48 protein-coding genes (1 of these 48 running past the window's edge) are annotated in these 57,671 nt (G+C 45.2%); 25 read left to right on the top strand and 23 right to left on the bottom strand.

Annotated features, from left to right (window positions below):
* Positions 1 to 140: 140 nt before the first annotated feature.
* Entirely contained in the window at positions 141 to 770 is a 630-nt protein-coding gene (locus QUB04_RS24105) for a hypothetical protein (RefSeq protein WP_333288239.1), read from the bottom strand.
* Positions 771 to 967: 197 nt separating this feature from the next.
* Between QUB04_RS24105 and rpsD the strand changes: the two genes are divergently transcribed.
* Positions 968 to 1,576 carry a 30S ribosomal protein S4 gene (rpsD, locus tag QUB04_RS24110; protein WP_172190738.1) on the top strand — a complete coding sequence of 203 codons (609 nt, stop codon included), beginning with the start codon at positions 968 to 970 and terminating at the stop codon, positions 1,574 to 1,576.
* Between the two features lie 272 nt (positions 1,577 to 1,848).
* Here the strand turns inward: rpsD and QUB04_RS24115 are convergent, their stop codons facing one another.
* The 7 genes from QUB04_RS24115 to QUB04_RS24145 form a co-directional block, all read right to left on the bottom strand.
* Entirely contained in the window at positions 1,849 to 3,051 is a 1,203-nt protein-coding gene (locus QUB04_RS24115; RefSeq protein ID WP_333288241.1) for a catalase, read from the bottom strand.
* A gap of 353 nt (positions 3,052 to 3,404) precedes the next feature.
* Positions 3,405 to 5,051, bottom strand: coding sequence for a peroxidase family protein (locus tag QUB04_RS24120; RefSeq protein WP_333288244.1), 1,647 nt, complete (start codon positions 5,049 to 5,051; stop codon positions 3,405 to 3,407).
* Positions 5,052 to 5,126: 75 nt separating this feature from the next.
* Complete coding sequence (locus tag QUB04_RS24125; protein WP_333288246.1) at positions 5,127 to 6,158, bottom strand: DUF2235 domain-containing protein; 1,032 nt, start codon at positions 6,156 to 6,158, stop codon at positions 5,127 to 5,129.
* Between the two features lie 3 nt (positions 6,159 to 6,161).
* Positions 6,162 to 6,302, bottom strand: coding sequence for a hypothetical protein (locus tag QUB04_RS24130; protein WP_333288248.1), 141 nt, complete (start codon positions 6,300 to 6,302; stop codon positions 6,162 to 6,164).
* 488 nt (positions 6,303 to 6,790) lie between these two features.
* Complete coding sequence (locus QUB04_RS24135; protein ID WP_333288250.1) at positions 6,791 to 8,224, bottom strand: MFS transporter; 1,434 nt, start codon at positions 8,222 to 8,224, stop codon at positions 6,791 to 6,793.
* Positions 8,225 to 8,577: 353 nt separating this feature from the next.
* On the bottom strand, positions 8,578 to 8,916 hold the full coding sequence (locus tag QUB04_RS24140) for a hypothetical protein (protein ID WP_333288252.1): 339 nt from the start codon (positions 8,914 to 8,916) through the stop codon (positions 8,578 to 8,580).
* A gap of 102 nt (positions 8,917 to 9,018) precedes the next feature.
* Entirely contained in the window at positions 9,019 to 10,110 is a 1,092-nt protein-coding gene (locus QUB04_RS24145) for an RNA-guided endonuclease TnpB family protein (RefSeq protein WP_333288254.1), read from the bottom strand.
* A 239-nt stretch (positions 10,111 to 10,349) separates the two neighbouring features.
* Between QUB04_RS24145 and cbiD the strand changes: the two genes are divergently transcribed.
* The 4 genes from cbiD (at position 10,350) to QUB04_RS24165 (ending at position 14,986) form a co-directional block, all read left to right on the top strand.
* Complete coding sequence (gene cbiD / locus QUB04_RS24150) at positions 10,350 to 11,471, top strand: cobalt-precorrin-5B (C(1))-methyltransferase CbiD (protein ID WP_333288318.1); 1,122 nt, start codon at positions 10,350 to 10,352, stop codon at positions 11,469 to 11,471.
* 335 nt (positions 11,472 to 11,806) lie between these two features.
* A complete protein-coding gene (gene guaA / locus QUB04_RS24155) occupies positions 11,807 to 13,420 on the top strand; it encodes a glutamine-hydrolyzing GMP synthase (protein WP_333288256.1) in 1,614 nt (537 codons plus the stop codon).
* Between the two features lie 360 nt (positions 13,421 to 13,780).
* Positions 13,781 to 13,996, top strand: coding sequence for a hypothetical protein (locus tag QUB04_RS24160; RefSeq protein WP_333288258.1), 216 nt, complete (start codon positions 13,781 to 13,783; stop codon positions 13,994 to 13,996).
* Between the two features lie 678 nt (positions 13,997 to 14,674).
* Positions 14,675 to 14,986, top strand: coding sequence for a pirin family protein (locus QUB04_RS24165; protein WP_333288260.1), 312 nt, complete (start codon positions 14,675 to 14,677; stop codon positions 14,984 to 14,986).
* Here QUB04_RS24165 and QUB04_RS24170 read toward each other — a convergent pair.
* Complete coding sequence (locus QUB04_RS24170; protein ID WP_333288262.1) at positions 14,937 to 16,187, bottom strand: transposase; 1,251 nt, start codon at positions 16,185 to 16,187, stop codon at positions 14,937 to 14,939. The two genes, QUB04_RS24165 and QUB04_RS24170, sit on opposite strands and share 50 nt — an antisense overlap.
* Positions 16,188 to 16,415: 228 nt before the next feature.
* Between QUB04_RS24170 and QUB04_RS24175 the strand changes: the two genes are divergently transcribed.
* Positions 16,416 to 17,075 (top strand): pirin-like C-terminal cupin domain-containing protein, encoded by a 660-nt coding sequence (locus QUB04_RS24175; RefSeq protein WP_333288264.1) that lies wholly within the window; start codon positions 16,416 to 16,418, stop codon positions 17,073 to 17,075.
* Positions 17,076 to 17,292: 217 nt separating this feature from the next.
* On the opposite strand, the gene QUB04_RS24180 is transcribed toward QUB04_RS24175, so the two are convergent.
* The 5 genes from QUB04_RS24180 to QUB04_RS24200 form a co-directional block, all read right to left on the bottom strand.
* Positions 17,293 to 17,868 carry a TIGR04376 family protein gene (locus QUB04_RS24180; protein WP_333048333.1) on the bottom strand — a complete coding sequence of 192 codons (576 nt, stop codon included), beginning with the start codon at positions 17,866 to 17,868 and terminating at the stop codon, positions 17,293 to 17,295.
* Positions 17,869 to 18,203: 335 nt separating this feature from the next.
* The gene (locus QUB04_RS24185; protein ID WP_333288266.1) at positions 18,204 to 19,442 is read right to left on the bottom strand and encodes a hypothetical protein; all 1,239 of its coding nucleotides are present in this window, start codon (positions 19,440 to 19,442) and stop codon (positions 18,204 to 18,206) included.
* 451 nt (positions 19,443 to 19,893) lie between these two features.
* The gene (locus tag QUB04_RS24190; RefSeq protein ID WP_333288268.1) at positions 19,894 to 20,460 is read right to left on the bottom strand and encodes a hypothetical protein; all 567 of its coding nucleotides are present in this window, start codon (positions 20,458 to 20,460) and stop codon (positions 19,894 to 19,896) included.
* Entirely contained in the window at positions 20,453 to 21,565 is a 1,113-nt protein-coding gene (locus QUB04_RS24195) for an AAA family ATPase (RefSeq protein ID WP_333288271.1), read from the bottom strand. The genes QUB04_RS24190 and QUB04_RS24195 overlap by 8 nt, the downstream gene beginning before the upstream one ends.
* Before the next feature lie 77 nt (positions 21,566 to 21,642).
* Positions 21,643 to 23,565 (bottom strand): ABC-F family ATP-binding cassette domain-containing protein, encoded by a 1,923-nt coding sequence (locus QUB04_RS24200; protein ID WP_333288273.1) that lies wholly within the window; start codon positions 23,563 to 23,565, stop codon positions 21,643 to 21,645.
* A 114-nt stretch (positions 23,566 to 23,679) separates the two neighbouring features.
* Here QUB04_RS24200 and QUB04_RS24205 point away from each other — a divergent pair, with 114 nt between their 5' ends.
* The 5 genes from QUB04_RS24205 (at position 23,680) to QUB04_RS24225 (ending at position 27,462) form a co-directional block, all read left to right on the top strand.
* The gene (locus QUB04_RS24205) at positions 23,680 to 24,852 is read left to right on the top strand and encodes a hypothetical protein (RefSeq protein ID WP_333288275.1); all 1,173 of its coding nucleotides are present in this window, start codon (positions 23,680 to 23,682) and stop codon (positions 24,850 to 24,852) included.
* A 51-nt stretch (positions 24,853 to 24,903) separates the two neighbouring features.
* A complete protein-coding gene (locus tag QUB04_RS24210; protein ID WP_333288276.1) occupies positions 24,904 to 25,758 on the top strand; it encodes a restriction endonuclease in 855 nt (284 codons plus the stop codon).
* Positions 25,759 to 25,846: 88 nt separating this feature from the next.
* Entirely contained in the window at positions 25,847 to 26,101 is a 255-nt protein-coding gene (locus tag QUB04_RS24215) for a hypothetical protein (protein ID WP_333288278.1), read from the top strand.
* 62 nt (positions 26,102 to 26,163) lie between these two features.
* Positions 26,164 to 26,673 (top strand): DUF262 domain-containing protein, encoded by a 510-nt coding sequence (locus QUB04_RS24220; RefSeq protein WP_333288280.1) that lies wholly within the window; start codon positions 26,164 to 26,166, stop codon positions 26,671 to 26,673.
* Positions 26,674 to 26,757: 84 nt separating this feature from the next.
* Positions 26,758 to 27,462, top strand: coding sequence for an MAE_28990/MAE_18760 family HEPN-like nuclease (locus QUB04_RS24225; RefSeq protein ID WP_333288283.1), 705 nt, complete (start codon positions 26,758 to 26,760; stop codon positions 27,460 to 27,462).
* 50 nt (positions 27,463 to 27,512) lie between these two features.
* Here QUB04_RS24225 and QUB04_RS24230 read toward each other — a convergent pair whose 3' ends face one another.
* Positions 27,513 to 27,719 carry an XRE family transcriptional regulator gene (locus tag QUB04_RS24230; RefSeq protein ID WP_333288285.1) on the bottom strand — a complete coding sequence of 69 codons (207 nt, stop codon included), beginning with the start codon at positions 27,717 to 27,719 and terminating at the stop codon, positions 27,513 to 27,515.
* A 241-nt stretch (positions 27,720 to 27,960) separates the two neighbouring features.
* Between QUB04_RS24230 and QUB04_RS24235 the strand changes: the two genes are divergently transcribed.
* Together QUB04_RS24235 and QUB04_RS24240 are read left to right on the top strand one after the other, a co-directional pair.
* Positions 27,961 to 28,977, top strand: coding sequence for a histone deacetylase (locus QUB04_RS24235; RefSeq protein WP_333288287.1), 1,017 nt, complete (start codon positions 27,961 to 27,963; stop codon positions 28,975 to 28,977).
* Positions 28,978 to 29,464: 487 nt separating this feature from the next.
* On the top strand, positions 29,465 to 29,836 hold the full coding sequence (locus tag QUB04_RS24240) for a DUF4342 domain-containing protein (protein WP_333288289.1): 372 nt from the start codon (positions 29,465 to 29,467) through the stop codon (positions 29,834 to 29,836).
* A 213-nt stretch (positions 29,837 to 30,049) separates the two neighbouring features.
* Here the strand turns inward: QUB04_RS24240 and QUB04_RS24245 are convergent, their stop codons facing one another.
* From QUB04_RS24245 to QUB04_RS24255, 3 genes are all read right to left on the bottom strand, one after another.
* Positions 30,050 to 30,511 carry a serine hydrolase gene (locus tag QUB04_RS24245; protein WP_333288291.1) on the bottom strand — a complete coding sequence of 154 codons (462 nt, stop codon included), beginning with the start codon at positions 30,509 to 30,511 and terminating at the stop codon, positions 30,050 to 30,052.
* 326 nt (positions 30,512 to 30,837) lie between these two features.
* The gene (locus QUB04_RS24250) at positions 30,838 to 31,170 is read right to left on the bottom strand and encodes a hypothetical protein (RefSeq protein WP_333141940.1); all 333 of its coding nucleotides are present in this window, start codon (positions 31,168 to 31,170) and stop codon (positions 30,838 to 30,840) included.
* A gap of 40 nt (positions 31,171 to 31,210) precedes the next feature.
* On the bottom strand, positions 31,211 to 31,384 hold the full coding sequence (locus tag QUB04_RS24255) for a hypothetical protein (RefSeq protein ID WP_333141939.1): 174 nt from the start codon (positions 31,382 to 31,384) through the stop codon (positions 31,211 to 31,213).
* Between the two features lie 276 nt (positions 31,385 to 31,660).
* Between QUB04_RS24255 and QUB04_RS24260 the strand changes: the two genes are divergently transcribed.
* From QUB04_RS24260 to QUB04_RS24270, 3 genes are all read left to right on the top strand, one after another.
* Complete coding sequence (locus QUB04_RS24260) at positions 31,661 to 33,526, top strand: AAA-like domain-containing protein (RefSeq protein ID WP_333288293.1); 1,866 nt, start codon at positions 31,661 to 31,663, stop codon at positions 33,524 to 33,526.
* A 121-nt stretch (positions 33,527 to 33,647) separates the two neighbouring features.
* Positions 33,648 to 34,589 carry a phytanoyl-CoA dioxygenase family protein gene (locus tag QUB04_RS24265; protein ID WP_333288295.1) on the top strand — a complete coding sequence of 314 codons (942 nt, stop codon included), beginning with the start codon at positions 33,648 to 33,650 and terminating at the stop codon, positions 34,587 to 34,589.
* 383 nt (positions 34,590 to 34,972) lie between these two features.
* Positions 34,973 to 35,572 (top strand): Uma2 family endonuclease, encoded by a 600-nt coding sequence (locus QUB04_RS24270; protein ID WP_333288298.1) that lies wholly within the window; start codon positions 34,973 to 34,975, stop codon positions 35,570 to 35,572.
* A gap of 47 nt (positions 35,573 to 35,619) precedes the next feature.
* Here the strand turns inward: QUB04_RS24270 and QUB04_RS24275 are convergent, their stop codons facing one another.
* Positions 35,620 to 36,138, bottom strand: a complete 519-nt coding sequence (locus QUB04_RS24275; RefSeq protein WP_333141936.1) for an O-acetyl-ADP-ribose deacetylase — start codon at positions 36,136 to 36,138, stop codon at positions 35,620 to 35,622.
* 28 nt (positions 36,139 to 36,166) lie between these two features.
* Positions 36,167 to 36,931 (bottom strand): 5-formyltetrahydrofolate cyclo-ligase, encoded by a 765-nt coding sequence (locus tag QUB04_RS24280; protein ID WP_333288300.1) that lies wholly within the window; start codon positions 36,929 to 36,931, stop codon positions 36,167 to 36,169.
* A gap of 117 nt (positions 36,932 to 37,048) precedes the next feature.
* Between QUB04_RS24280 and QUB04_RS24285 the strand changes: the two genes are divergently transcribed.
* Complete coding sequence (locus tag QUB04_RS24285; RefSeq protein ID WP_333288302.1) at positions 37,049 to 39,856, top strand: AAA-like domain-containing protein; 2,808 nt, start codon at positions 37,049 to 37,051, stop codon at positions 39,854 to 39,856.
* A gap of 262 nt (positions 39,857 to 40,118) precedes the next feature.
* Here QUB04_RS24285 and QUB04_RS24290 read toward each other — a convergent pair whose 3' ends face one another.
* Positions 40,119 to 40,583, bottom strand: coding sequence for a COP23 domain-containing protein (locus QUB04_RS24290; RefSeq protein ID WP_333141933.1), 465 nt, complete (start codon positions 40,581 to 40,583; stop codon positions 40,119 to 40,121).
* A gap of 345 nt (positions 40,584 to 40,928) precedes the next feature.
* On the opposite strand from QUB04_RS24290, the gene QUB04_RS24295 reads away from it, so the two are divergent.
* The 3 genes from QUB04_RS24295 to QUB04_RS24305 all read left to right on the top strand — a co-directional run bounded on the left by QUB04_RS24295 (position 40,929) and on the right by QUB04_RS24305 (position 44,620).
* The gene (locus QUB04_RS24295; RefSeq protein WP_190659271.1) at positions 40,929 to 41,426 is read left to right on the top strand and encodes an HNH endonuclease; all 498 of its coding nucleotides are present in this window, start codon (positions 40,929 to 40,931) and stop codon (positions 41,424 to 41,426) included.
* A gap of 228 nt (positions 41,427 to 41,654) precedes the next feature.
* Complete coding sequence (locus QUB04_RS24300) at positions 41,655 to 42,932, top strand: bifunctional oligoribonuclease/PAP phosphatase NrnA (protein WP_333288304.1); 1,278 nt, start codon at positions 41,655 to 41,657, stop codon at positions 42,930 to 42,932.
* Positions 42,933 to 43,369: 437 nt separating this feature from the next.
* Positions 43,370 to 44,620: a transposase gene (locus tag QUB04_RS24305; protein WP_333144932.1), complete on the top strand. Its 1,251-nt coding sequence runs from the start codon at positions 43,370 to 43,372 to the stop codon at positions 44,618 to 44,620.
* Positions 44,621 to 45,290: 670 nt separating this feature from the next.
* Here QUB04_RS24305 and QUB04_RS24310 read toward each other — a convergent pair.
* Complete coding sequence (locus QUB04_RS24310) at positions 45,291 to 45,455, bottom strand: hypothetical protein (RefSeq protein WP_333288306.1); 165 nt, start codon at positions 45,453 to 45,455, stop codon at positions 45,291 to 45,293.
* Between the two features lie 377 nt (positions 45,456 to 45,832).
* Between QUB04_RS24310 and QUB04_RS24315 the strand changes: the two genes are divergently transcribed.
* From QUB04_RS24315 to QUB04_RS24335, 5 genes are all read left to right on the top strand, one after another.
* Positions 45,833 to 49,474 carry a diguanylate cyclase domain-containing protein gene (locus tag QUB04_RS24315; protein WP_333288308.1) on the top strand — a complete coding sequence of 1,214 codons (3,642 nt, stop codon included), beginning with the start codon at positions 45,833 to 45,835 and terminating at the stop codon, positions 49,472 to 49,474.
* Positions 49,475 to 49,544: 70 nt separating this feature from the next.
* Complete coding sequence (gene sixA, locus QUB04_RS24320; protein WP_333141930.1) at positions 49,545 to 50,039, top strand: phosphohistidine phosphatase SixA; 495 nt, start codon at positions 49,545 to 49,547, stop codon at positions 50,037 to 50,039.
* A gap of 234 nt (positions 50,040 to 50,273) precedes the next feature.
* A complete protein-coding gene (locus QUB04_RS24325; RefSeq protein WP_333288310.1) occupies positions 50,274 to 51,419 on the top strand; it encodes a citrate synthase in 1,146 nt (381 codons plus the stop codon).
* A gap of 376 nt (positions 51,420 to 51,795) precedes the next feature.
* Positions 51,796 to 55,305, top strand: coding sequence for a sacsin N-terminal ATP-binding-like domain-containing protein (locus tag QUB04_RS24330; RefSeq protein ID WP_333288312.1), 3,510 nt, complete (start codon positions 51,796 to 51,798; stop codon positions 55,303 to 55,305).
* A complete protein-coding gene (locus tag QUB04_RS24335) occupies positions 55,295 to 56,467 on the top strand; it encodes a hypothetical protein (protein ID WP_333288314.1) in 1,173 nt (390 codons plus the stop codon). Before QUB04_RS24330 ends, QUB04_RS24335 begins: the two co-directional genes overlap by 11 nt.
* Before the next feature lie 121 nt (positions 56,468 to 56,588).
* Here the strand turns inward: QUB04_RS24335 and argZ are convergent, their stop codons facing one another.
* A protein-coding gene (gene argZ / locus QUB04_RS24340; protein ID WP_333288316.1) for a bifunctional arginine dihydrolase/ornithine cyclodeaminase crosses the window boundary here: on the bottom strand, positions 56,589 to 57,671 show its 3' portion. 1,032 nt of this gene lie beyond the right edge of the window; 1,083 of the gene's 2,115 nt are visible here — the last part of the coding sequence; its start codon lies off the right edge, out of view — the gene reads right to left on this strand; the stop codon is at positions 56,589 to 56,591.

Here is a 57,671-nt window from a genome sequence, read left to right on the forward strand (position 1 = left end):
TTAGTCATTAGTCATTAGTCATTAGTCATTAGTCATTAGTCATTAGTCATTAGTCATTAGTCATTAGTCAACAGTCAACAGTCATCAGTCAACAGTCAACAGTCAACAGTCAACAGTCAACAGTCAACTGTTAACAGTGATTAATTGAGGGGTGAAGGCGGTGGAATTAGCTCCACAGGAGGGGTAGGTGCAGGGCGCCCGTCCAACTGGCTCACGCTGCCCCTGGGGTCAAGACAAGTGGCGATTAACCGGTCAGTGGGAAATTCGAGCCTGCCGCTCAAACCGACTACGCATTCAGCAAACTGTTGTGGCAATAAACTGCGGCGGCATCCATCGAGCACTACCAGGGGATCTGCAGGTTGAGTTCGACTTTTGCCGTTAATATTCACTACGCACCTAGCCAATTCATTGGGACGCCTCACCTGCCGACAGCTAGAGAGCGCTTCGACACCCGAAATATTGGTTTTGCGGTTGATTTGGAGGGCGCATTTAGATATGTCGCGGGGGCGGAGGGCGTCAGCACAAGCGGCGGCGGCTGCCTCTGCCCCCACTCCGGCTTCGATTAGTTCCAGGGCGCAGACGCGATAGGGATTCCTATTGCGAGGGATTCTAATAGTAATGGCTGATGCTGGTGAGATTGGCAGTGCTGTTGCCAACAAACCGAGTGCTGCTAGCTGCGTGCCGAGAGCCAATATCCAGCGCGCGGTAGGCTTTGAGCCTGTCGGTGCTGGCTTTGGGGAAGAAGTGCGGGAAAAATTGCGGTTGTGCATGGCAGATCGAGTAGTGAGTTTTTTTGGCTGATTGGGGCGATCGATCGATCGGCTTTTCCTTCAGAATTTACCGCACATTATGGATCGCCCTGCGGTCGATCGTTTTTTTATCGATCTTTATTTGAATTTTGACCGTTACCAACATATAATATAGAGTCTGCATAAATATTGCATACAGATATTAGAGAGGAAAATAAATGTCTCGATATCGAGGCCCCCGATTGAGAATCGTCCGTCGCCTGAAAGAGTTGCCGGGTCTAACCCGCAAAACCCCCAGACGAGATTATCCGCCTGGACAGCACGGTCAAAACCGCAAAAAGCTCTCTGAGTATGCGGTTCGCTTGCAAGAAAAGCAAAAACTCCGTTTCAATTACGGTGTGACGGAACGCCAATTGCTCCGTTACGTCCGCAAAGCCCGCCGTGTCACGGGCTCCACAGGTCAAGTGTTACTGCAATTTTTGGAAATGCGCTTGGACAATACTGTGTTTCGGATGGGAATGGCTCCAACCATTCCGTCCGCTAGACAATTGGTAAATCACGGTCACATAACTGTCAACGACCGTGAAGTCAATATCGCCAGCTATCAGTGCAAGCCTGGTGATGTGGTTGCTGTGAAAAATAGAGAGCGCTCGCGCACAATGGTAGAAGCTAATCTCAAAGACCCAGGCTTGGCTCACTTGCCGAATCACTTGGAATTTGATAAGCAAAAACTGGTTGGCAAAGTTAATGGCGTTATCGAACGCGAGTGGATTGCTCTACAAATTAACGAACTGCTAGTGGTGGAATACTACTCACGGCAAGCTTAAGTTATTAGTCATCAGTCGTTGGTCATTAGTCATCAGTTGGTTGCTAGCAGAATAATTAATAATTGGGTAGGAACCCAGTTATTGATTAATTGCTACTGAATAATGAGGACTAAGGACTGAGGACTAAAAATTCAGAATTTTCAACACTCCCACCCCCTAAAAAGGGATGGGATTTTTTGAAGGTTTCGCTTGTTAACTTCTTTGAGTTGCCATTTGCTCAGACGACACCTGCCTGATGGCATTAAATGATGTCCCAGCCTCAAATTATTCCCTTAAAAAGTTTCTTCTCCTGTGGGTTCTTGGTGGACAAGACCTCGCTTTTGAAGGCGATAATTCGCTACAACCGGGTAAACAACACCGCGTATCCGATTGATAGCACCTACTGGACGATGAACTGCTAAGCCGTTCCAAGGAGAATATCTCAGGTTTTCGTTGAAATCCGATTGTTTTTCATAATCAATAATCTGATGCTTGACGGTGAGACGACCTACTCTCAAGAAGGGTGATTCCTTTTCCTTCCAGACATTGATGCCATCGTCGATCGGCATTTTTAGGCTGGTTTGGAACTGAATGCCAAAATCCCAACAGTATTGAGCGTCAGGTTTCGCCAAGGCTTGAATTAGATCATCCCGGTAATAATTGTCTGGCTTATTGGGATCTAAACCCAAGGCTTTAGCGCGATCGACAAAAGGAATTTTAGGAATTCCAGGTCGAGATTGTTCTGGAATTATCTCGTGCGGTGGTTCGGATGAAACCGGAGTAAACCCATACTTAATTACAGCCGGATATTCGACAGGAACTACACCAGGCTTAGAGGGATCGAAATCGGGATTGAGGCCCAAAGCAGAGGGTGAACCGCTCCAATATTTGGCTGTTAGCAAACTCTTCGGAGTCCGGCTACCCGTAAGCGTCGAGACCGCTAGAAAGTGTCTGGGATGTCGTATTAGCCACTTTTTCAATGCCTCTGGTGATTCAACCAGAGCCGAAAAAAAGCCGTAGTAGTCTTTGATGGTTTGGCTCACAAATAGCTCTGAATTGTGAACAATGATGTCCTGGGTTTTTGACTCGTGGCTTTGCGCCAGTCGTTCCCCTTCCACCCCGATCACTTTCACTGATATTGAGCGCGAATCTTTTTGGTAATCAGGGTATACTTTGGTAGCCCCGTTAGCAAATCGCAACCAAACAGTATATTCTTTGGGTTTTGCTAGCAAACCTTGCTTAAGGGAAATAGCATTGAGTCGCGAAGAACTTAACGAAGCGCGTGTGCCCAATTCCCGTTTAATCGCTTCCTCATCAAAGTCAAAAATTTCCAGAGTTCCTTTAACGCAGGCATGAGCTTTGGCGTGAGTATCTCGCAGCGCCCGCTCCTTATTGCCGTAAAGATTATCCATCCGAAGCTTGGCCTGCTCAACCAAAAGATCGTAATATTTGCGTTCGTCTTGTTCGGGATATTCGGTAAATAACTTCTTGTTCATAAATAACCCTCAGTAAATCGATAAAAAAGGCTCTACACAAACCGTTGCCTCTGTTAATTAGTATAGGTGCTGGTGCAATTGCTCCCGAATTGCCGTAGCCGAGCGCTTGCGAAAAGAGCGCCTTTTTCTTCCTCATTTTTGAGGGCGCAGGTGTGTTTGCGCCCCCCACTACCGGGAGCATCTCATATTTGTAAAAACACTTATTATGGCTCCTTCCTTCTTCCTCCTTCCTTCTTCCTTCTTCTTCTTTCCTCCTGACTCCTGACTCCTGACTCCTGGCTCCAATTTCTAGCGGAGGGCTGCATAAGTGAGATGCTCCCCCACTACCTTGAGTCTTAGTTGTCAGCTACAACTTAAAGATCGAAGGAGACTTTGTACTTGGGATCGCTTGGAGGAACATTACGATTCACTAAATCAGAGACTGTTTTGGTATTTTGGATAATTTCCCAACCAACCTCAGAAAAAGTTTCCTTATTGAAGACTTTAGGCGATAACAAAGGATTAGTTAAAGCCTGGGAGAAAGCATCAATGCCAATTATCCGTGCTACTAAAGGCGGAATTGCTGAATTTTCTCGGACATCTTCAGCGTACAATCCGACAAATAATTCAATCTTATCAACATGACCGTACAACTCTTTTAATTTCTGTTGAGCGTATTCGTCACCCGTAATTTGATTAAAATCAGTCACCCTGGGATAACCACACATTTCGCGGTAATCGTTATAACTGGCTAACTGCGCCTGCCGTCCGAGTTTAACAGATGCTAGTTCGGTAGCATCAATAAATGTATAGGGTGTTCCTGCGATCTTAAAATCAGGTGTGTTAAACAAACCAATTCTAGTGCCTGGTTGGGAACAAGTTTCTTCCATCAATGCACCCAACCCTTTATCGATTAACATCTGATTATTCCAGAGGGAATCGTACATGGATTTTTCTTGGCCGTCATAGGTAAAGGTTTCCGGAACCGCACTATGCCAGCGATAGACAAAACTAAACTCAATCGCCATCCAATTTTCTCGATACCAACTTTCCTTGGTAAAAGCTTCTGGATCGGCAAAGAACCTAAAATTATAGGGCGTAATGTGAAAAATGTACTCTTCCATAATGATATTGAGAACAATCACCATGAGAATATTTCTCGCGGTTTGGAAGAGCCTCTCATCGTCCCATTGCGGATAGCTTTTGGACAAAACATCACAAATTCGATTATGCTCCCTGATACATAAAGTGTTGAGCATGACATAGCCAACTTGGACGTTTGCCCGTTCAACTCCCATTGCAAATAGCTTACCTTTCTTTTCCGGGGGTTGTCTTTTCTCATCATTAAGGGGTGCATGAAGACCTTCAAATTGAGGATCGATAATACCCTGCTCAGGATCGGCATAATAAAAGAGTGGATACTCTTCTTCTACGCCATCTTTGCGCTTGAGTTTTTGGGTTTTAAATTTCCCGTCTTTGAAAGCTCTGAGCATATTTGTTTGTTTGCGGGTCAACCCGTAAACATTACACATATCAATCTGATGATTGGAGGTATTTTTGAAGCGGTTTTGCTGATCGATCCGCAGAAAACTATCTGTAAACCACTGCACCCAATAGGGAAATAGCAGAGTGGATTTTTCCGAATAAATGGTTTTTCCATCTCTTTTTTGGAATAAGGTCTTTAATTTGTCCAGGGGTGGTAAATTCCCTTCTTTGTTCAATTCTGGGTCGGGAGGTAAATGTCGCCCAGTATAAGTCTTGTCTGTAAGTGAATCCCAAGAAATGTAGGTATCAGTTTTCTTGGGAATATCTGTCCCTGGAATTTTGGGATCTAAGCCCATTAAGCTATAGGGAAGCGGGCGAGTCGGAAGTTTGTAAATGATGCTATTGAGAAAAAATTTGTTGAGTTTACGTTTCAGAGGCTCGTAACTTTGAACTAAGTTCCAAATTGGTTTGAAATGAGTCAACGTATATGCTAAAGCTTTGTTGCTCAATCCATCTCTAGATGTATCTCTTGTCATGATTGCTTTTCCTTTCGATTGTTGGAGATTAGATCGTCTTCTTATTCTCGGCTCTGAGAGGTTGATAAAGTGCGATCATTTTTCTATATTTTCAATTACTTTGGAGAGAATCTTTTGCAGATTCTTAGGTCGATAGTCTTGGGTCTTTTTCAATCGCTCGATCGCGCTTTCATGAAGATCGTCAATGGTATCCCCCACATCGCGCCACTTGATTCCTGCCAATTTGAAGAACCCAGGATTGTTTTGAAATGGAGCCTTATAATCAGGCTTGATATCCTCAATGGCCTCTGGCTCGAATTCCAGCTTCAATTCAAAGTCACTGATTTGATCCAACATCCACTTCAAGACAGCATCGGATAACCCGCGGGATTCTGGCGTACCACCGCCGATGCAGCTATGCGCGCCTGGAAACCAAACTTGACGAAGCTTCTGCTTCGGGGCATCAGGATTTTTCTTCATCAGAGTAACATCAAAGACTTCGCGAATTTCGTCGATCGCAACGGCGTGCACCGCATTCTCAACATCCTTATTTAAAGTGGTGTCGTGGAATTTGTACCTTGTTTTAATCTGTGCCTCAAACTTCCTGAAGGCGGGTACAAGAGGAATACCAAGGGCTCCAACGGTGTCGAAACAACCAAGCAAGGTAATCGGGACGCGATCGCCCCGATCTTTGCCGTTTTCTTTGCGGAACCTCTTTGCTTCCTCATCATTTGGTTTAATGCTTCGGTTACGGTAAAGCTCGTAAGCTTCTGATGCCTTGGTAACATAACGGCGGGATAGGAGACCGGAGCAATAGATCATCCCCGCTAGACTCCTGACTGTGTAAGCACCGCGACTGAACCCGAAGAGATAGATTTCGTCACCCCGATCGTAGTTGAAAGAAAGAAAACGATAGGCATCTTGGATATTTTTATCGATTCCCAGCCCAGTAACTCCGCCCACAATCTTGTTACTGTCTACTCCAATTCCCTCGTCATAAAACACAATCTGCGGAACCCCGTCACTGGCTGTCCGTTTCACGGCCTGGGCAAGCCTAACCACATTAGTTGGGCACTGAGTATCTAGTTTGTTCCAAGTTCCATCACAGCAAACGATCAGACGTTTCATTTTTTAATTTTCTCTTTGAATTTGGAAGTTGAGAGCGAGCTGTCTTTGGTAATCGGTTACAAGAGAATTGCCAATTCCAGTGTTTCTATCGCCTGACAGCGATCGCCGATCGTTGATTGCTGGAAATCGATATTTTGCTGGCAATCTTTAGCTTTTTCGATTCTCAGGATAGTAGTCTCAAAACACCATCTAGTCTAGTTGGCTGTATTAAAATGTTAACTTTATTTATATTTCGTAACTAAAAAGTTTACAGCGTGAAATAGTTGGTTGGGTTCTGGGAAAGTCCTCGATTTACCTACAACGTAAAAAATTCAGAGCGTGAAATAGTAGGATGGGTTCTGGGAAAATCCTCAATTCTCCTAACAGAAGTAGCGATCCGACGCCCTAGCTAACAAACCTTGGAACACATTTACGCTATGCCTTGTCAGTTTGTCAAACAGCTATATCTTATCGATTTGTCCGTTGGCTGCAAGATAATAGTGAGGTATTGGCTACACAGGTATCAGGTTCGATGCTCTGTTGAGGTTAAAATTTGTTTCAATCACTCTCAGGTTTTCTGCGATCGGCTTGAAGTTTTTAACAATCGGTGGGCTTTTCTGGTTTCTCGATCGGCAAATTTGTGAGAAAATTTCCTAGTCGCGGTTAAATTTGAAACGTCCAAAAGTGGGGACGATCGACCGCAGCGACTGGCTACGAGGTTCTCGCACCAAAACCAAAGGCAGCAAGCCTACCAGCCGCACAGCAGCCGAGAGGGCAAACAGTGATCCCAAACTCATGCCCGGAAGTTCGGCAAGAAAGCCGCCGACGGTAGTTCCCAAAGCCCCAGCTAATCCCGCAACCGCTGCGCCGATCGCAAAATAAGCCGAAGGTTGCTCGATCGACGCGAGCTCCATTTGAATATTGTTAGTACACAGCCCGATCGCGCCTAAAGTCGTTCCCCCCAGCAAGTGCAGCAGCGGCAGCCACACCCACAGGGCAAACGGGTAATTCCCCGTACCCAACCACAGCAAAGGCGTTAGGGCCACCACCAGCCCAACAGCAATTAGCAGCGGGCGATTTCCCCAGCGATCGGCCAACTTACCCCAAAACATCAGCAGCAGTAGATTTGCCCCGGAACTCAAGCTGGTGTAAATCGTTACCAAACTCACATCCAAGCTTAAATCTTTCAGCAGGTAGATATTAAAAAAAGGCGCGCTGAGATTAATAGCAAATGTCCACACACTGAAGTAAAGAATAAACATTAAAAAATTAGAATCTTTCAGCACAGAAGGCACAAAATCTGTTATGTGCTTTGCTTTTTTCTCTGTAAGTCGATCGTTCTGTGCATCTTTTTTGTATAGCTGGGGATTCACATCAACCATGAAGGATTGACAGCCCAAACTAATCATTCCCGCCAAAACACCCACCAATAAAACAATACCGTAGCCCACAATTGGACCGCCGTCCCAAGTTGAAACTCCCAATCCCATCAACGGCACTCCCAGCAAAGTGATGAGGCTGACAGCACTGTTGCGAAAGCCAAAATAGCGTCCCCGCAAGCGCTGAGGAACCACAGCAGCCATCCAACTGAACCAGCTAGAATTGGCAAAAGCTGCCAGCACGCTAGCTGCTACGACTGTTACCAGCGTCCATTGCAGCAGTTGGTCGAGGTCTGCGTGCTGGGAACCCCAAACAATTGCCACCGCCAGCACCAGCCACAGCAGCCGCGACACGCCGAATACAAATAGGTTGTACCAGTGGCGGCTGGTTGTCCGATCGGCGATGTAGGCTCCTAATGGTTGCAGGAGATTTACCACCATCGGAATAGCCGAGAATATACCTATTTCCACGCTGCTCGCGCCGAGTTGCAGCAAAAAGTTGCTCAGCAGCACGCCGCCGGTCGCCGACTCGAAGACAGCGGCAAAAACGCCGTCTAGAGTTGAGGCTTTCAGGGTCGATCGAACCTCTTGTTTAGAAATTTTGATATCTGTTTTTGGAGATAAAACGAGCTGAGATATTTGATTGTCTAGTATTTCAGGAGTCTGAAGAGATAGAGGTTTATTTAACTCTGTAACTGGTTCAATCATAGTCAATCAATTTGAGATTTAAGATTTGAGATTTGAGATTGGAGAATTGAAGAATTGAAGTAACAGGGTTAGATAAAACCAGCCCCACCTTCAAGAGGCTAGCTCGAAAGTAGGACTGGCACGTCCGGGTAATTCAGATAAATATAAATGACTTGCAATCGCTAGGACATCAACCGGTTGGGAGATATAAATTTGCTAATTGTGAAAAAGTAGGTTTTAGGGCTTAACTGATATCTTGCACCATTGTCAAGAACGGGCTCTCCGGCCCGTTCCACAAAGAATGAGTCTTCTTGTGGAACAGGCCGAAAAGCCTGTTCCTAAACAAGTAATTGAGAATGGTGCAAGATGTGAGCTTAACCAAAAAGCGAGCGCAGCATTTCCCATACCAAAAATTTCTCGAATTCCGCCTCGAACAAGTCTCCCCAAGGGCCAAAACAAATTTCGCGCAAGCTCATCGACTCGGCTCTGACACCTTTACGGCTAGGTAAATTTATAGAGTGAAAGACGATCAACTTGCCGAGTATAGCTGCTAACGATTTGTACCTAATTGCTGGAATCCGTTTGTTCAGTGCCAGCGCTCGCGATCGAGATTCCGGGTTTTTTGTGAAAATCGCCCCCAGGTGCCGATAAAGCTTCGGAGTGGGTTCTTGGCGATCCTCTACGGGGGCTCCGCTAACGCACCTGCTTGGCAAAACTTATCTAAACTTGTCTAAACTAATCTTTAGACACAATCCGAGTTCACTTCCTACGCTGTTGGGTAGACGGCTAATCCCAAGATAAGTAGGCTATCCCCCTCAAGCCGAGGGTTTCCAATTTAAAATATTTAGACTTGCGTTCCAGTCCCGATCTAAAGATATGCCACAAGCAGGACACTCAAAAGTCCTAATGCTTAGTGGCATATCTTTTTTGGTGCCACAATTCGAGCAAGTTTTAGTGCTGGGGAACCATTGGTCTACCAGCACTAAATTTGCCCCATACATTTTGCACTTATAATCGAGTTGGCGTTTGAACTCGTAAAAACCTAGATCCGATATTGCTCCAGCCAGCTTGTGATTCGCCATCATGCCCTGAACGTTCAAGTTTTCAATCTTGATTAGCTTAAAAGTTTGGGCTAAATAAGTTGTTAGCTTGTGAAGGAAATCTAAACGAATACGAGCTATCCGTGCATGGAGCCGACGGATTTTATGGTAGGTTTTGCCCTGATTTTGGGAGCCTCTTACCTGTTTTGAGGCTTGGCGTTGCAAGGTAGCAAGCTTGGTTTTCGCTTGTTTTAACGGCTTCGGCGCATCAAAGACCTGCTGAGTGGACAGCGTGGCAAAAGAATTAATGCCTACATCGATTCCTACAGAGCTTTCAGATTGTTGAACTGGCAAACGTTCTGCATCAACGCAAAAGGAAACAAACCAACGACTTGCTTCTTTTGAAATCGTAAAAGTTTGAGACACATAACCGCATTCTAGGGCTTCGTAGAGTCGAAAAGTACCCAAGGTAGGAATCTTAAGGGTTTTGCCAGCGTTTAGTAAAACTTTGCCATTAGAGGAATCAACTGTAAAAGATTGACCGTCTCGGCGACTAGCAAATTTTGGATGACCTGCCTTTCCAGAGCGATATCTACTAAAAGCATCTTTCAAGTCAATTAAAGCATTTTGATAAACTCGACTAGAGAACTGGTTCATCCAGCCAAATTCAGGCTGTTTCTTGACGTGGTTGGTAAGAACTTTTTTAACTTCGTTGATCACCTTCGAGTCTGTGAATTTTCCCTCGCTATACATTTGAGTCCGCAAGCTTAACCCAAAGTTAAATACTACGCGCCGGAATCCTGCGTGTCTTGCCATCAAAGTCGCTTCGTTGTTATTCAGTTTGAGCGCTCGTTTGACAGCAAACACAAAACTTCCTCTCAATGATTAACTATGGAGAATTTTAGCAAACTATTTGGCAATTTAGTCAAGCTCCACAAAAGTGTGGCTTGCTTCAAGGCAACTCACAGGACAAAATTATAGTTGACAAAAATTACGCGAACTGCTTATAATAACAAACCCTACAATTAAACTTAAATGTTTGAGGGCTATCAGTGCTAAGGCGTGATGTCGATCGCCCGCAAATTTACAGATTTCTGCATTTGAGCGTGACTAAAACTCAACCTGTATCCGGGTATACATTGCCAGTATTTGCCTGTGCGGCCGCACTTGCAGCTTTGCGGTGCTTGCGTGAGGGTATTCAGTCTCTAGATAGCGTATCAGTAAATTTACTGGAACCGCAAATAACGGCAGAAATTCCGATCGAACAGGCGTCTGTACTCAAAACTAATACCGCTTTAGGAGTGACTCGCTCCGATCCGGGGGAAAATCTCGATCTGACTCGCAATACCCCCGTTTGGGCAATGGTGGAATTGGGGAATTGGGAAGAGGGAGAGCAGATTGTTATTCTCGGCGGTGAAGGTATAGGGCGTCACACAGTCGGTGGAGGGGCGGCGATCTATGATTACGCAATGCGGCTGCTGCGATCGAATCTGAGCCGAGAACTCGCACGGGGAGAAAAAATTACTGTCACCCTGATTCTGCCGTCTGGGCGGCAACTAGCCACCCGCACTTCTAACGAAGCTTTCGGCGTGGTAGAAGGACTTTCGCTGCTGGGTACAACTGGCATTTCTCAACCGCTGAGTACCCCTGGACAGTTGGAAGTTTACCGCGAACAACTGCAACAAAAAGCCGAACTGTTTGACTGTTTGGTTTTCTGCATCGGCGAAAACGGCTTGGATTTGGCGCGACAACTGGGGATTAATCCTGATAGGCTCGTCAAAACCGCTAACTGGCTCGGCCCGCTGCTGGTAGAGGCCGGATATCAGGGCGTGCAGTCAATTTTGCTGTTTGGCTATCACGGGAAACTGATGAAATTGGCGGCGGGAATTTTTCACACTCACCACCACCTCGCTGACGGGCGCAGGGAAATTCTCACAGCTTACTGTGCTAAAGCTGGAATGCCGGCCGATGCGTGTTCCGCAATTTTTGCAGCAGCGACAGCCGAAGAGGCTCTCGGGCAACTGCGGGCTTTAGACGCCGAGTTTGGGAGCAATTGGGTCGATCGAATTTACGGCGACATCGCCCGACAAATAGACTTGCGGTCATCGGATTGCATTTTTACTCACACTAACTTGCAAATCCCCGTGGGCTCGGTGATGTTCGGGCGCGATCGCAAAATTATTGTTAAAAGTGATATAGGAGATACATTTTTGACTCAAATTTGTTAATCTAGTGTGAATATCCCTGAATTCTGTTTAAAACATCGCTCAGGGATAATATTTAACAAGTAATAATTCTTTGTCCCTAGACCTTAATTATACTAGGTTGCTTCGGGAAGTTATTTCTGAAGCAATAATTCTATTAATTAGGGTAAGGCTCGAAGTAAATCTATGCTTGCCCTGTACCCGATTAATCGACTAACATCGCTGACTGCAATCTAGTATGAATAAGATTTATTCCTAGCGACTAATGGTTCCTCGCCTTCCTTAGAATTGTACTGAGACCGCGACAGATACCTCCGCTACTTTCGACCCAATTAGCAATTAGCAATTACGCAATAACCGTGACTACTCAAATAAAAACTGAATCAGACCTCACAAACTCTTCTCTGGGGAAGATCGATCGCCAGATGATCGTGATTCTCGACTTCGGTTCGCAATATTCCGAACTGATTGCTCGTCGCATTCGCGAAACTCAAGTATATTCCGAAGTTATTTCTTACCGCACTACTGCAGAACAGTTAAAAGCTATCAATCCTAAAGGAATTATTCTTTCAGGAGGGCCGAGTTCTGTATACGATGAAAAAGCACCCCAATGCGACCCAGAAATTTGGAATTTGGGAATACCGGTGTTGGGAGTGTGTTACGGGATGCAGTTGATGGTAAAGCAGCTCGGAGGCACGGTTGAGCGCTCTAAATTAGCGGAATACGGCAAGGCATCGCTATTTATTGACGATCCTACGGACTTGCTGACCAATGTCGAAGAGGGCAGCACGATGTGGATGAGCCACGGAGACTCGTGTACTCAACTGCCGACGGGTTTTGAGATCCTCGCTCACACGGACAATACTCCGTCTGCTGCTGTTGCTCACCACGAGAAAAATTTGTACGGGGTTCAGTTTCACCCAGAAGTAGTTCACTCGATCGGGGGAATAGCTTTAATTCGCAATTTTGTTTACCACATTTGCGAGTGCGAACCGACTTGGACGACTGCTACTTTTGTGGAGGAATCGATTCGGGAAATTCGAGAGCTAGTCGGAGAGAAACGAGTTTTGCTTGCTCTATCCGGTGGTGTAGATTCTTCTACTTTGGCTTTCTTGCTGCACAAGGCGATCGGCGACCAACTTACCTGTATGTTTATCGACCAAGGGTTTATGCGGAAGTATGAACCAGAACGGTTGGTAAAATTATTTAAAGAGCAATTCCACATTGACGTTGAGTATGTTAATGCTCGCGAACGCTTTTTAGCTCAACTTGAAGGGATAACCGATCCTGAAGTAAAACGCAAGCGGATTGGTCACGAGTTTATCAACGTATTTGAAGAAGAATCGAAGCGTCTAGGCCCCTTCGACTACCTGGCACAAGGTACTCTTTATCCTGATGTGATTGAGTCGGCTGACACTAATGTAGACCCGAAAAGTGGCGAGCGAGTTGCTGTTAAAATTAAAAGCCACCACAACGTCGGCGGTTTGCCGAAAGATTTGCGATTTAAGCTGATTGAACCGCTGCGAAAACTGTTTAAGGATGAAGTGCGAAAAGTCGGCCGATCGATCGGGCTTCCCGAAGAAATCGTGAACCGGCAACCTTTCCCCGGCCCGGGATTGGCGATTCGGATTATAGGAGAAGTTACCGCAGAGAGACTAAATATTTTGCGGGATGCTGACTTCATTGTTCGCCAAGAAATTAATCGGCACGGATTGTACGGTGAACTTTGGCAAGCTTTTGCAGTTTTGCTGCCGATTCGCAGTGTAGGCGTGATGGGCGATCAGCGCACTTATGCTTACCCGATCGTCTTGCGATTTATTAAGAGTGAAGACGGGATGACGGCTGATTGGGCGCGGGTTCCTTACGATTTGTTGGAACTGATCTCGAATCGGATTGTGAATGAGGTTAAGGGGGTGAACCGGGTAGTTTACGATATTACTTCTAAGCCACCGGGAACGATCGAGTGGGAGTGATTTGTAGTTAGCGATTAGGTAGGCGGACTAATTTTTTGTCTGTCTACTTATTTTGATTTTGGATAAAAGGGCGATTCCCCATATTCCGCCCTTTGACTCTCACATTTAGGTATTTTTGACCAAGCCATAAGGTTTGCGTCAATTTTGAGGGAATTCCCAGTCAACAGTGGCTCAAAGGGCAGAATGTGGGTTGTAATTGTTCCACCGCTGCATTGGTTTCAATGTTGTGACTTCGATCACTGGTAACACGGACTTGGTTCACCGAAGATTTTCAGTATTATCACGGAAAAAAACCAGCACCATCACTTGCTCTTAGGCGAAACCACGAGATGATTAAGGTGTCGAGTTCAAAACAATCCCATGTATCCAGTTAATCTTCTCCCCGGCGCTATCAACGAATTAATCGCCACTGTCACCGATACTCACCGCGTTACCAAAGCTGACCGCTACGGCATGATGGCCGCCATCCTCGATGAGTCCATCAGTGAAGAAGAACGTGGCTCACTCGATCGTCTGATTCGCTCCCTGGTCAAAGGTAGGATTCAAGTCAGTGATGAACTCTCCCTCGTCTCTTGACATTCCCCAGCCATCAGGCGTGGGGATTCTTGGTTCTGGCGACATACCTTAAAACTATCTATCCTTGCGGCAATACTTAAACCAAATATCCGTTCAAAAAAACCAAATATCGAGCCTAATTTAGTTAGTCCCAGAGGGTTTTATCTCCCCAAGCGTTCGAGAATTACTTCTCATGTTACCGGATGCCCGCTCGGTACGTTTTAACTTCCCAAAATTTACTTTTCTGGTTTTGGCTTACGTTAGTCAGCCTAGCTATAGTCAGCCTAGCTATAGTCAGCCTAGCTATGTTTTTCGTGGTTTTCCCCACCCACTAACCATTATTATTTTCCGACCCGTCGTTTGAGCTTGGTGTCTCATGTGTATCGGCGGTTATTCTACCTGTGGTATAAGTATCATTGTACTCTACTTTAAATAGAATGCTAGGAAATTTAAAAAATAGATACTAACGCAACTAAAGGATTAAAACAAAAATCGCCAATCAATTAAAGCCGTCCTATTAAGAAGGGGCTTTAGACCCAATTATCTTGGTAAGCAGAAAGCTGGTTGAGAACTCGACACTCTACAATAGCTTTCGATTGGGAAAGTTTAAACCAGTCACTGATACAATTCTCTAGAAATAGCTTTTTGTATAATGCACTTTTGACATAGACGATTAGCGTTCGCAACTTCATAAACATTATGACGGATACCATCCAGCATCTCATTGAGCCACACATTCAAGATTTGGGTGGATTCCAAGCCCGTCGCTTGCTTCCCTCAGACGTTTTAGCACTGGTAGGCCCGTTCATCTTTTTTGACCATCTGGGCCCTGCGGTGTTTCCTCCCGGCCGGGGCGTGGATGTCAGACCGCATCCGCACATAAACTTAGCAACCGTCACCTACCTGTTTGAAGGCGTTTTGCTGCATCTTGACACTCCCTGCGCTGAAGCGACAGGGATTCTTAAGCCCATAATTTATGTCTTAAAGGCGCTGACAATTCGCCCCTACTGATTCCGCTTAGATCAAGTCCAAGCATTACCGCTACTTTTCTACCAATATTGCCACAACCGTTGCAATCTGCATTGATCAACCAACCTTGAGCTGTTCGATACAAGCCACGCTTAATTCGTTTACCAGATGGAAGCCACCCTTCGGGTTTCTCGCCGAATGTAGGTAGCAAATCATTATCAACGAATGAAGCCTTTGAGGAATACGATTCTTCAGTCTCCAGAAATCTTAAGCCGTACTGCTCACACAATTGACCAATTCTATCCTTCAGTCTGCCCGTAGGAATCTGCACAAACTTTTGATTAGTTTTGCTTCCCATGTTGGCAGACTTTTTTTGTCCTTTGTTCCAGCCCAATACAACGGTTCCTATTTGATTACTCAAACAATGATTAATCACCTTTTTGGCTGCCTTGTTGACGGCATCTCGCATTTGACGATTTCGTCTCTCGGTTACGCTGGCAAGTTTTTTAGACCAAAACCCGTTAGCTTTCCCCTTCATCAAAAATGCAACTTGCTTGTTGTAACCTTGATTGAGAGACTTTATGTGCTTGCCATCAACTATAAAACTTGTACCAACGTTGCTCACACAAGTTAGCCAATTATCTACGCCGTGGTCAATCATCAAGCATCTGGCAATATCTACATCTGATTGGACTTCAGTAGTTTTGTAGACAAACTCTAGGTAGAAACAGCCGTTTCGAGGAAGAATGCGATATTCCCGAATAGCCTTGAAATCAAGATTAGATGGCATGGGCAAGTAAAACGCATCTAGACCAAACCACACTTTGACCTTGCTGCCTAGGGGAAATCTCAACATTCCGTCTTTGAGTTTTACCGACCTACCTGTAAACGTCACCACAGCCATTCCGCCTTGACGATATTTCGGCAGCTTAGGGCGGTCTATAATTATCCCATTTTTAAATGCTTTCATTAGTCCTAGAAAAGACTTGAAAGACTCTGCTACACCCGTCAGGATTTGTTGGGCTGTATCAGAGTAAAATGCTTGATAGTGTCGATTTCGATTTTCGGTTCCTAGAACCTTGTGCAACTGAGCGCGGTTCGGAACCTTGCCAGTTTTAAAATATAACTGGCGGCCATAGTAAGTCCCGCAATTAGAAAGTTTTGCAGACTCAGAACACAGATATTCGAGAATCGCCTTAATCTCTGAGTCAGCTCGAATTAAGTTTTGTTGACAGCCAAACATGAGTTATCCTCCTTGTTATACTAACGTACAGCAAAACACCGGATAAAATCATGAAGAAACGTTTAGATTTTCGGATTCAAGAGTCTGAATTTAAAATTCTTGAAGAACACTGCAAATCTGTAGGTCGGACTAAAACCGATGTACTTAGGGAATTAATCAGGAGCCTCAAAGTTAAAGAAAAGCCGTCCTAGAAGGACGGGGCTTCAGACCCAGTTTCTTGGTGATAGTGTGGGCAGCGTTCAAGAAATCCGTCCTGGTGCGGTGAACTGGATGACAGCAGGGCGAGGCATTGTCCACTCTGAACGCACGCCTGACGACGATCGCAGCAAAGAAGCCATCCTGCATGGCATTCAAACCTGGATAGCACTTCCCGATGAATACGAAGAAACCGACCCCTGGTTTCGGCATCATCCGGCTTCTGAGTTGCCTGCTTGGGAGGATGCAGGAGTTTCGTTCACCCTAATTGCGGGTGAGGCCTATGGTCGCACTTCCCCAGTTCAAATATTTTCCCCCATGATTTATCTGGACGTGCAACTGACTGCTGGAAGAGAATTTACCTTACCGGGCCATTACAGCGAACAGGCGGTTTACAGTGTAACAGAGGGGCTTGTTATTGATGGAGTGCCTTTACAACAACATCGGTTGGCTGTTCTCACTTCCGGCACGGAAGTAAACATTTCTGCTTCAGGCAAGGCTCGTTGTATTGTGATTGGCGGTGAACCTGTTGGTGAGCGCCATAAGTGGTGGAATTTTGTTTCGAGTCGGCACTCGCGCATTGAGCAAGCTAAACTCGATTGGAGAGAGGGACGCTTTGCTCAGGTTCCTCAAGAGACAGAGTTTATTCCGCTGCCAGAAGAGCCACCTTCTCAAGCAGAGCAACCGTTGTGAATAACCGCAGGGATTTAAACTAAAAAAACGCCAATTAATTAGGTGAGAATATTGTAGGGTTGATTGATTAATTGTTCCTACAAGTTTAGGATAGTAATTATATAAAGTCTGAGCGATCGATCGCAATACCTGAGACTCTGGAGGGTTGACGAATATTTGCATTGGAAATCCGAGTTCCGGGTGAACCCGTCCCTAAAGGATTGGAATGCTTTCGTAACTATCGGCCTATATTCCGCTTCATTTGATCTAGTTCTTCGTCTGCTTCCCAGCGTTGAAACTTCTCCTCTAAAGGATCGGCCGCATTAAAACTATTATAATTTGAACTCTGATTCCAACCCTTTGTATCCCAATTCTGCTCTGTTTTAGTGGTAGTGCGAGTAGCAGCTTCTGCAGCTTTTGCTCGGACTTCTTTTCGCCGTACTTGAATTTGGCGGTACAGTTCTTTTGCTTTTTCAATGCGTTCTTTGCAGCCTTGCATTTGCCCCCAGCGCTGATTTCCTTGACGCAGCAAAGCTGCTTGCCGCTCTTGGGCGGCTTGAGCTAAATCGAGCCTTTGAGCAGCTTTAGCTTTGTTGATGCGATCGTTCCAGCGCTGAATTTCTTGGGCGGCGGAGAGAATTTCGGCTTGCAGTTTTTTCTCTTGTTTTTGGATATCGAGAATCAGCCGCAGAGTGTCTTCTTCTTGTTCCTTCAGTTGTTCTTCTATTGCCTGCAATTCCAGATGGGGATTGCTACGCAAAAATTCTTCTAATCGGGTTTCTAGAAAGCGGCTGAAATCATCAAATAAGCCCATTTTTTATAATTCCTCAGTCATCTGTTATGAGTCATTAGTCATTGGTCATTAGTTATTAGTCATTGGTTCTTAGTCACTGGAGATCGATTATCGATCCTGAGTTGTTAGTTATAGCAGAAGAAAGTTCAGTAACGAATTGGGGAAGCGATTTAACGGATAGAAGCAAGAAGCAATAAGAGCAATGGTTTCAGCAATTAAGAACGTCTTGGCGGTTCCTATATTATAACTTTTTTCACTGCTCGTGATATACAGCCCGATCGCTGCCCATTACTGATTACCGATGACCTAACTCATAACTAATGACTGATGACTAATGACTCATAACTGATGACTGATTAGAACTTTTGGCCGACAAAAACCGATCGCACATCTCCTCCCTTGCGGATAACTGCTTCTTGATTTTTGATTTCTGCCAGCGTCCAACCGCTAGCGCCGATGCTTTCGCCGACATAAATTCTGCGGGCTACGCCGTCTACTTCAAACAAAGCAGCCGATCGATCGCCCAACTCCAAAATCCCTACCAGCGTGTGCGCGGAAGTCGGGGCGCTGCTGACGGCCGGTGCGGATTGCTCCGGCGCGGGCGCAGATTGCTGGGCAGCAGGCGCTGGTGCCGGTTCGGTTTCGCGAGCCAAAATCTTTGGCTGGGGAGACTCCGAGGGGGAAGGGGAAGCGGCGAGGGGAGAGCGAGTACCCGCCGCGGCGATCGCACGACCGGAGGCTGGAGCAGCAGGCGAGGGGGAAACTGCGCTGGTTTGAGGAGCAGCCGGAGCAGCCGGAGCTACCGGAGCCGCAGCTACCGGAGCCGCCGGAGCCACAGTCACCTGAGCGGGGGGAGGGATGACTACGATTTGGGGTGCAGGTGCTCCCGGCTGCGCGCCGGCTTGTTCTAGGGCATCAGCGATGCGGTTGACTGCGGTCGAAAGACCTGCTGTTGCCGGCGGCGCGCCGGAAATTGGAATGCTCGGCAGCGTCCCTGGCGTGGGGGCTCCGGGAACTCCTGCAAGTTGCGGGTTAGCTTGGGGTGCTTTTTTTTGTTCGATCGCTTCTAGCGAACGCTGCACGTATTCAACAAACGGGGTGTCAGGTGCTGTTTTGCCACTTGCTGTCGGCGTCTCTGGTGCAGGGGCGGCGGGCAAGCGCACGAGTCCCGACCTGCTTGCGAGCCATAACCCCATGACTAGCAGCAGCGACCCACATGCTGCTCCCAGCAGGATTCTGTCGAAGGATTGTTTGGACTGCTGTTTTTGGGCTGTTTCTAGGGCGACTTGGCGGGCGATCGCTTCTACGTCTTTTTCGCCCCGCTGCGGCTGGGGGGGTGCCAACTGCGACAAAACTATTTGAGGTACCGAGATCGACTTGAGCGCCACGAATTCTGGCTGCACGGGCTCGGATGGCAGTCCGCCGCTACCGTCGAATGCTTGATCGACTCCTTCAAACAGTTCGTCCATCAACCTATCGGCGTAGGATTCTACTGCCACTGCTTCGGCTGGCACTGTTTCCACCGTCGCCATCACGGCGATCGGCTCTGACGCTGATTCCAAAGACATCTGTTTGGCGATTACTTTTTGAGGCATAGTTTTCTGTTTGCTCCCGCTCCTCGACAACCCTGAGATTCTCAACTTCAGACTTCTACAGGATACTTGTGATGTTGACCAATTCTTGGTTAAGAACAGGTCAATTGTATCTCACCCATCACCATATTTTTAGTTCTCTGCCAACTTACTTTGCCCGATCGACTTTTGTTTTACCTGTTTTGTGCCTTTTCGCCCCTGTTTTCTGCTGCCCGTCTTATTTGCTTACCCTGACTTTTACTGCATATTCTACTGCTGTTGTCAACCCCACCCTCCGGGGCTTCGCAGTTTTGGACACACAGCTTTACTTGAGGATCTCGCAAAAAAGCGGGTTTTTTGTCGCTGTTTCCGATGGCTTTGCTGTTTTGACAAGGATTTCAGACTTTTACCTGTCTTAAGTTTTTGGTCAGTTTGCTTGACAGTAATAACAGGTTGCAGATTTTTTTCTTATAACTCATGGCTGCAACAAGGGTAACAATCGCTGTAATTCCCCACAAGCTGCCTGAAGCGATCGCGGCGCATCTTCTGGTAAGCTCTGAGAATAACATCGATCGGCTAAATCCTCAACAGCGGTTTTGCAAGCAGCTTCATTTTTCTCAAATTTTGCATAAGCATCCTCTTCATTCACCGTTTCTCCCTGCAAGTAGTGTATCCAAGTCTCAATATTGCGCTTGGGAACGAAAATCGCGATGGCTTCATTCGGTTTCCTATTTTTCGGCTTTTTCTGCTCATCTTCCTCAAGGACACTAGCTAACTGATTAAGTCTGGCTTCCAGCGTACCCGTATCTGCATCAATTAACACAACTAATCCAATCGACAGCTCGTTTCTCTTCTCGCGATAAGCTTTCACTTCCACCGGATACTGAGTGCGTACATACTGTTCTCCAGATTGGCTACCAGCCGGACAAATATTAGCTGTAAATAGACCTCTAAAACCTCGCTTTTTTAGGAAAGAACGCGCAAAAACCTCCTGCTGTCTGTCCTCGCACAGAATGACAATCTGAACTCTACGCTTACTCATTCAACCATCCCCGTGCAATCAGTTCAGAAACTGGCAGTCCAGAATTCTCAGGTACTTTATCGCTAATTCGTTTGACTCGAACAGCAGCATTGCTTTGACGCTCAAACCAATAGCCAATCGGTGAAGCTAAAAGATAGTCAATTAACTTAGAATTGTGAGAAATTAGTAATGCTTGAAGTTTTCCCTCGCTACAAAGGTCATAAAGCTCCATCAGCCAGGGTTGAATTTCTGGCAATGCTAAAAAGTTTTCCGGTTCATCAATCCACAAGGTATAGTCTTCAGATTTAGTACCGTAAATCAGCGCGTATAAAGCCACTAATGTTTTTTGTCCGTCCGACAATTCTCTGAGACGATATTCAATTGGCTTGCTGTTATCTTTTTCTCCGGAAAACCGCAGTTTTAACACCAAATTATCTTCGCTTACTCGCTCAAACTTAAAATTGTTGAATCCATCCAAAACATCTCTTAAAATATTTCCAATTTCAGCAATTTTACCTTGATCTTCAGATAAGTAGCGATACCAAGAAACAAAATTTTCCATCTTAGGAGTCAAACGCCTTTGTTCTTGGCTACTTTCATCAACCATCAAGCTGGGTACAACTTGCACGATGATAAATCGCGCGATCCGTTCTCTAAACCAAGTTAACTTCGTGTTGTCGTTTCTTGGCATTAATGAAGGCAGAATAGATTGCGACCAGTCAAACTGGTATTTCGGGCCCGGTGAATAATCATCTCGATAGAGTTGAACTTCGCCGAATTCAAATATCAGTAAAGGCTGGTTATCACAGAGCAGACTCTCGTACCTAACACGACATTTATCTCCATACTCATCGATTTGTAATTGATATGTGTAGCAGCCGTCATTACCGAGAATTTCTAACTCGAAACGCTGAATTTTTAAGATTTGCCAGCGGGTGAAGTCCGCAGGTTTGAAAATTCCTTCTACCTTACTGTCGCCACTGACCAATGCTTGGATTTTCTGCAAGACTTCAAAAACTGTTGATTTACCCGATCCATTAGAACCCAGAAATAGATTAATTGCATCAAAGTCAAGTTCAAAGTTTACCAGACAGCGAAAATTGTCAATATATATTCGTTTCAGCATGGGATTTTTTCACTCATAATTCTTCTAGCTCCTGTCATTATTAACAGGAGCTAAACACAACACTCGGACAACCCAAATTAACCCACCCGTTCCGCCAATTCCAACCAGCGCTCAGTCGCCTGATCGATCTGCTGCGTCAACTGAGCTAAACGATCCGATAACTTCTTTACCTCCGCAAATCCGCTCGGAGCATTGTTAGACAACCTCTTCTCAATCTCTTGTTTCTCAGCTTCCATCTTCGGAATTTGGCTTTCTAATTGTTCGTATTCCCGCTTATCATTGAAGGAAACTTTGGTAGATTTTTGAGTGGAGCTTTGGGATTTTGAATTATTAGATTCAGCGGTGCGTGTAAGTTTTTCTTTGTCTTTTTGTCCTTTGATTTCCTTGGCTTCTTCGGCTTTCTTGTAGTCTAAATACACCGAATAATTGCCGGGATACAAGCGCAAATTGCCGCCCGGTTCCAAGGCGAAAACCATGTCGATCGTCCGATCGAGAAAATAGCGATCGTGGGACACCACAATCACGCAGCCGTTAAAATCTTCGAGATAATCCTCCAAAACCGCCAAAGTCTGCACGTCCAGGTCGTTTGTCGGTTCGTCCAAAATCAGCACGTTCGGCGCACTCATCAGCACTTTCAACAGAAATAATCGGCGCTTTTCCCCGCCCGAAAGTTTGTTAATCGGTGCATACTGTTGGTTCGGTGGAAACAGAAACTTTTCCAACATTTGAGAAGCGGTAATGATTTCCCCATCCGCCGTTTGCACCAACTCGGCCACACTTTTCAAGTATTCAATAACTCGCTGGTCTTCGTTCGGCGTCAAATCCTCTGAATGTTGGTCAAAATAACCGATATGAATGGTTGTGCCAATTTCGACAGTACCCGAATCCGGCTGAATGCGTCCGGTGATGATATCCATCAGCGTCGATTTTCCTGCACCGTTGCAGCCAATAATTCCTATCCGGTCTTCGGGAGTGAAATTGTAGGTAAAATCTTTAATTAAAGTGCGATCGCCGTAAGCTTTACTGATATTCAGTAACTCAATCACCTTCTTACCAATCCGGCGGCCGGCTGTCGCAATTTCGACTTTGCCGTTGGCTGTTTTGAACTCCTGGGCTCGCATATCTTTAATGCGATCGATCCGAGCTTTTTGCTTGGTACTCCGCGCCTTCGGCCCGCGTTTGAGCCATTCCAATTCGCGCCGCAATACACCCGCGTGTTTGCGAACACTGCTGGCGGCGGATTCTTCAGCTAGGGCTTTTTTCTCCAAGTAATAAGCGTAATTGCCAGCATAATTGTAAAGGTCGCCGCGATCGATCTCCAGAATCCGATTAGTAACGCGATCGAGAAAATAGCGATCGTGCGTAATCAGTAGCAAAGCACCGCGATAGCCGTTCAAATAGTTCTGCAACCACTCCACAGACAGCGCATCCAAGTGGTTCGTCGGTTCATCCATCAGCAACACATCGGGCTCGGACAACAAAGCCGTTGCTAAGGCAATTCGCTTGCGGTAGCCGCCGGACAAATCGGCAATTTTCGCATCAAAATCCTCAATCCCCAACTTGGTCAAAATCAATTTTGCCTTGGTTTCCAAGTCCCACGCATCCACCTCATCAATGCGTTCCGACACCGCAGACAGACGCGCCATCAACTTGTCTGTATCGCCTTTGCCGTGGGAAAGTTGAGCGGAAATTTCCTCGTATTCGCGCACTAAAGCCATTTGTTCGCCACTGTCGGCAAATACTTGCTCTAAGACAGTGTGATTTTCGTCTAAATCCGGCTGTTGGGGGAGATAGACAATTGTAGACCCTGGATTGACCCAGCGATCGCCAGAGTCGATCGACTCCATACCCGCAATCATTTTCAGCAGGGTTGATTTCCCGGAACCGTTTGTGCCGATGAGTCCGACTTTATCGCCTTCATCGAGGCTGAAACTGGCATCTGTCAAGAGTTCCTTGATGCCGAAGTCTTTTTTGATCGATCGTAGAGTAAAAATAGTCATGAGTATAGAAAGTCATTTACCTGACTTAGTTTAACGCAAGTTCGATCTAGTCCGGCTGCTAAGATATTAGATCCCAGTATAATGTAGATTCAAGTTCATTGATGAGATAACAGTATGCAGATCAACTTAGTTCCGGTATGTGAACCCGGTATTTCTTACGGTGGCAAGATGATGAGAGATGCCATTACTCGGTTCAGGAAGCGGCTGCTTGCTGTTATTGTTATTTGCCCCGAAGAAGGTTTTGAATACTCAGGTAAAAAACCAAGACCTGATAACATCACTTCTGCGGATATTACTGCTGCTATTGTTTTGTTTCGTGAACCAGGGACGATCGGTCAAATTACAGGGTTCATTCATGAAGATGGAATGAACATTAATTTAACTGGCACAGGTGGTTCGTATGGAGAAGAGTTCATGAAATGCTTAACCAAAAATGATATAAAACCCTTGTTTGGCTCACGGGAAAAAGTCTATGATATATTCCAAAATATGTCAGAAAAACCTTTGAATTTTTCTCAAATAGATTTAGGTTTATCAACTCATGAGCGTCTGCAATATTGGGAACATTTTTTAATCAATGAGATTGTCCCGCATCTTTATACAGAAAACATGGGTTTTTTCGGTGAAATCCACCGAACAGGAACCTGGCAACAGTCTTGGCAGGCAGATGAGACAGAAGAAGAGTACACAGAAAAAGAGCAATTAGGAGCAATACTCTCTAATACTGATTTTTATGGTACTTTCTTGGATGAGATCGCAAGTTTGCGACTATTGAATAAACTCAGGGTATTAGATCCAAAAGCCAAAAAAACTCTGAGCAGAAATCTTTACGTTGGCGTAATAGCGTGTCTTGAAACTTACCTGTCTGATGCGTTTATCAATACGGTTTTGTCAAACGAAAACTATTTAAGATCTTTTTTTACATCCTTCAAAGACTTTAGAGAACAAAAGCTGGGCATGAACGAAATTTTTGACCTTGCTAGCAAAAGAGAAGAAATAGCAAAGAAGGCAATGTTAGAAGTCATTTATCATAATTTACCCAAAGTGAGTAAGATGTATGAAGGAACACTGGATATTGAGTTTCCTAAATTCTCTGAAATTCAAAAAGCTGTATCAATAAGGCACGATTTAGTACATAGGAACGGAAAGAATAAAGACGGCATAGAGAGTAGTATTGATAGCATTATGGTTGATGATATTATCTCGAAAGTTGAAAGCTTCATTAGTGAAATCGACCAAAAATTGAAAGAGAAAGATAACCCTTCTGAGTCTTCCAGCGCCAGCTAAACTACTAAATCAGTTCGGCTTGTTCACACTACACCATACCTGTTTAAAATTATGTCGATCGCCGAGAAATTTCGTTGGGATGCCATAGACGACGAGCAATTTGAAGAACTTGTGTTTAAAGTTCTAAAATCAGCAAACCCACAACAAATCAAATGGCGAAAAGGACCAGGAGATAAGGGTAGAGATATTCAAGTAGAGTTTCGTCGGCAAGGTGCTCTTGGAGATGAAGTTAATGAAACCTATTTTGTCGAAGTGAAGCACTATCAAGCAGGCGTTTCTCCTAGTGCCTTTGAAGGTTCGCTGGCATGGACATCAGCCGAGCAACCACAGGTTCTGCTAATCGTTGTTTCAAGTCACCTGACTACACCGTGTCGTGAGTGCCTAGAAGCTTGGCGTCGAAACAACCCTAAGATTCGTGTTCCTTCTCCTTGGGAACGAAAGGAAATCGAAAATGAAATTTTAAAAAGCTCTGATGCTAGAGAATTCGCAATATCTTCGGGATTATTGCCTCCATTTATTCAAGACTTACTTCCGCCTAATCCAGAAATGTTTCGGATAAGCGAAGATAAAACTATATTACCGATGGAGTATCGTTACTGGATTACCGAAGAGGAAGTTGAAAAAATAGGGTATGTCGTTGAGCTTCTTGGTAGGTTAGAAGGTGCAATTATAGCTGAATGTGGTTCACGCAAATATTTTGAGGATGTTTGTCTGGCCATTCCAAATTGGTCTACCTTTTTAACGCTTTTACAACCACAGCTTCGATTACAGATTGCTATTCGAGATTACCTTTTTGCGTTAAACAGTGATGTTCCTGCCGATAGGATGAACGGTTTAGTTGGGAAAATCAAAGAATATGTTGAATTAGTTCGGCAAGTTGGCGATGGTGCTAAACATATAGATTAACCTTGGGTAAATCGCGATCGCAACAGGAGATTGACAAACAAAAAAAACTATGCGGTAAAATAAGGAATAAAATACGGATAATTCCCAAATGAACGATCGATCCTCAGCAGATTTGATATCACCCGCAGAGTTACACCGCCAGCTTAATGACTTACTCAAGCAACTATCACCAGAACGATTACAAGTGCTTGCTGATTTTGCGGCTTACTTAGCAAATGCTGAAAGCGAAGCTGCAACTCAAGAACTTTTGGCAACTTCTGGATTGATCGAGCGAGTTAAGCACAATCAAGCCACTCCTAAAACTGATTATACAAACTGGAGAACTATTCGCAATGTACTATAATATAGATACCAACAAAAGTTGGACTATTTTTGTACGTCCTCGTTATATAGATGCAGGTGCTTATGTCTCAAGCAATTAGACAAGACATCATCAATATCGCCGAAGAGCAAATTGACGAAATAAAGCAAAAGATTGACTATCATACCACAGAATACACCATCGAATTCATAGTCGATAAATACCTAGAACAAGATGATGCCGGGCTCGGTGAAATTTATATCCCTGAATTTCAAAAAAAATTGAGATGGGATATTAATCATCAATCTTTATTCATTGAATCCATTATTCTTGGTGTCCCTATTGCTGCCATGATTGTCGCAGAAATCGAAGAAACTGGAAAAATAGCTATTGTTGATGGAGCTCAAAGGGTGATGACTCTGGCAGCTTTCCTGACAAATAAGTTGCAACTGAGCAACCTCAAAACATTAGATTCTCTAAATGGTTCCTATTTTAAGGATCTCGCACCCTCACGCCAAAGAAAGTTTAAAAATACTTCACTCCGAACGATCGTTCTCTCAGACAAAGCTGATGAGAGAGTAATAAATGAAGTGTTTTATCGTATCAACTCTTGAGAAGATATTGAATTGCGTACCCACAGATTTTTGAATTAAACTGAAGACATATGATGTTGAAAACCCACTTTTAAGTTGCCGCCTATGAAAGAGTTTATCAGAGACTTTAACAGGCGAGTGGCAGAAATTCAGAAATATTTTGAATTAGTAGATAAAATTGAACAACTTGGTGCATTGTCTGCTAAATCAATCATCTTCCCATCAGGTGAATATATTGTTGATAGCGAGATTCAAAAAATCTTGCAGTCTCATTGTTATCTGCTATTATACAATCTCGTCGAATCTTCTATTAGAAATGGTATAACTGCCATTCATGATGTTATTTTAGTCGAGCAATTAACTTATAAAGATTTAAGTCCGAAAATCAAGAGATTGTGGTTGCTGAACGATAAAAGTAAAAGTTTCAGAGACTCATATGTCAAAAAGGATAGTGTAGCTGACAATCTTCAGGAATTAATTAAATCGGTTTTAGATGATGAGATAGTTTCGTTAGATCCATCTAATATTCCCATATCGGGAAATTTGGATGCTAAAACTATCAAAGAACTCATAGATATGTATGGCTTCTTTGGAAATTTAGGAGTTGCGAGTAGAGAAATAGATGACATTCTGAATTTTGTCGTTAAGATCCGATGCGATTTGGCACATGGAAATGTTTCGTTTTCTGATGCTTCGAGTCAAATACTTTGGAGCAAGTTAGTTTATGACAAAGATAAATTGGTTAAATATCTGACTCATCTGCTGAATAATATTGATGATTACATTGAAAATAACAAATACAGAATCTAGCCGTCGGTAGCGATTAGGCTAACAAATCGCAAGCCCTAGCTGGATTACGCCTAGATAGCAATCACTCTTGTTTTAGCCTGAGCATCAGATTCAGGTTTGGAAATCACCCGAATCTCCACATCACTACCCAGCGCGTTTAAGAACCGGAACAAGCGATCGATTGAAAACTCAGATAGTTTGCCACGCAGCAAATCAGTGATTTTAGAGCGATCGATTTCCAGGCCTTGTGCTGCTTGAATCTGCGTCAAGGTTTTCACTAATTAACTGAAATTATGATTTTTTTCCATATTTTATGACCCGGAAGTCTTGGCTTGCTACCCATCTGCTGGAATATGACAATCCTGCTGAGGGAAAAATAGCAATCTGGTAGATTCTCTGGCGATCGCAAGAAGTGAGTTTTGTTCTCCCCACGAGCAAGGGGGTAGCTAACCCCAATTTGATATGATGCTTGAATTCCTTGGAAGTAGTGTATTTGCTCGTTACGGATGAAATAAAGCCATGCGATTTGCCACCTATCTGCACCCACAAACATTTTGTACTTCCAAACTCATTCAAGAAATTTCTTTTACGGGCTATTCTTTTACTTACTACAACCAAGTTAGACAGACTCTTAAAAAATCTCTGAAAGACTATCCTGCATTACCCTTAAGAAAGGCTAGGATAAGTGATTATCTTAGGGTTCACAGTCGCGAATATCTTCAAAAGATTATATTGCAAGCCCTCCATCGACCTCTGGATGAAATCAGCCTATCATTACCACAATTGAGTATGGAATGTCAAGGCTTGGAGTATTGTTTGCCCGGTTATCTCTACGGTTTGGGAGGAATGATGGAAGCGATCAACCAAATGAAACAGGGAAACCTAGAACGCGCTTACTGCTTCAGTATGGTTGGGCATCACGCTCATATTAATTGGGGACACGGTTACTGTCTCTTAAATCCTCTTGCCGCTGCTGCTCGATATGCTCAAGCCCAAGGATTTGAAAAAGTATTGATTGTTGACTGGGATATTCATCATGGCGATGGAACTCAGTCAATCTTTATCAACGATCGCAGCATCTATTGTATTAGCATTCATAGTGGCGTCGATCTCTACATGGCTAAAGCATCAGACTTGAAGGTTGGAACAACAACTGTTGCCGAAGCTGTGGGACACTGTAACATTCCGATCGTTAGTGAATCTTTTCCTGTTAAAGTTTTGGAGTCAGAGGGTATAACTGGCAGATTCTACTGCGGGCATCAGAGTATTAGCACTTTTGAGGAAGCTCTAGAAAACCTTCCCTGGCAACCTGACTTAGTTGCTATTTTTTCGGGTTACGATTCACACAGAGATGATTGTGGAAAGGGAATCACTGATTGGACAAATGCTGATTTCTGTAAACTCACGGAAATAGTATTAGATTTTGCTAAGAGATGTGGATGTCAAGTTCTCTCTACTCACGGAGGTGGCTACAGATTACCAGTTACAGTTGCAGCCGCTACTGCTCACGTCAGAACTTTAGCAACCTATGTTTAGTTTTCGGCTGTCTAAAAACCCGCTTGATCACGATCTGATTTTATTGTGCTTCGCCAGTGCGATCGCTATCTCTGGGGTGCTTTTGAGAACTGGCATTGCAGGCCATAGCTTGATTGTGCCTAGATAGCAATCACTTTTGAAGTCATTGTAAAAATATAAAGTTTTAATTTTAATAATTTTCCCTGACTTTACTTCCCTTGGTGTCCAACTTAAAGATTCAACAGACAGCAGCCACCTTGACATGGCTGGCAGTACGCACCTTACTTGTATCTAGAGACGGGCAGTTTCAACAATATCTTCTCTACCTTTCGGAAGAGATAAACGCGCCATGATATAACCTCACAAAAATAATGTTTTGAGTAAAAAGGCGGGGGTGGAAAGTACGAATGCAGATTGTAGGGTTTCCTTGCCTGTCATTCCCAAGTGCGATCGCCGAAGATAAGAGTATAGAAATTAAACGGCTGGTTTTCACCCGCCCCTACACAAAATGAACTTACAAAAAGAACAACAAGTAACAATTCTACAAGACGAAACAGCAGCGACTGGAAATTCAGCCAACCCAACAGTTGAAACTCATGTATTCGCCTCAGAATTTGGAACAGAGGAAAAAGTCAGAGTGGAAGAATTTAAGATTAGCGGCGATAGTTTAATTGGTAAAGTCAAAGAACTAATTCAGCAAGGAAAACTCCGCCGCCTTGTCATCAAAAACTCGCAAGGGCGGACTTTGGCAGACATTCCGCTGATGGCTGGATTGGTGGGCGGCGTTGCAGGCTCAGTAGTCTTTCCAATTGCTGCTGTACTTGCTACAGTGGGAGCAGTTGTGGCTCATTTGACTGTAGCCATCGAGCGCAAAGAATAGTCATTAGTAATTAAAAATCTTCTCTTCAAGTCCGCGAAGGCGGACTTTGTTTGTTTAGTAGCGATTTCAATCGCCGAATTGTCTGATCAACCTGAGATATTGCATTATTCTCAAGAATAGGCAAGATGCCTGTTCCACAAAGAGTAGATTTTCTTGTGGAACGGGCCCAGAGCCCGTTCAAAAGGCTGATTGACAATGGTGCAACATCTCAGATCAACGCAAATTATCCGGTACTCTCGCCGCAGGTTGGTCTAAATAATTGTAAACAATCCGCGAAATCCGACGGACAAAATCTCTCACAATCGGGTCATTGTAAGGACGTTTGACAAAGATTGCCGCTAAATAACGCTTACCGTTGGGCATATCAATAATTCCCGCATCGCCAACCACAAAGCCGATATCTCCGGTTTTGTCCGCAATAACTGCACCGGGACCCAAACCGGAGGGCAACAGCGTTCTAGTTGTAGTATTCCGCAATAATTCTAAAGCTTGTTCCCGGCTCGATTCTGAAACTAATTTATCGCGAGACAGCATCGCCAGCAACTTTACCATATCCATAGAACTTGTGGTATTGGTTCCTTGAAAATCGCCGAGCCAATTGCGAATTCTGGTGTCAGTTAATCCCCAACTGCGAAAACGCTCGTTGAGTTTAGCAATTCCCCCCCAAACGTTCAATAATCATGTTGGTGGCTGTGCAGTTTTAGAGTCATGTTTAAAGAGAAAGAGTTGAACGGCGGCAGCGAGAAAGCGGCTGGAAAAACGTTATCAACCGCTTTCGAGACGAAGCACCTAGCATCATACAGTCAACTCTTGCCCGCAGCCGTATTGTTTTTATTTGCTTTGAGAGTATTCCGTTGCCGGGACTCCTATCAAATCCGGTTCTTTTACCCCTTTTTCTTCCTGTCTCGCGCCGGCGCACGAAAGTTTGTACAGTGGCGAATTCTCTTGGCAGAATTCTTGTTTTGTATGCACAAATTTTATGCACCTGAGATGAATTTAAGTTAGGCGACTTCCCGATTTCTAGCATCTTCAAGAGAGTCGATCGCGGCTTTGAGAAAAACTTTTCCTTTAGCAACAAATCGGCGATCGCTCAAAGGATCGTAAGCTTCCCAATTACCGCTAACTTCGCGATCGCGCCACAAAAACCAGCAGCGGTAGATTTCCCCGCTATCTATATCATCGCACAAAGCCAGCCAATCATCCCCGGTGAGATCGCTGGCATCTAATGCTACCAATTCCACCCACGCAAGTGCAGTGCAGGCATCGATCGCCTCAGTATCAACCGAGTCAGATTTTGTAGCTATAGGTTGCGGCGAACAGAGTGTAGACTTCATAATTTCTCCTTAATTAAATTAAATCAATCAATGAATTTGCCTATTTATGGAACTGACCCGGTACGCCAAGTGGAAAAACTGTGTTTTGATAAATTTCTGGTTCGTCAAATTTACCAGCGGCTGATGCTTCTGTTAAATTATTAAGTGTATTAATTGTGAAAATGGCGGCAGTTCCCAAAGCGGCCATTGCCAGTCTGTGTAAAATTTTGTTCATTTGGGTTCTCCTTTTTTGCTTGGTGTATCTACTCTAAAAAGTTAAATCGTCATTAGCGGCGGAGATTGGGGAGTTAAGAAAAACTTTTTCTCCTCAAATATATTCAACTGTTGAAGCCGTTATCAGGACAGAGTTTGAGGAGTCGATCGCCTCAAAAACCTCTTCAAGTAAAATCCCTTAAATTCCGGCTAGCTGACTATCTTCCTTAAAATCGCCTAAAATAGGGACTTAAGGCGTTAAAATTTCTAGATTCGTTCCCCTTTCAGTGCAAGCGAAGTGCTCAAGTCAAAACGCGATCGTGGTCGCATTCTCACTGCCTCTGGCTTAAAGAAACTTAACGAGGCGCTCCAAGAATGGTCTGACCGACATAACATTAGAGGTACTCTGACTGAAATCGAGGCTGAGTCTGGCGTCGGTGCCGATACTGTCAGCAAAATTAAGCAGGGTAGAGAAGGTGCGGATTTGAGTAAAATTCGACAGTTGTTCGCGGCTTTTGAAATGACTCTGGCTGCTAGCGATCATCGATCGGCTAAACTGGAGGAATCGGAAAATTTAGACGAGCTGGACAATTTGCCACCAGCGGGGGAAACAGCCACCAGCAGCAGAATTGTTAAAGTATTTGTGAGTTATCGCAGCGCCGAACCCGATCGCGAGTTGGGAAAACAGTTAGAAACGGCCTTAAGCGCGATCGGTCATACAGTTTTCACAGCAGAAAATAACATTAGATTAGGAGATAATTGGTTCGATCGCATTAATTTCTTCCTCCAAGAATGCGATTATTTGCTGCTACTGTTGCCGCCAACCGGAAACCCAAGCGAACTGCTAACATATCAAGTTCAGCAAGCAAAAGAACTACAAGACTCCCGCCCTGACAGAAAACCCATAATTCTCCCCATCCGCGTCGGCTTTCCCCTGAACGCGCCTCTAAATCACGACTTGCGGGGCTATCTGTACCGCATCAAACAGAGGGAATGGAAAACCACCGCCGACACTCCAATTATTATCGAAGAAGTTCTGAATTTGCTAGCAGAAAAACCCGCACCCGTCACAGAACAAACGGAAGATTTAACACAAAAACAGCTATTAGAAATTAGCAGCGACGAAATACCTCTACCCGCCGCCGAACCTGAATTACCGGGAGGACAAGTCGATGTCGCTTCTCAATTTTATGTAGAACGCCCGCCCATCGAAGAACGCTGCTATCAAACTATTGTGCAGCCCAGTGCCTTAATTAGAATTAAAGCACCGAGACAAATGGGTAAAACTTCCTTGATGGCAAGAATTTTGCATCACGGAGCCCGTCAAGGCTATTGCACCGTGCCGCTAACTTTTCAGTTAGTAGATAAAGCCGTATTTGCCAACTTAGATAAATTCTTAAAGTGGTTTTGCGCTTACGTCGGCCGCGAGTTGCACTTACCAAATCAATTAGACGATTATTGGGACGAGATTTTTGGCAGCAAGGTCAACTGCAAAGATTACTTTGAAAAATACATTTTACCGCAAATCGACAGTCCTTTAATTTTAGGATTAGACGAGATCGATCGCGTTTTCCAATATCCCGACATTGCCGAAGACTTTTTAGGACTGCTGCGGGCGTGGCACGAAGAATCGAAGCGACGCGACATCTGGAAAAAACTGCGATTAATTGTAGTTCACTCCACCGAAGTTTACATCCCGATGAACATCAATCAATCGCCTTTTAACGTCGGACTTCCCGTAGATTTGCCCGAATTCAACTCTCAGCAAATACAAGATTTAGCAGCGCGCCATAATTTGAATTGGTCGGAGGCAGAAGTTGAAAAATTGATGGCAATTGTCGGCGGACATCCGTATTTAGTGCGAGTTGCATTATATCACATTTCGCGATCGGATTTGACACTCGATGAATTAAAAGAAACTGCGATCGCAGATGGGGGAATTTACAGCGACCATTTGCGCCGGCAGTTGTGGAATTTAGAAGAATATCCAGAGTTGGCACAGGGGATGAGAGAGATTGTGGCGGCGGATTCTTCGGTGCAATTAAAGGCGATGCAGGCGTTTAAATTAGACAGTTTGGGGTTGGTGAAGTTGCAGGGGAACGAGTGCGTGCCGAGGTGCGAACTGTATCGACAATATTTTAAAACTAATTGGGGAGTTAATTAATTGTAGATTTTAGCTCGTTAATGACGTAGAATCAGCAGTAGGGGGAAAGAGCAGCACAAATATCGCAAAAGATCGATCGCTCCGGCTTTCCCCTGTGCAGTATCAAGGTAAAATAGGGGCCATGACTGAAGAAACCCTGACTCTGAGAAAGTCTCTTGACTTAGATAAATTAATTTCACTTCTGCCACAAGCAGAAGATATTAACTACTGGCGCGAACTCAACCCCAATTCAACTATTTCCGCTCGACCATTTGAAGGCTTTTCAGAAGTGTCGGGAATCCAAAAAGCAGAAATTCACGAGTACAGGCTGCAACTGCGAGAAGAAGGCTATTTCCAAACACCTAGCGTCATACCTGCTGCTACTATTCAGGAGATGCGCGACTGTATAGAAAATGTCCGAAAAGCAGGGTTTCCGACAATGTTTGCCCTCGTCTACGATGTCTTCTATGAAGCATTTGGTTACTTTAACTCAACCTTGACAGGAATTCTGGGAAACGGCTACAAGCTAGTTCCAAATTTTTGGGTTTATTACATAGAAACTTCTGACAGCGGCAAAGGATTTGAGCCTCACCGCGACGCCGAGTACGAAAATACTATAGACTCCAACGGTATGCCGACAGTGCTTACTCTCTGGGTGACAATTACTGAGGCAAATCCCCTCAATTCATGTATGTACATGATTCCGGCAAACCGCGATCCAGAGTATGCTGAAGCTATCAAAAATCTCAAGACAAAAGCTACTAAATTTGCCTTGGAAGATATCCGGGCTTTACCGACACAAGCTGGTACTTTATCGTGCTGGGATCAATACGTTTTTCACTGGGGAAGCCGCAGCAGCAGTCGGGCTAAATCGCCTCGAATTAGCTATGCCGTATATTGTCAGCGAGGGGATATTCCACCAGTTGATGATGTGATTGTCGATATCCCATCAGTGCTTGATTTCCCAACGCGGTTATCTCTGATTTGCAGAGGTTTGTATCGCTATTCTTACGCCAGTTTACAGCCATCCCCACAGGTAGAAGCACTGTTAAATTTCTTGACGAAGCATACAACAACCTCTTAAAAAGACTTAATATAATTTTCCTAAAAAGCCAGTCTTCTCAATTCCGGTTCCATCGGAATGATTTAACCGCAGAGGACGCAGAGTACGCAGAGTATCCAGAAGAGAGAGATGGGGATAACTAACGAGGATTTGGTATAATTTCTGTAACTAATAATCCGGTGAATGATACCCATGAACGATATTTTTTTGATAACATCCGATAATTGGCTAGATTGGATAGCCGTATTTGGTTATCTAGCCTTTACTGCTTTCATTGCATGGCGCGTGTTCACCACAAAGTAGATATATCATCAACTTACAGTCTTCTTCTGTCTTGCTTCGCGCCTTCGCGGTTCGTTAAATAAACAGTAAAATAAGACAATAATCAACTAGCCCAGACAGTTATGCCGCCCGTCGAAAATGTAGCAGCAATTCCGAACGATCTGATTTGGCGCTTGAGCATCGAGCAGTATCATGCGATAATTCAAGCTGGCATTCTCACCGATGATGACTCTGTAGAATTGCTGGAAGGTTGGCTGGTTTTCAAAATGCCCAAAAATCCACCGCATCGAGCAACAACTCGTCTTGTCAGAACAGCTTTAGAGAACATTTTACCTGCGGGGTGGTATGTTGATTCCCAAGAACCGATAACGCTATCTAACAGCGAACCCGAACCTGATATAGTGGTTGTCCGAGGGGATACGCGACAATATCTCGATCGCCATCCGGGTGCGGAAGATATTGCCCTGATTATTGAAGTATCAGATACGACGCTTCAGCGCGATCGCACTGTAAAAAAACAGATTTATGCCCGCGCTGGAATTGCGATTTATTGGATTGTGAATCTTGTTGAAGGACTGGTTGAGGTGTACTCTCAACCTCTTGTTGAAGTTGAGCAGCCAGATTATAGTCAAAGGTTGGATTTCGGGCGATCGGCTGTTATACCGATTATTATTGAAGGGATAGAAATTGGGGCGATCGCTGTAAATTCTCTTTTGCCTTAAGATAAAATGAGTAAATTCTAAACTTGTCGGGTGCGTTAGATGAAGTTTTAGAGAGATTTTTTACGGTTGTATTTAGATAGAATCCTCTCATAGATTTCATAATTCTCTTGATCGAAACAGCAAAAAATTACTTTTGGAGAACCACCATTATTTTGTATATATTCCCAGCATACCTTCACTGCAATCTCACCTGCTAGAGCTTTAGGATAGCTGTAAATGCCGGTGCTAATGCAAGGAAATGCCAAACTCTCAAACTCTCGCTCTGTGGCAATCTGCATACACTTACGGTAACACTCGGCTAAGAGTTCCGGTTCTCCATCATTACCCTTCCGCCATACTGGGCCTACTGTGTGGATGACGAAGCGTGCAGGCAATTTATATCCCTTAGTTAGTTTAGCATCTCCAGTCTTACATCCTCCCAGTAATCGGCATTCTTCAAAAAGTTCCGATCCTGCTGCTCTGTGTATTGCTCCATCTACTCCACCACCACCAAGTAAGCTGCTATTTGCAGCATTCACGATCGCATCAACTTCGAGTTTTGTGATGTCGCCCAAAATAACTTTCATATTCTACAATAGTCAACTGTAGACAACTTTAGCACAGAAACTCGTTATCTAGTCTTGCTCTCAACTTTCGCAAAATCGGAATTTGCTCTAACTGTTCCGGCCGTATATTATCCCAGTTTAACCCTTTCGGACGCGGATAAATTGTATTAGTTTCAATTACCTCCTCAGCAGTAACAATCCAATTCAGTGCCCAATCGTGAGCTTGCATTGGTAAACGCGAATCTTCGACTATTTGCAAAGGATGCACTGTTGTCACAATCGGAGTATCAGTTTTTATTAACCCAAATTCCTCCAGCATCGCCAATTCCAAATCCGCAAATCCTGCACCTTTCCCGGTTCTTCCACCGTTGCGGGTTACTGCTACGCAGCCGACTATTACTAAATCAATCGGCTCCATTTCTGCAAAACTTACCAATTTTCCGCAAGCGAGTGCTTTGCGGGCGATCGCACTTTCGGCAATTGATATATTTTGCCTCTGCAAATCCTCAGCCGTTAACTCAACAAAACAGCGATCGTCTGTCAATCGCGGTACTGCCATATACAGGCGTTTTCCATCTTGCAAAGCTCGCATCCGCACCGGAATTTGCGCCGAATCTGGATTGCACTTAATCGTTTTTGCTTGTTGCCAAATTGGTAAAGTTGCCAACCTTTCGGCAGCCAAATCAGCACCGACAAAGTTGGGAATATGACCGAACGGATTGCCAATAGATGCGGCTTGCTGCTTCAGCAAAGACCAAATTTCCGATCTTAAGTAGTCTTTGTCTTGGTGATATCCACTCCAATCAGTTTTCATAGTGTATTGTGCTACAATTTATCATACAGAATTATGCTTTAATACCGCCTCACTTCTTCAGTCCGCGAAGGCGGATTTTGTTTGTGTAGTAGCGGTTTCAACCGCCGAATAACTTATATGAATTTTACCACAAAGCCCAGTTACTATCAAGTCGGCGGCAGTCTCACCAATAACGCTCCCAATTATGTGAAGCGGCAAGCAGACGACGACCTTTATAACGGATTGAAAGCCGGAGAATTTTGCTATGTTTTGAATTCCCGGCAAATGGGCAAATCTAGCTTGCAGGTGCGGACAATTCAGCGACTGAGAAATGAAGGAATTGCTTGTGCTGCGATCGACATTTCGGAAATTGGCAACCGTGGCGTCACTCCCGAACAGTGGTATGCTGGTTTGCTACGCATTCTGGAAAATAACTTTAACCTGTCGGATATTGTCAACGTGCGGACTTGGTGGCGCGATCGCAATTTTTTAACCCCGGTTCAAAGATTGAGCGAATTCATCGAAACCGTACTATTACCCAACATTTCCAGCAATATTGTCATTTTTATTGACGAAATCGACAGCATTCTCGCCCTAGATTTTCCCGCCGACGATTTTTTAGCCTTAATTCGATCGTGCTACAACAAGCGCGCCAACAATTCAGAGTTCGATCGCCTAACTTGGGCCCTCTTAGGTGTAGCATCGCCGACGGATTTGTGCCGCGAGCAAAATGCCACCAGCAATACCCCTTTTAATATTGGCAAGGCGATCGAATTAACTGGTTTTGACGAAACAGAAGCTCAACCGCTAGCAGCGGGGTTGGCAGAGCTGACAGACAGCCCTAATCAAGTTTTGAGAGAGGTTTTGTATTGGACGGGGGGGCAGCCGTTCCTGACTCAGAAGCTGTGCAAACTCTTGTTGGAAAACCCACAATTAATGCCGAATTTACCCCCCCCAGCCCCCCCTTACCAAGGGGGGGAGAAAGATGCAGCCACCCCTTGCCAACGGGGGGAGGAAGATGCAGCCACCTCTTGCCAACGGGGGGGAAAAGATAAAATTAACACTTCTAAAGAGTGGGTTGAGAAGGTAGTGCGCTTGAAAATAGTGGGGAATTGGGAGTCTCAGGATGTCCCAGAACATTTGTCCACAATTCGCGATCGGCTTTTCAAAGAAAACCAGCGGATTGTCAGGAGACTAGGATTATATCAGCAAATTTTAGAACAAACTGAAACTGTGCCCGATGGTAGTGCCGAACAAATGGAGTTGCGATTAAGCGGATTAATCGTTAAGCGCGGGGAAAAACTAACAATTTCTAATCCTATTTATCAAGCTGTATTTAACAAAGGACTAATTGAAGAAAAATTACAAAAACTCTCGCCTTACTCGGAAGCAATCAAAGTCTGGCTAAATTCTAGCTGTGAAGATGATTCCCAACTGTTGCGAGGGGATGATTTGCAGTCAGCATTAGTTTGGGCGGCCGGAAAAAGTTTGAGAAACGAAGATTTTCAGTTTTTGACGGCTAGCCAGAAAGTTATTTTGAGCGACCAAAATCAACTGCTGCATTTAGCTACACTCGAAACCAAAAAAGCTGTATGTGATGCCGAAAAAGCGTTGATTGAAGCTGACTCGGCCAAACAAAAAGCCAAACAGTGGATCGGCATCGGTTCTGCGGTACTGGCAGCATCGTTACTGGCGGCGATCGGCTTTTCAACTCTCGCTTACCAGCGGTTTAAACTGGCACAAGCAAGTATTGAAATCGAACAAAATGGCAGCGATGCTTTACTGTTGGCCGTATCTCAAAAGACAGAAAATAGCGAAGCTTTATCAGAAGCTTTATTGAGGGCTATCGCCTCCGGCAAAAAATTAAAAACCTTGGTTAAAAACCAACATAAGCTAGAACAATATCCGGCAACGAGACCGCTGTTAGCTTTACAAATAATCCTTGATAATATTAGCGAAAAACAGGAGACCAAAGCCTCATCAATTCCGCCAACAAAGATAAATTGGCCAGCTCATAAAGGTGCAGTTACCAGCGTCAGTTTTAGCCCAAACAGGCAGATTTTAGCAACCGCAGGAATAGACGATCGAGTTCGGATTTGGAACTTTTCCGGGCAAAAAATTGCTGAATGGAAAGCTTTGCAGCAGTCAGTTAATATGGTAAACTTTAGCCCGAATGGTAAATTTTTAGCCACTGCCGGAAGGGACAGCACAGTTAAAATATGGAATTTATCAGGTAAAAATATTTCTACTTTGACAGGAATTAAAGGCTCTGTTACCAGCATCACTTTTAGCCCTGAAGGAAAGTTATTAGCGGCGGCAGGAATAGACAGCTATGCTGCAATTTGGGATTTTTCTAAACTGCCACAATTAGTATCGCCTAGCCTGAAACTCCCAGGTCACAACGGCTTAGTGAGAAGCGTAAATTTTAGTCCAAACGGCGATTTCATAACGACTTTAGATGGCAAATCTACAGTGCGACTTTGGAATTTGTCGGGCAAGCTGAAAAAAACACTGCCTGTTCAGGCAATTGGGCTCAGTTTCACTCCGGCTGAACACCAGTATCGCTTTGCTACAGTAACATTGAATGGCAAAGTGGGGCTGTGGAATCTGTCAGAAAAAGAATTAGTTAAGGAATTTCAAACCTTGCATTTTGATGCGAAATCAATTAGTTTTAGTCCCGACGGAGAACGGCTTGCTACAGTGGGAATTGACAAGACTGTACGGCTGTGGAATTTAGCGGGGCGGCAGGTTGCTCAATTTGAGTTCGAGGAGAATGTTGTTAGTGTCAGTTGGAGTGGAGAGGGAAAGCAAATTGCTGTAGCTGGAAGCAACGGCACTGTCTGGTTGAGGCAGGTTGAAGGGTTAGAAGAATTGCTGAAGCAAAGCTGCAATTTTTTCACCACTCAACCGAAGTATTTTACAAGAGTTTCAACTATCTGCAAGTAGGGACACCGCACCGTGCCCAAAGCGTGTCAACTTAAGCTGCCAGCCCGCCAAGTTCGTTAGTCATCCATCAAGTCCGCCAGGGGTTGAAACCCCTGTCTAATAGCGAAAGTCCTCTCAAAGAGGACTGAAGAGAAGAATCTCAACTCATTAGTCCTCTTTTAGAGGACTTTAGCTTTGAGGCAGGGGTTTCAACCCCTGCCGGACTATTGGTTGTACCTTAAGTTGACACCTATGGGCAATGCCATGTCCCTACTAATGATTATCAATTTACTTTAACAGGCGATACACTTACATTAGGATTTGTAACTCTTTTTAAGAGTTCTTGTCGGGCTTGTTCGGGATTTTGACCTTTGGGTACTTGATATAATAATCTACAGGAACCGTCTTGAGGATTAGCTGCACAAATAATTAGTTGACCGTTGCTAGATGCACCTGCTGTGACAACATTCTCCCAGCTTCCTTGGGGTTGCGAGTTGTTGAGAATTCCTGAGACTCTGGTACACCGAGTAATCGCATCTTCTCCTGATTCATTAAAATAGTTATCAGCTAGCCACAAAATAACGGGAATATTTTTGCCTTGTTGGACAGCAATTGTAGCTGGGCGGCCGCCAGCAGCGCCGCAGAAGAATGAAGGCGCTTGGGCAAAGGCTGGACTGTTTGCTAAAATCTGAGCAGCAAGGGCAATAATTGACGCGCTAAAAGCTGACTTTAAGAGCCGAAATTTCATGAGCAGTAATAAGCTTTTTCATTTAAGGTTATTAATAGTCTAAAAAGTTAAACTGTTTGTTGCCGGGAAGATTAGGCATTTAGAGAAAAAAATAAAATTTATTCTGCAAATTTTTGCCTTCGCACACACTGGCCTCATCTAAGCCAAAGCTCAGGGAAAAATGCTCGCTGACAAACACCGACGGCAGAAAATAGATGCAGCCCTAGGGGGCCCCGGCGCCAAGGTATAGGGTAAAGGAGTGGTTTTTCACCGTTTTTTGCGATCGCCTTGCTCTTCCCGATCCCGTCCCACCTAAATGGGAACCTGTGTTACCATCGGTAAAAATATTCTCTTTAATAATCAACAATGGGCAATGTTCTGGTGCTGAACGCCTCCTACGAACCCCTTAACATCACCAATTGGCGAAGGGCGGTAGTTTTGTTGCTGAAAGGAAAAGCAGAACAGGTAGAACACAACGGGAAATTTATTGCGCCAAACTTCCCGCTACCAACTGTGATCCGACTCAGGCATTACGTCCGAGTTCCCTATAAGGATATTCCGCTAACCCGCCGGAACATCTTGCACCGGGACGCACACTCTTGTCAATACTGTAGTTATACGGGGGACGATTTAACCCTCGATCATGTAATTCCCCGATCGCGCGGAGGAGGGGACAGTTGGGAAAACCTCGTCACCGCCTGCGTGCGCTGCAATGTCAATAAAGGCAGCCGCACGCCAAAAGAAGCGGGAATGCCGCTGCGCTATCCGCCTCGGAAACCTCACAGCGGTCTTTATTTTGAAGTGACTAAACACGTTAAGAGCGGTATGCACAAAGAATGGCAAAAATATGTAATAGGCCTTTAAAACCCCTGTCAGCGCAAGCGCGGGGGTTTTTTGCGGAAGTTCTGAGTCCTGAGATTGCTTCGTTGCAACGCACACGCCGTGCATGAGGTAAAAAGTTAAAGAGAATTTACCCTCTTAAATCCGGTTTCTCGTAATAAGTATTGGCTTTGATAACGAGGCATCTACAAAGAAACCGGGTTTAAGAGCCAATGTCGTGCCAATCCTGAATAGTTAAATTGTTAATTTTTAATGATGAAAGACCACGCCCTTACCAATTCCGATGGAACATCTGGCAACCGCGAAGGTGAGTTTGATTCCAGCAGCGAGGTTGTACCGGGAGTGAGTGCGCCTGGGAAACGGCGCAGCAAAGCCGATGTTGCTTCCGAAGAGAATCGCGGCCGTCTCCGCGAGGAATTGCACGATCGCAAAGTCGAGCAATTGCGCCAAATGTTCGATCGGCACAAAGGCACTCGCCAGTTAATCTTGCTGCAAGATTTTCCAGACCCCGACGCACTTTCAAGCGCTTGGACTTACAAATTAATCGCCGAACAGTACGATATCCAATGCGAGATTATCTACGCCGGCGCCCTCAGCCACCAAGAAAATATTGCCTTAGTTAAATTGACAGGGTTGCCGTTGCAGCGCTGGACGGTGGAAACACTAAAAACTAAGGATTTGTCGGTGTTTCAGGGCTGCGCTTTCATTGACAACCAAGGGACGACTTGTAACTTAACCGGGTATATTTTAGCGGCTGGAGTTCCGATCGCCGCCGTCATCGATCATCACAATTTGCAGGGGGAAATGAACGCAGAATTTATCGATTTGCGCCCTCAAATCCGCGCTACAGCCACGATTTTTGCCGAGTATTTACAGGCTGGACTGTTAACTCTCGACGCCAGCGTCAGTCTGCACATCAAGTGCGCTACAGCTTTGATGCACGGTTTGCGATCGGATACGATCGCCCTCAGACAAGCTCAGGAGGAAGACTTTTTAGCTGCGGCTTATTTGAGCCGATTTTACGACCCGCAGTTGCTGAATGCCGTGTTACAGTCGTCTCGTTCTAAGTGGGTGATGGACGCGATCGAGCGATCGCTCAAACACCGCACCGTCCAGAACAATTTTTCGATCGCCGGCATCGGCTACCTCCGCTATGACGATCGGGATTCTATTCCCCAAGCGGCGGACTTTTTAGTAACAGAAGAGAACGTACACACAGCAGTTGTTTACGCAATTGTTCACGACAAAGACGAAGAAATTGAAGTAGTAATTGGCTCGCTGCGAACTAATAAACTTACTCTCGACCCGGACGAATTCATTAAAGAAGCCTTCGGTCAAGATGCTCAAGGACGCTTTTTTGGCGGCGGTAGAAGTCAAGCAGGAGGTTTTGAAATTCCGGTGGGATTTCTTTCTGGTGGCAATGAGAACAGCGATTATGCAAGGCAGAAATGGGAAGTATTCGACGATCAGATCAAGCAAAAGTTGCTGCATTTAATTAGTCCTAAAGACAATCCTGTTTACGATCATTAACTCTAGGGTTTCTAGGTGCGGTATTGATTCCAGCAACAGCCTGGGAAGGCGATGCGGGGTTCAACCTCCGGTTGCTACCAGGTTTTGCCGTGTTTTTTTCTTATTCCGGGCAAAATCTCAACTTGATAATCAGTCCTGCCCGCACTTCTACTCTCATCAACCGGGTTTTTAACTCTTATTGAGGGTTGGAACTCACCAAAAAATTGGGTGGAGCGTAGCGGAGGGCTGAAGCCCCGTCCTTTTAGGACGGCTTTCCCTTAACCTTGAGGCTCCTGATTAATTCTCTCTAAGTACATCAGTTTTAGTTCTAGCTACAGCTTTGCAATGTTCTTCAATAATTGCAAATTCAGATTCCTGAATCCGAAAAAATAAACGTTTATTCAGGAAGTTTTTCGAGTTTTTGCTGTATGATTATATGACAACAAAGAGGATGACTCATGTTGGGCTGTCAACAAAATTTAATTCGAGTTGATTCAGATATTCAAGCTATTATTGAATACCTGTGTTCTGAATCTGCAAAACTTTCTAATTGTGGGACTTACTATGCCCGCCAGCTATACTTTAAAACTGGTAAAATCCCAAACCGTGCTCAGTTGCACAAAGTTTTGGGGACGGAAAACCGAAACCGACACTATCAAGCGTTCTACTCTGATACTGCTCAACAAATTCTGACGGGCGTAGCAGAGTCTTTTAAGTCATTTATGGGATTACTAAAGGCTTTTAAAAATGGCGTAATTACGGAACGTCCGAAGCTACCGAAATATCGTCAAGGCGGAATGGCACTTGTGACATTTACAGGTAGGTCGGTAAAACTCAACGACGGAATGTTGAGATTCCCTTTGGGTAGCAAGGTTAAAGCGTGGTTCGGTCTAGATGCGTTTTTCCTTCCGATGCCTTCTAATCTTGATTTCAAAGCGATTCGGGAATATCGCATACTTCCCCGGAACGGCTGTTTCTACCTAGAGTTTGTCTACACAACGACCAATGTCCAGGCAGATATAGACCCTGCTAAGTGCTTAATGATCGACCACGGCGTAGATAACTGGTTAACTTGCGTGAGCAATGTCGGTACAAGTTTTATCGTCGATGGCAAGCTTTTAAAGTCGCTTAACCAGGGATACAACAGACGAGTTGCATTTCTCATGAAGGGAAAAGTTAATGGCTATTGGTCTAAAAGGCTTGCCAGCTTGACCGAAAGACGGAATCGTCAGATGCGAGACGCCGTTAACAAGGCAGCAAGGAAGGTAATTAAGCACTGCTTGAAAAATCGGATAGGAACGGTTGTATTCGGTTGGAATAAGGGACAAAAAAATTCTGCCAACATGGGAAGCAAAACTAATCAAAAGTTTGTGCAAATCCCTACGGGCAGACTGAAAGATAGAATTGCTCAACTCTGTGAGCAGTATGGCTTGAGGTTCGTTGAAACGGAAGAATCTTATTCGTCAAAAGCTTCTTTTGTCGATCGTGATTTGCTACCTACTTTCGGCGAAAAACCCGAAGGGTGGCTTCCAATTGGCACGCGGATTAAACGTGGTTTGTACCGAACGGCGCAAGGCTGGCTAATTAATGCAGATTGCAATGCTTGTGGCAACATTGGTAGAAAAGTAGCGGTGATGCTTGGACTTGATCTAAGCGGAATCAGTAGAGGCGAGTTGTCAGCGCCTTTAAGACTTAAATTATGGTCTTAAGAATCCCCATGCCTTCAGGCTGGGGAGTGTCAAGCCCAGTGCACTTCTGTCATGAACAGGCTATCCGGCCTGTTCCACAAAAATTAAATTTTCTTATGGGGAGTAGGGGTTGGACAGGAGAACCCGCGCATAAAAAGCTTATTGAAAATTGTTGACTGTTGACTGTTGACTGTTGACTGTTGACTGTTGACTGTTGACTGTTGACTGTTGACTGTTGACTGTTGACAAGCGCAATATTTTACACCTAATTTCCCGCTTCCAGATTCATCTGTGGAGTCAATTCTAAAATCTAAAATCTAAAATCTAAAATCTAAAATCGACTGGCTGTTGACTGTAGAAGGAGGGGTGAAAAAACTCAATGGTTGAGTGTTAACAGTCAACTCGATTTTATTATTACGATGCAACCTGAAACGATATAAGGGGGTTGAAAAACCCGGTTTATCCCTCCAGGACTACCAGTAATAAATTTTCTCCCCCTTTCGCAAAAATACACATCAAAGAAACCGGGTTTTTTAACTATTGTCAAGGGATACAACGAAGTATTTTGGTAAAAAAACCAGGTAGCGGGGCAAATTTATTGTTATCTAGTTTACTAAACTCCCCAAGAATTATTAAGTTTTAATAATTATCCAGGGTTGATTTTTTGATAATTTCTTATTTCTTCGCTAAATTAATCACAATTTGTTATATAGCAATCCTTGCAGAAGTCGTACAAAGATGTAGGCGGGAGCATCTCATATTTGCAAAAACACTTCTTTCTTCTTCCTTCTGACTCTTTTCTCCTGGCTCCTGACTCCTGACTCCTAATTCCAATTTCGAGCTTTGCTGCTTTCATTGAGATGCTCCCGATGTAGGCGTAGTGCCTTTCTTTGCCTACCCAGGCTAAAGCTGGGCAACCGGGCGTGGGTTTTGCCCCGACAATAATTACACAAATGATGCGAGGATTGTTATAGTTGGTGCAAAAGATTTTCGATAATAATTAGCAAAAAAACGCTTGAGAAGAAGCAAAATAGATACCAAACAACATAAACCCTTGGCTAAATGACATAAAAAAAGCAATTGTAGCAGTCACAAAAAGTTTGGATAGCTACATAAATATTGGTTGTTTCCTAAGCCCCGCCAGCGATTCCTACGAGTTAAAACAAAATTTTATATTTATTTGTCGCCGGTTAGAATAGTATAAAATTGCTTAACAAAAAAAGGAACATGGAGATGTCTACAAAACAGACTTTCTCTTGCTCGTTAGAGAAAATCATAGAAAAAGTTTCAGAAATTGCACTTCAACTCAACGAGTTAGGGGAGCTGGAGACAATTTTGCAATGTGCGGTAGAAGAAAGCAGGGTGCTGCTGCAAGCCGATCGCGTGATTATTTATCGCTTCCTACCGCATAGAGAGGGCGTAGTATTTGCTGAATCGGTTGATGCCCAGTGGCCACAAATCCTAGGAAAACAGATTTACGCTCCTTGCTTTGAAGCTACCTGGGTAGAGCGTTACAGCCAGGGACAAACGAGCAGCATTTCTGATATTCACAGCGGTCATCTTCAAGCTTGTGATGTCGAATTGTTCGATCGCATCCAGGTTCAGGCAAATTTAGTTGTGCCAATCTTGCTAGATGGCAAACAGCAGCAATCTCCGAAGCTTTGGGGACTGTTGATTGGTCATCAATGCCGAAGTCCGCGTCAGTGGGAACCTCTGGATATTCAGATCATGCAACACGTTGCAGCGCAGATCGGGTTGAGGATGCGGCATCTGGAATCTCACCACCCGGTGCCGCCTTTCAATCAACCGCCGGAACTGGAAACAGAACCGAATCAAACTGATCCCAATACAGAAAGCGCGTCAAGAGTCAATCATCAAAATTGTCTACAACCCGAGTTTGCCTGTTCCCTCAGCGGCGATATTGTCCACCTCAAAGCCTTTGACTTGTTGCAAAACCCGATCTGGATATTTGATATTGAGGATTGGCAAATCCGCTGGGCCAACCAAGCCTCCTTGTACCTGTGGAATGCTTCGACGCGGCAGCAACTCGCGAGCCACAACTTTAGCGATATGTTGTCAGAGTGTACGCGAATTCGCTTGCAGAGCTATCTGCTGCAGTTTGAGCAAGGCCAAACCTTGTCCGAGCAGTGGACGTTTTATCCGGGCGGTGAGCCTGTTTCTGTCGGCTGTCGGTGCTCTGGCATCAGGATTGATAGCGGGCGTTTGGCAATCCTGGTCGAGGGTAAGGTCGAAACCGCTCCTCAAATCGAACCGGAAACCCTACGATCGATCGAGGCAATCCGACACACCACGCTGATGGTTTCGCTCTACACCCTCGAAGGTGTGCCGCTGCTGCAAAACCCGGCGGCCTTGCGCTGTTATGGGGATATGCAGCCACCTCACTCTGCGACAGATAATGCTTTTTTGAGTCGCTTTGTTGACTCTCAGGTAGCAGAGCGAGCAATGGCAGTTCTTAAGTCCGGTGAGGTATTTAGCACGGAGGCTCAAGTGATGACTCTGGCGGGAATTCGCTGGCATGGGATGGACGTGCGGTGTACCAACGACCCGGTAACAGGCAACCCGATGTTGCTCGTGAACGAAAAAGACATTACCGACCGCCAGCAGACAGAAACAGCCCTGCAAAAGAGTGAAACTCGGTTGTCAGAAGCCCAGCGGGTTGCCCACATCGGTAGCTGGGAATTTGACGTGATTACGGGTAAAATTACCTGGTCTCCCGAACTCTTCAAGATTTTGGGACGATCCAGCGCCCTAGGCGAACCTACCTATGAAGAAAACCTGCGGCTTTACCATCCCGAAAGTGCCAGACAGCTACACCGGGTAGTTCAACGAGCGCTCACTCACGGAGAGCCTTATCTATTGCGCCTCAGAATCGTGCGCCCGAATGGTTCTATCCGCCATACCGAAGCCAGAGGACAGGTCCAACTCAATGCAGAGGGACAAGTTATTCGGTTGTTTGGTACATCCCAAGACATTACGGATCGTGTCCAGGCGGAAACAGAACTCAGAGAAATGAGTATAGCCCTTGCTAATGCCGTCGAAGGCATCTCGCGGGTGGATGTTTTCGGACGATATATCAGCGTTAATCAAGCCTACGGGAATATAGTGGGTTATCAACCTGAAGAAATGGTTGGTATGAATTGGCAGAAAACAGTTCATCCCGACGACTGCGACAGGATGATTGCGGCTTATCAAAAAATGCTAGCCGAGGGCCGAGTGGAGGTTGAGGGCCGTGGTATCAGGAAAGATGGTTCGATTTTTTACCAGCAATGGGTGATGTTGGCAGCCTACGACTCGCAGGAGCGATTGATCGGGCATCACTGCTTTATGAAGGATATCACCGCTCGCAAGCAAGCAGAAGCAGCATTACAACAAGAGTTCCAGCGTCTGGCTGTGGTGATTGCCACCCAACAGGAAATCGCCATCCGCAATCCCAATCTCGATGCAGTCATGGCGGTGATTACCGAGCGAACTCAAAAATCGCTCGGTGCCGATGGGGCCGTGATTGAAATGCTGGAAGGGGATGAGTTGGTGTATCGGGCCGCCAGCGGTATCGCCAGCGCCTATGTTGGATTACGGATCAAAGTAGGGACAAGTTTATCGGGAAAATGTATTGCCACCGGCCAAATCATGCTTTGCGATGATTCACAAACCGATGGACGGGTGGATCAGTCTGCCTGTCAGCGCATTGGTATCCGGTCACTGGTGGTTGTTCCCTTGTTCTATCAGGACGATCGGGTTGGCGTCTTAAAAGTTGTTTCCGGTACACCCTGTGCCTTTACAGAGTCAGATATTCATACCTTACAACTGATGGCGGGGTTTTTGGCGGGTAGTCTGCATCTGGCTTCAGAGTTTGATGCTAAAAACATTCTCCTGAGTCAATTACAGGAAAGCGAGGAACGGTATCGTTCTGTGATTACAAGCATGACTGAAGGCGTCGTACTTCAGCTAGCAGACGGACAAATTACTACCTGTAATGCTAGTGCCGGAAGGATTCTCGGACTGAGCCCCGAACAAATGATGGGGCGTACATCCATAGATTTAGACTGGCGAACCGTTCAGGAAGATGGCTCTCCCTTCCCCTGCCAACAGCATCCGGCAATGATTACCCTACGGACGGGAAAACCCGTATCAAATGTGGTGATGGGCATTCACAAATCGGATAAAACGCTGACTTGGATTTCGATTAATTCGCAACCGCTATTCCAAATGAATCAGTCTCAACCCTATGCAGTAGTAACGACTTTTGCTGATATTACAGAACGCAAGCGGGCCGAGGAGATGCTCAGACACCGGGCGGAACAAGAAAGATTAATTGCTACGACAGATGGGTTAACACAAGTAGCAAACCGCCGCTGTTTTGATGAGCGATTGGAGTCGGAATGGCACCGACTGATGCAGGGGAAACAACAGCTTTCGTTGATTATGTTGGATGTAGATTATTTCAAGCGATATAACGATTGCTACGGACATCAAGCTGGGGATATTTGTTTAGTAAAAGTGGCTTCATCGGCGGCACTTGCGGTTAAACGTTCATCGGATCTGTTGGCACGTTACGGGGGCGAAGAATTCGCTGCTATCCTACCGAATACGGATGCGGATGGCGCGATGGCGGTTGCTGAGTCGATCCGAGAGGCAATCCGAGATTTGGGAATCCCTCACGAGCAATCTGATGTGAGCGCGATCGTGACTGTTAGCATGGGAATTGCAACTGTGATTCCCACTGCGGAAACATCACCGGATGAACTCGTTGCCCTCGCCGATCGAGCATTATATGATGCGAAACGACAAGGGCGCGATCGTTACACAAGCGCCAACCAGATGACGGCGCCAGAGCTTAATCCAGTTGTAGAATAGGCAAAAGGTAGGTATATCCTAGACCGCTCCTAGAAAAACGGGATAATAAAATGCCTGGAAGTATTGATATATGGTTATTTATCTGATCCGGCACGGTATCGCCGCCGCACCCGAAGAATATGATACAGACTCTGAACGCCCCCTGACTAAAGAGGGCGATCGTAAAACCCGGAAAATTGCCCAACGGCTGTACGAGCTCGAAATTCAGTTTGACTTGATTCTCACGAGTCCCCTACTGCGGGCCCAGCAAACGGCGCAAATCCTGCAAACAGTCGGTTTGAGTTCCCAAATAGAAGAATCCGCCGCCCTCGCACCTTCAGGAGACATCGGGAACTGGCTGGAGTGGTACAAACAGTGGCAGGAAATAGGTAGCGGCAGCTTGGCCCTGGTGGGCCACCAACCAGACTTAGGCCACTGGGCAGAAACTTTGCTTTGGGCTCGATCGCAAGATGCCCTGATTCTCAAAAAAGCAGGTATCATCGGCTTAATCCTCCCGGAAACCGGCTCCCCTGTGGGCCGCAGCCAAATGTTTTGGCTAACTGCGCCCAAGTTTTTGCTGCACTAGAAACAGCGAACCGCCCCGACATTAACAGGACGCGCCAGCCCTCTTAAAACGGCATTCTGGGACGGGGAAACCGGGAAAAAGGGGCGACAATACGCAGCGGTGCGATCGGGCTGTCTGTTGAAAAACCCGGTTTCTGAACCCCAATTAAATGATTATTTGTTAAGACTGCGACACTATCTTGGTTTCTGGTAATGTACTTTTATGTAGATTGAACTCACACAAAACGGTATCGCAATGGTCGTCGGCGAATTCAAACCAGGTTTAGAAGGTGTTCCCGCCACCTTGTCCAGCATTAGCTACGTCGATGGACAAAAAGGGTTGCTGGAATATCGCGGGATTAGCATCGAGGAACTGGCACTGAAAAGTTCCTTTCTCGAAACTTCATATTTATTAATCTGGGGGGTACTTCCGACAAAGGAAGAACTCGAAGCTTTCGAGCATGAAATTCGCTATCACCGCCGGATCAAATATCGCATCCGGGACATGATGAAATGCTTTCCTGAAAGAGGACATCCAATGGACGCCCTGCAAGCTTCAGCGGCAGCCTTGGGCTTGTTCTACTCTCGCAGAGCTCTGGCTAACCCAGCATACATTCGAGAAGCTGTAGTGCGGCTGCTAGCTAAGATTCCCACAATGGTAGCAGCGTTCCAGCAAATGCGACGGGGAAATGACCCGGTGCGGCCGAGGGATGACTTGGACTACTCGGCTAACTTTCTTTATATGCTCAACGAGCAAGAACCCGATCCGCTGTTAGCTAGCATTTTTGACACTTGTCTGACTCTCCACGCTGAACATACAATTAATGCCTCTACATTTTCGGCAATGGTAACAGCTTCGACGCTGACAGACCCTTACGGAGTGATTGCTTCAGCAGTTGGCACTTTGGCGGGGCCGCTGCACGGGGGAGCTAATGAAGAAGTGATTGATATGTTGGAGCAAATTGGTTCGGTAGAAAATGTGCGGCCTTTTGTCGAGAAGTGCGTTGCAAATAAGGACAAAATTATGGGTTTCGGTCACCGAGTTTACAAGGTGAAAGATCCCAGAGCAACTATTCTTCAGAGGTTAGCGGAACAGTTGTTTGAGAACTTCGGCCACGACGATTATTACGACATTGCTATCAAGTTAGAAGAAGTGGTTGAGGAAAAACTAGCTCACAAGGGAATTTATGCAAATGTAGATTTCTATTCGGGTTTGGTTTACCGCAAAATGGGAATTCCGCTGGACTTATTTACACCAGTTTTTGCGATCGCCCGTGTTGCCGGCTGGTTGGCCCACTGGAAGGAACAGCTAGAGGCAAACCGCATTTACCGCCCGACTCAAATATATACGGGGACTCACGGTGCTCCTTATATTGCGATCGAGGACAGACTCCCATCCTAAAGCTAAATTATCAACCCAGATATTTAAATGGCGAGAGGAATTGTTTTGCTTTCGTGAAGTGTGGAATTAAAAATTGCTTTCGCCTTCCGAGTCAGGAAGCAATCTCTGTCTGCCAAAAACTGCCGTGCTGGGTTGCACCCCTCTTGTATGTTGTGGTGTTTGTTGGCGACAATAGTAAGAAGTGACGATTTTCAGGAACTCCGGTCCTCAGACTTGCGGGTCTGAGGCTTTTTATTGCAATATTACGAATAGCTTTCGGTAGGTTGCTGCGCGCGCACCCTACTTGTATTTACGCTTCGCTTGTATAGTATTAGATACAAAGTGAAGATGCGCGATCGCATTTAAATTCCTCCCGCTTTTAGTCGTCAGAACATCTATGGCTTACAGCAACAGCGAAATTGAGGGCAAGTCTTTCTACCAATCCGAACCCTTGATCGCCCGCTTGAGAGGGATTATCCGAGATTATCCCGAAGGCGTTGGCATTATCAAAGAGTTGATCCAAAATGCTGACGACGCTAAAGCAACGCGCGTAGAAATTACTCTTGATTGGCGCCACCATCCGGTCAAACAATTGCCTGACGATCGTATGGTACGGCTAATGGGGCCGGCGATGTTAGTCTACAACGATCGCGTGTTTGCAGATAAAGATTTTGAGAGCATTCGCAGTCTGGGACAAAGCGAAAAAGCGCGAGATTTGCAGAAAACGGGTAGATTTGGCGTCGGGTTTAATGCAATATATCATGTTACAGATTATCCTAGTTTCGTATCGCGCGATCGCATCATCTTTTTTGACCCTCACGGCGCGGCGATTCCCGGCACTTCCCGACAAGAACCGGGACGCGAATGGAATTTGGCAGACGCTAAATGGTACGAAAAATATCCCGATTTTATGCAAGTCTACGCAGCGGGAGGATTGCCATTTGGAGATACAAATTTTCAAGGCACTTTGTTTCGCCTGCCTTTAAGAAGTGCAGAACACGCGGAAAATAGCGAAATTCGCAAACAAGCTTTCACCGAATCAAACGTTAAGGAACTGCTAGACGAACTGAGGCATTCCGGTGAAGAACTTTTGCTATTTTTGAAATCGGTTCAGGAAATTAGAGTTTACGAAATTCCGGCAAACAGTCAAGAAACCAGGCAAGAAATTCTGGCGATTGTCACCAAAAATCCGCAAGAAGTCCGAGAAGCGCGGCAAAAACTCCTCAATGCAATTCCAGAGACTCCCGACAAACTGCTGGAATTGTGCCGCCGCAATCCTGACGGTTTGGTATCGGTTTCTTACCGTCACGAGATAGAAACGATTAGCTGCGATCGCACAATCAAGTCTACTTGGAGAATAGTCAGTTTAATTCGCACAGACGAAGGCGGCGATTTGGCAAAAGTCATAAAATCAATGTACGAAAGCCAAGAAAAAGTCTTGCCTTGGGCGGGCGCGGCTGCTAGAATTAATGCTGTTAGTACCGAGGGAAATCCTCAACCTGTTTCCGGCAAAGTTTACTGTTTTTTGCCGCTTCCCCTGGAAACCGGGCTGGCGGTTCACATCAACGGTTTTTTCAACTTAAATAGTTCGCGGGACAACCTCAGCAGCGACAGCGGACAAACTGGAAAAGACAGGCCGAGAGCTATTTGGAACGGGCTACTCGCGCAGCACGTTTTGTCCCGCGCTTGTGCTAACTTAATTGTCGATTTAGTGCAAGATATCGGACGGTTTAAGCCAGAAGAATTTTACCAACTTTGGCCGGTTAGCAAAATTACTACTAGCAAAGCTCTGGAAGAACTGTACTGCTTTGTAATCAAGTTATTGTATCAGAGAGAAGTTGTGCGATCGGCTGTAGAACACGCTGTAACTCAACATCTATTCAGCGGGGCAGTGGTGTCACAAACAAGATGGGTGACGCCTCCGACAGTCAAAAATCTACCTTCTAAAAAGTTGTGGGACGAATTATTAGCAGCAATGCGCGCCGACAATATCGACATTCCCGAACCGCCATTACCCGATTCTATTTTGGCAGCTTTTAAAGATGCAGGTTTGCTGTTGCAAACATTCACGGCAGCTAACTTGCGACAACACTTAACCGAAAACAAACAGCTAGGCGTCCCCTTGCAAGATGCACCGAAACCCAGCTTGCAAAATAGACAGTGGATTGCGAATATGCTGCGCTATTGCATCAGCGACAATCACCGGGATTTGCGCGGTTTGCCGCTAGCTTTTCTCGCTAATAATACTCTGCAAGTATTTGGTTACAACCCGATAGGCACTATTTACTTTTCCGAAGAGACATCAAGGCAGATATTTGCCGATCATCTAGAATGGTTTTTGCATCAAGATTTAAGCCAGGTAGTGCCTACACATAACATGATTGGCGTGTCAGAAATGAAGGCTACAGAAGTAGCGAGAAAATTGGTTTATGTCATTAGTTCAACGCAGTCACAATGCGATTGGCAATCTGATGCACTAAATCCACCAAATGCAGAGTGGTTGACTCTCGTATACAATTATTTTTTTAATATCTCCCCCAGATATCTGTCGCCAGAAACAGTCGAGGAATTAAAGAAAGTTCCACTGGTTCCGGGAAATGATGGTAAGCTTCACAAAGGAGGAACTGCGGAAACTCCTTTGTTGTGCGCTGATAATATTGCAGCGGAAACGATCGAGGCTGTACAGTATTTTGGGGTGACGCTTGTCAAAGCACCGGCTAAACTTGAAAGTGCGATCGCCCAATTTGCTCAAAGACACAAAAATCTCTTAGTCTATTTTCTGACAGGCCCAGATGTCCTAGACACAGTATCTTCGCGGTGCGATCGAGGTTTGCCGCCCTACCACCAACAGCATTATACCTCTCTCCTCAATTTCCTGGCAGCTTCAGAACCAACAAATTACGACCAAGATAGCCTCAACAAGCTGCGTCAACTACCAATTTACCCCACAACTTCCCACGAAATAGTTTCCCTCAACGATGAAAATGTCTACCTTCCGGGCGGTGGATACGAACCGCCGGAAATTGCAGGTACGTTGAGGCTTTTACGCATAGAAAAAAACAGGCAATGGCTGCGGCTGTTCCAATTTTTGCAAGTTCCGGTACTGAATCGCGCTAGACTAATTCGCGAGTGTTTGTTACCTGAGTATGCCTCATTTGCTCCTGAAGAACAATTAATCGCGCTGGCGTGGATTCGAGAGCATCTGAATGATGCTTGCAAAGAACTAGAAAAAGCAGGAGAGAATGCTTTTTCATTCCAGGAAGAGCTGAAAAAGGCGCGTTTGGTACGCTGTAGCGATCGCAGATTACGCTCTATCGAACTAATTTACAATCCCGAAAGTCAAGTAATCCGCAACATTCTCGGAAATTTAGCAGCTATTCCAGACATGGAATTTTACTCGCAGGATTATGCACTCTGGCTCGATTTTTTCGATAATTTGGGGATGCGAAAAACCTTGAGTGCAGATGACATTGCAGCTTGTGTTGACAATCTAATTCAAACCGCCAATCGTTCGGGTACAGGCGCAGTAACCGATGCTTGTATTGCGGTTTTTAACTACATAGTTGATAATTGGGAGGCACTAAAATATACCCAAATTGGGAATACCAACAAAACACTGGCTGAAACACTCGCAGATAAACCTTGGCTTCCTGTCGAGCAAAATCCTGAGAAGTTAAGCCAATATCCCGCCGCTGCGATACCTGAACCCAGGCTGTATCGCGCTAAAGATGTCTGTTTCATTCAAGATGTTCGCTTAGTTGCTAGCCAAAAATTTTTATTTGCACGCCCTGAGCGCGACTTGCTGAAGCCCGAAATCAGAACTGCACTTGGTTTTCAGCCTGTAGATACCACTACAGTTATCGACCACTTTGATACACTAATCAAAACTTGGGAAAATGACAGTTGAAATCACGACATCCGACGCTCTAAACGCACATTTACAATCAGTAAAGGCAATTTACAAGTATCTCGATGATACTTTCATCAAAGGCAGTATTTCCAGCGAACAACGCCAGCAAATTCAAAAGCGCTTTGCTCACCGTCAATGTCTGTGGGATGAGTCTAGGGGTAAGTTTTGGCGGCCAAAATACGCTTTTTTGGATGACGTGCCTTTTTTCGGCAACCGCCGCACAACTATAGCGGTTTCTCATCCATTTTCCGAAGTCTATCAGCTTTTGGGACAAGGGCGATCGCCTGTTGTACAAGATTACCTAGATTTTCTCGAAGAATTAGCAGCAGAGTACAGCAACACACCTTTAAACGCAGCAGATAAAAACTCTGCGATCGAGGTCATCGGCCGTCTAGAATCTCAACAGTCATTAGAAGGCTGCATAGTGAAAAACCCACCGATTCTTACTGCTAACATCACACTTGCTCCCGCCTGTCAAGTTCTCATCCCGGACGCACCTTGGCGCAAAGATTACATTGATCCCAACCGGATACTGCACCAGCACATCTCCCCAAACTTTGCCAAAGCTGCGGGAAGTCTTTCTTTATTAAAAGATGTGATTGAACGTCCGACGACGGTCAAAAATGCCCTAAATTCTAAAAGTAATGATTGGTGTCGAGAATGGCAAAATACGCTAAATTCCCCAGAATTTATATCGGGTTTAAAGCGGCTGATTTTCCACGAGCGCGACTCGGAACCAATCCTCGATATCATCTGGATTGCAAAGGCTAAAGTTTCGCCAGCTAGTCAAATTCATGTAGATTTATTCTGGAAGGGTGAAACCAAAATCGCGGCATCTATACCGGGGACTCAATACTTTGATGAGTTGAATAAAATATTTCATATTATCAGTAGCAGTAGCAGATACATTATGCTCTGCTATTTAGCAGAGAGTATTAATGCTCGACTCGGCGAATATGCAGTGCAAAATCTGCTGCCGCTGGCAAGCATTCTGGATGCTGAGCCGAACAATATTAATGCTTTGCTAAATGAGTTGCGAATTAGGTCTTTACCGGGCGATTTGTCTCCCGTCACCGCCCCTAATTTAGAAATTACATCCTCTGCAGGAGAAAAGGGCGATCGACAGGGCGATCGCTCAATTTATTGGGGCGCATTTTGATCGATGATAATGAGCATTATTATCGGCTCTGTAAGGTGCACATTGTGCACCCTACCAGCCTCTATTCTTCAGTCCGCGCAAGCTGACTTCGTTTGTGTAGACGCGGTTTCAACCGCCGACTCTAAACAGATTGAGTTACATGATGACGGCTAGTCAATTTATCCAATTGATTCACCAACAAACTGAGGAACAATCCGACATCGGTAACAACTCCAGTAGATTCGATCGAACCCCGATCGCTCAATTTCGTCACCACCGCCGGATTAATGTCCACACAGACCATCTTCACACCCGCCGGCGTCATATTTCCCACACCAATTGAGTGCAGCATAGACGACAGCATTAACACCATATCCGCACCGCGCAGCAGTTCGGTATATTCTTCTTGAGCCTTAACTAAATCCATTTGCGTGTCGGGAAGTGGGCCGTCATCGCGGATCGAACCCGCAAGAGAAAACGGTATATTGTTCTTCACGCACTCGTACATCACACCGTTAGTAACCAACCCTGCTTCAACAGCTTTTGCAATACTCCCGTAACGTCGCACAGTGTTAATTATTTTCAAGTGGTGCCGGTGTCCACCGCGCACAGCAACACCGCGTTTCATGTCAACCCCTAAAGAGGTTCCCATATTCGATTGTTCCATGTCGTGAACTGCGATCGCATTTCCGCCCAACAACGCTTGCACGTAACCTTCGCGAATCAAATGCGCTAAATGTTCGCCACCGCCAGTGTGGATAACAACAGGCCCCGCCGTAACTACAACTTTGCCACCGCGATCGCGAATTTGGCGCAATTCCCACGCTACTTGTTCCACCACCAATTCTACGCGGCGCTCGCTAGAAACGCTGCCCGACATAAAGCTGAATTCTTGAGAATTGCGCTGTTCCCGCGATTCTGTTTTGCGGATGGTGCGGATACCCACTACATCTACAACGACTTTTTCTCCTACTTTTAAATCGCGCAATAATTTGCATTTAGCCACTGGGCCATCAGCGGTTTCAGTAATAGCAACAGCACCATCCATCCGCTGATTTTGCGCTTTCACCCACTGACCATTTACCCGCACTTCCGTGGGATAAATCGTACTAACATAAAAGTCGTCCGGGCCAACGCCATCTTGCACTACCGGTTCTAAAATAGCGTCGCAAATTTCTTGTGGTGGCGGCACTGCACCCAAGTCAATCAGCATTCCCATCATTTC

The sequence above is a fragment of the Microcoleus sp. D2_18a_B4 genome (assembly GCF_036702475.1).
Taxonomy (GTDB): Bacteria; Cyanobacteriota; Cyanobacteriia; order Cyanobacteriales; family Microcoleaceae; genus Microcoleus.

Bases quoted from the DNA above. Each gene is read 5' to 3' on its own strand.
- QUB04_RS24190 (WP_333288268.1), bottom strand. From the start codon at position 20,460: ATGAGTAAGCGTAGAGTTCAGATTGTCATTCTGTGCGAGGACAGACAG.
- QUB04_RS24220 (WP_333288280.1), top strand. From the start codon at position 26,164: ATGTCTCAAGCAATTAGACAAGACATCATCAATATCGCCGAAGAGCAA.
- QUB04_RS24275 (WP_333141936.1), bottom strand. From the start codon at position 36,138: ATGAAAGTTATTTTGGGCGACATCACAAAACTCGAAGTTGATGCGATC.
- QUB04_RS24290 (WP_333141933.1), bottom strand. From the start codon at position 40,583: ATGAAATTTCGGCTCTTAAAGTCAGCTTTTAGCGCGTCAATTATTGCC.
- QUB04_RS24225 (WP_333288283.1), top strand. From the start codon at position 26,758: ATGAAAGAGTTTATCAGAGACTTTAACAGGCGAGTGGCAGAAATTCAG.
- QUB04_RS24120 (WP_333288244.1), bottom strand. From the start codon at position 5,051: ATGACAAGAGATACATCTAGAGATGGATTGAGCAACAAAGCTTTAGCA.
- QUB04_RS24240 (WP_333288289.1), top strand. From the start codon at position 29,465: ATGAACTTACAAAAAGAACAACAAGTAACAATTCTACAAGACGAAACA.
- QUB04_RS24305 (WP_333144932.1), top strand. From the start codon at position 43,370: ATGTTGGGCTGTCAACAAAATTTAATTCGAGTTGATTCAGATATTCAA.
- QUB04_RS24330 (WP_333288312.1), top strand. From the start codon at position 51,796: ATGGCTTACAGCAACAGCGAAATTGAGGGCAAGTCTTTCTACCAATCC.
- QUB04_RS24200 (WP_333288273.1), bottom strand. From the start codon at position 23,565: ATGACTATTTTTACTCTACGATCGATCAAAAAAGACTTCGGCATCAAG.
- QUB04_RS24205 (WP_333288275.1), top strand. From the start codon at position 23,680: ATGCAGATCAACTTAGTTCCGGTATGTGAACCCGGTATTTCTTACGGT.
- sixA (WP_333141930.1), top strand. From the start codon at position 49,545: ATGGTTATTTATCTGATCCGGCACGGTATCGCCGCCGCACCCGAAGAA.
- QUB04_RS24195 (WP_333288271.1), bottom strand. From the start codon at position 21,565: ATGCTGAAACGAATATATATTGACAATTTTCGCTGTCTGGTAAACTTT.
- QUB04_RS24270 (WP_333288298.1), top strand. From the start codon at position 34,973: ATGCCGCCCGTCGAAAATGTAGCAGCAATTCCGAACGATCTGATTTGG.
- QUB04_RS24135 (WP_333288250.1), bottom strand. From the start codon at position 8,224: ATGATTGAACCAGTTACAGAGTTAAATAAACCTCTATCTCTTCAGACT.
- QUB04_RS24115 (WP_333288241.1), bottom strand. From the start codon at position 3,051: ATGAACAAGAAGTTATTTACCGAATATCCCGAACAAGACGAACGCAAA.
- QUB04_RS24310 (WP_333288306.1), bottom strand. From the start codon at position 45,455: ATGAAAGCAGCAAAGCTCGAAATTGGAATTAGGAGTCAGGAGTCAGGA.
- rpsD (WP_172190738.1), top strand. From the start codon at position 968: ATGTCTCGATATCGAGGCCCCCGATTGAGAATCGTCCGTCGCCTGAAA.
- QUB04_RS24300 (WP_333288304.1), top strand. From the start codon at position 41,655: ATGATGAAAGACCACGCCCTTACCAATTCCGATGGAACATCTGGCAAC.
- QUB04_RS24210 (WP_333288276.1), top strand. From the start codon at position 24,904: ATGTCGATCGCCGAGAAATTTCGTTGGGATGCCATAGACGACGAGCAA.
- QUB04_RS24285 (WP_333288302.1), top strand. From the start codon at position 37,049: ATGAATTTTACCACAAAGCCCAGTTACTATCAAGTCGGCGGCAGTCTC.
- QUB04_RS24160 (WP_333288258.1), top strand. From the start codon at position 13,781: ATGTATCCAGTTAATCTTCTCCCCGGCGCTATCAACGAATTAATCGCC.
- QUB04_RS24165 (WP_333288260.1), top strand. From the start codon at position 14,675: ATGACGGATACCATCCAGCATCTCATTGAGCCACACATTCAAGATTTG.
- QUB04_RS24295 (WP_190659271.1), top strand. From the start codon at position 40,929: ATGGGCAATGTTCTGGTGCTGAACGCCTCCTACGAACCCCTTAACATC.
- QUB04_RS24335 (WP_333288314.1), top strand. From the start codon at position 55,295: ATGACAGTTGAAATCACGACATCCGACGCTCTAAACGCACATTTACAA.
- QUB04_RS24105 (WP_333288239.1), bottom strand. From the start codon at position 770: ATGCACAACCGCAATTTTTCCCGCACTTCTTCCCCAAAGCCAGCACCG.
- QUB04_RS24250 (WP_333141940.1), bottom strand. From the start codon at position 31,170: ATGAAGTCTACACTCTGTTCGCCGCAACCTATAGCTACAAAATCTGAC.
- QUB04_RS24215 (WP_333288278.1), top strand. From the start codon at position 25,847: ATGAACGATCGATCCTCAGCAGATTTGATATCACCCGCAGAGTTACAC.
- QUB04_RS24170 (WP_333288262.1), bottom strand. From the start codon at position 16,187: ATGTTTGGCTGTCAACAAAACTTAATTCGAGCTGACTCAGAGATTAAG.
- QUB04_RS24180 (WP_333048333.1), bottom strand. From the start codon at position 17,868: ATGGGCTTATTTGATGATTTCAGCCGCTTTCTAGAAACCCGATTAGAA.
- QUB04_RS24265 (WP_333288295.1), top strand. From the start codon at position 33,648: ATGACTGAAGAAACCCTGACTCTGAGAAAGTCTCTTGACTTAGATAAA.
- QUB04_RS24280 (WP_333288300.1), bottom strand. From the start codon at position 36,931: ATGAAAACTGATTGGAGTGGATATCACCAAGACAAAGACTACTTAAGA.
- QUB04_RS24315 (WP_333288308.1), top strand. From the start codon at position 45,833: ATGTCTACAAAACAGACTTTCTCTTGCTCGTTAGAGAAAATCATAGAA.
- QUB04_RS24235 (WP_333288287.1), top strand. From the start codon at position 27,961: ATGCGATTTGCCACCTATCTGCACCCACAAACATTTTGTACTTCCAAA.
- QUB04_RS24325 (WP_333288310.1), top strand. From the start codon at position 50,274: ATGGTCGTCGGCGAATTCAAACCAGGTTTAGAAGGTGTTCCCGCCACC.
- QUB04_RS24125 (WP_333288246.1), bottom strand. From the start codon at position 6,158: ATGAAACGTCTGATCGTTTGCTGTGATGGAACTTGGAACAAACTAGAT.
- QUB04_RS24255 (WP_333141939.1), bottom strand. From the start codon at position 31,384: ATGAACAAAATTTTACACAGACTGGCAATGGCCGCTTTGGGAACTGCC.
- QUB04_RS24185 (WP_333288266.1), bottom strand. From the start codon at position 19,442: ATGCCTCAAAAAGTAATCGCCAAACAGATGTCTTTGGAATCAGCGTCA.